The organism is Embleya sp. NPDC059213, assembly GCF_042754445.1.
GTDB lineage: Bacteria > Actinomycetota > Actinomycetes > Streptomycetales > Streptomycetaceae > Embleya.
Map to the genome: position 1 here is coordinate 1 of NZ_JBHZAV010000078.1, position 43,015 is coordinate 43,015.

Here is a 43,015-nt window from a genome sequence, read left to right on the forward strand (position 1 = left end):
GTACAGCCCTCCGTCGAATATTTCCTCCCGCCGCCGGCGACCCGAACGCCGGCGACCGCGTGGGAGGGCGCGGTCGCCGGTCCCCGGCTCGGCGTTCAACCCCGCTCCCGACCGGCCTCGGCGGTGGTCGGCTCCTCGCGGAAGCCGATCTCGCGGTGGGTGCCGTCGCACAGCGGTTTGCCGGCCGAGTGGCCGCACCGGCACAGCGTCATCCGGTTGCGGGTCTCCAGGGGCCGTCCGTCCGCGCGGTGCACCGCGACCCCGCCGGTGACCCACAGCGCGCCGGCCAGGTCGCCTTCCTCCGCCAGGACCGAGACGGCCCGAGGAAGGTCGACCTCGACGGTCTCGCCGTCCCGCTCCAGCGCGTAGCTGTAGGAGCCGGACGGGCAGTGGTCGATGCGCCCCATGATGTTCGAGCGCACGTCGGGGTCCTCGGTGTCGTCGAGCATCTTGGCGATCGGCCTGGTGGCGCCGATACAGAAGGCGGCGTGCACGCACAATTCGCCGACCCGCTGCGCCGAGATGCCGACGCCGTCGTGCACGTGCCGCAACTCGCGGTAGGGCGTCACCACGGCGTTCTCGGTCCCGTCGAAGCCGACCACCGCGTGCGTCCCGTCGCAGAACGGCTTCGCGCCCGAACGGCCGCAGCGGCACAGCGCGTAGGTGTGCTCGGTGGGCAACTCCGGCCCGGTCCTCCAGGTCAGCGCGTCGTTGTTCTCCGGGGAGACGACCTTGACCTTGCGCCGGAGCGGGATGCCGCCGTAGACGAGGTAGGGGCCGGCGGGCAGCACCACGATCCGGGGTCGGTCGCCGGGGCTCCACGCGCGCTGCTCGGGCGGGACGTAGTCGAAGGTGGGACCGGCCGTCGTGCCCTCCCCGTCCGGCATCTCCATCAGCACGCGGGCCTGCTCGCGCAGCCCGTACATCATGCCGGTCGCGACCGCGAGCAGCCTCGGACTGCCGTCGAACGCCCGCTCCAGCAGGTGCAGAACGGCGCAGTACGTACGGTTGAACTCGTCCTGGGCGTCGCGGATCGCACTCCCCGGCGGGTGCTCGTGCGGACGCGGGTCGCGCCGCATCGGCCGCACGCCGCCGAGGTCCACGTGCAGCGGTTCGCCGGTCGGCCCGGACTGTGGGGTGTCGCCGCGCCGGTAGCGACGACCGAACCGGAGCTCCTGGAAACGGTAGTAGTGCGCGACCTCGTCCCGATCCGGGTGGTGGACGTCCCGGTCGCCGTCCCAGACCTCGCCGCGGAGCAGGCCCTCGCCCTGGTCGACGATCTCCGCGAGCGCGGTCAGCGCCGAGGCCAGATCCGTGACCTGGACCAGCCTGCCGGTGGTGTGCCGGAAGTGTCGCTCCCCCACCTGACGCGCGGGGTCGCCGCGGAACACCTCCTGCTCGCCGAGCCGGGCGCACAGGTCGCGCAGCCCCTCCTCGATCGCGGCGTAGAACTGGCCGATGGTCGCGTAGCCGTCGGCCTGGGCGGGCGCGTCCGGCGGTGCGGGCCGTTCGAGCCGCAGGAACATGTCGAGCGCCTCCGGGCCGAACGCAAGCAGCGACAACTCCAACGACGGGTCGCCGTGCGGCAACCGCCGGGGGTGGCTCGGCAACATCCGGGGCGTGTCCAGCCTCGGGGTGCCGCCGACCGCGTTGAGCAGGTTGGCGACCAGGGCCAGGTGCAGCATCTCCTCGACGAAGACGCCGGCCACGACCTGGGCGGCCTCGGGATTGCGCTTCGGGTCCAGCGAGTAGAGCGCGCACAGGTAAGGCGGCAGTGTCGCGTGCTCCAGTTCGAGCGCCCATTGCAGGTGCTCGCGCAGATCGTCCGGCGTGCCGATCCGGGGCGCCGCGGCGGGGGCCGGGGCGGGCCGCTGTGGGGCCGATTGATTCACAGGTCTCTCGTTTCGCCGGTCCGATGCGGTGGAGGTCGCCGCCGGGGTGCCGCGGCGCGTGGTCGGCACCGCCGCGGCGCCCGGGGTGGCACGGGCAGGTCGGACGCAGGGGTGGTTCCGACGCTTCCCGGCCCGGGCCCTGTCCGGGGGATGTCGGCGGAAGGGCGGCGCGGCCCACCAGGATCCGCCGGACAGGGCTCAACCGGCGGACTTCGCCGACCAGTCCGGGTAGGTGATCTCGCCGAGGGTGGCGCCCTCGCCCGGGACCAGCGTCGACTCGTCCGGTACGGCGCCGAAGTAGTGCGCGTTCGGGTCGGTGACCACCTCGCGCGGGTCGCCCCAGGCCGCCAGCGCCTCCCGGAAGAACTCGTCCATCCGGTACCGCGTCGGGCCGGCGATCTCGATCGTCGCGTTCAGTGGCGTGCCCACCGCGGTCCTGCCCACGTTCTTCGCGACCTCGTCGCCCGCGATCGGCTGGAACGCGACCGGCGCGATGTGCACCTCGTTGCCCGTCGTCGCCTCGTCGGCGATCCGCCGGGCGAACTCGTAGAACTGCGTCGCGTGCACGATCGAGTAGGGGATCGACGATTCCTTGATGAGCCGCTCCTGGGCGATCTTCGCCCGGAAGTAGCCGATGTCGGGACGCCGTTCGCTGCCCACCACCGACAGCGCGACGTGGTGGCCGACGCCGGCCTCCTGCTCGGCGGCCAGCAGGTTGCGGGTGGAGGTGCTGAAGAACTCCAATACGGCGGCGTCCTCGAAGGACGGGGAGTTCGATACGTCGATGACCGCGGACGTACCCTTCATGACCTCGGCCAGGCCCTTGCCGGTGAGCGTGTCGACACCGGTGTTCGGCGACGCCGCGACCGCCTCGTGTCCGTGCTCGCCCAGCTTCGTCACCAGCTTCGAGCCGATCAGTCCGGTACCGCCGATGACCACGATCCTCATGCCAGGTCCTCCTGTTCGCCGGGGACTCCGTCGCCGCCCGGTTGCCAGCTAAGACCGGACACCGGGAGCGGTTGTGACAGGTCCGCCGAAGTTTTTTCGTCGTGTGCTTTTTCCGGGCCCACTGTCACAAGCAGGGACCCCGCCTTGTCTTTGTCGGCAGGGGGACCCACCGACCGAAGGAGCGAGGCCGTGCCATCAGCAGTCGCCGGGTACCGGATCCGGATCCGGATGACCGCGCGCGCGATCGACGAACCGCACCGCACCGCGAGCCCGCTCGAACTGCTCTTCGATCTCACCTTCGTGGTCGCGATCGCCGCGGTCACCGCCCAATTGGCACACCATGTCGCCGACGGGGACGCCCTGACCGGGCTCGTCCCGTTCCTTCAGGTCTTCTTCGCCGTGTGGTGGGCGTGGATGAACTTCACCTGGTTCGCCTCGTCGTACGACACCGACGACGTCGCCTACCGGCTGCTGACGATGGTGCAGATGGCGGGAGTGCTGGTGCTCGCCGCCGGTGTGCCGGCCGCGGCCGACGACGCGGACTACCGGCTGATCACGATCGGCTACCTGGTGATGCGCGTCGCGCTGGTCGCGCTGTGGTTGCGGGCCGCCGCCGAGCACCCGGCCGGCCGGCGTACCGCGCTGCGGTACGCGGCGGGTATCACGCTCCTGGAGGCGGGCTGGATCCTGCGCCTGGTCCTGGCGGAGGCAAACGCCCTGCCGTCGCCGGCCCAGCCGCTGTCCTTCCTGGTCCTGGCCGCCCTGGAACTCGCGGTGCCGCGCTGGGCGGAACGCTCCCGGCCGACCGACTGGCACCCGCACCACATCGCCGAACGCTACGGCCTGTTCACCATCATCCTGTTCGGCGAAAGTGTGCTCGCCACGTCCAACGGCGTGCGGGCGGCGCTGGACGCCGCCCGGATCGGCGGCTCGCTCGTGGTCATCGCCGGATCCGGCCTGGTACTCCTGTTCGCCCTGTGGTGGCTCTACTTCCTGGTCCCCGCCGGGGAGGGGCTCAGCGACCGCCGACACGGCTCCTACCTGTGGGGATACGGCCACTACGGCATCTTCGCGGCGCTCTCGGCGCTGGGCGCCGGACTGGAGGTCGCGGTCGAGCAGACCGGCCGGGGCCCGGCCGCCGCACCGCTCGCGATCTGCTACGCCGTGGCCGTGCCGACCGCCGTCTTCGTCGTGCTGTTGTGGCTGATCCACAGGCCCATCCTGGCCGAGCACGTGCTCCGTCCCGGCCCGGTGTGGTGCGGCGTGGCGGCCGTCCTGCTCCTGCCGCTCTCGGTGTCGCGGATCGGGCCGGCCGCCGTCGTCGCCGGGCTCGCGGCCGTATGCGTCCTGATGGTCGTGATCACCTTCCCCGCCGTGCCCCGGGCACGCCGACCGACCTGAGATCTCCCGGGGTTGCCGTCGGGGCGGGCGGACGGGTCAGGGGAGGTCGACGAGTTGGTGACGCGAGGTGACGCCGAGTTTCCCGAAGACCTTGCGCAGGTGGTATTCGACGGTGCGGGGGCTGATGTACAGGCGCGCGGCGATCTCCTTGTTGGTCAGGCCGGTACGGGCGAGCCGGGCGATCTGCGCTTCCTGCGCGGTGAGTTCCTCGGTGGCCGGGGCGGTCCGCTTGCGCGCGGTCTCTCCGGTGGCGAGCAGTTCGCGCTCGGTGCGGTCGGCGAAAGCCTTCATGCCGATCTCGGTGAACAGGTCCAAGGCGGTGCGCAGTTGGTCGCGTGCGTCGATGCGCCGGCGTTCCCGGCGCAGCCATTCGCCGTACAGCAGGTGGGCGCGGGCGAGGTCGACGCGCATCCGGGTACGACCGAGCCGGTCGATCGCCTCGCGGTAGAGGCGGTCCGCCTCCGCACCCTCGCTGACCAGCGCCCGGCAGCGGGCTTCGAGGCCCAGACCCCAGTCCGTGCCGCCCGCCCGGGTGGAGTGCGAGAGCCGCGCCAGCGTCCGGCCGGCCAGTTCGTGCCGGCCGGTACGGACGGCGGCCTCGACGACTTCGAGGGGCGCCCAGTGCACGCCCAGGCCGCTCGGGGCCTCCTCCGTCTCGTGGTCCACCGTGGCCAACAGGGCGGCTTCGAGTGCCTTTTCGTACCGGCCGAGGCCGTTGTAGAGGACGGACCTGACCCAGTGACAGATCTCCAGGGTCCGGCCCTCGCCGCGGATCGCCGCCTCCTCGGCGATGGTCGCCGCGAGGCGTTCGGTGCGCTCCTCGTCTCCCCGCCACCCCGCGAGGCCGAGGTCGCCGCCCGTCTGCACCATGGCTCCGGAGGTGGTCCAGACGTCGGCGGCGACCGCGTGCTCCTTGGCCTCCTCGTTCAGGATCTCGGCCTCGGCCAGGTCGCCCTCGAACAGGAACATCATCGTGGACACGCTGAGTACCAGGGGCAGCAGCGCGAGCGCGCCGGAGTCACGGACCAGGCGCAGGCAACGACGGGCGAGTTCGCGACAGGCTTCGTCGTCCCACAGCACCATCGCGAACAGGTTGACGAACCAGAGCCAGCGCAGTCGCTCGGCCGGGTCGGCTCCCTCGCTCAGGACCGCGGCCATCGCGCGCCGCAGGACCGGCTCGGCCGTCAGCGCGTCCTGGGTGTACAGCAGGGTGAGGGCGTCGAGGATGAGGTCCGTGGCGCGCGGGACGCCGGGCGCGGGCGGCGCCGCGCGGCCGGCCGCCGCGACCTCGGTGATGCCCTCCCAGCGGGGCAGGATGCCGATCGCCACCAACAGGGCCTGCAGGTAGGTGTCGCGGGAGAGTTCGACGTCGAGCGATTCGAGCTGCTTGGCGGCCTTGAGCAGGATCGCCGGCGCCGAGCTGCCGTGGTTGGAGGTCAACGCGATCTCGGCGCGCAGGCATTCGGCCTTGGCCCGGCGCAGTTCGTCCGGCGGACCGGCCTCGGCCGCCGCCAGCAGCGCCAGGGCGGACTTGGGCGCGCCGGCCAGGTGCTTGGCCCGGGCGGCGTCGAGCGCGCGGGCGGCCCGGCGTCGGGCGTCGGGGGTGAGTTCGACCGCCCGTTCGAGGAAGGCCGCGGCGGCGACCAGGCCGCCGCGGGCCTGGGCCCGATCGGCCGAGCGTTCGAGCTCGGTGGCGATGTCCTCGTCCGGGTGCGCGGTGCTCTGGGCGTGGTGCCAGGCCCGCCGGTCCGGATCCGTGCCGGCGTCGGTCGCCTCCGCCAGCGCTTGGTGGACCTCGCGGCGGTCCTTCGGCAGGGCCGCGTTGTATGCCGCCGAGCGCACGAGCGGATGCCGAAAACGCACCCGGTCGGTGAAGTCGATCAGTTCGTCGGCCGCGTCGAGCGCCGTGGCGTCGACGCCGAGCAGGTCGGCGGCGCGCCACAGCAGGGCCGGATCGCCGAGCGGCTCGGCGGCGGCCAGCAGCAGCGTCTTGCGGGTGTCGGCCGACAGGCCGTTCAGCCGCTGCCGGAAGCCGCTTTCGAGCCGGCCGGACAACGACTGTCCGGTCGCCGCGGCGACGAATCCGCCCCCTGCCGCGGCACGGGGCAACTCCAGCAGGGCGAGCGGGTTCCCGCGCGACTCGATCAGGATCCGCTCCCGGACCCGCTCGTCCAGCGGTCCGGGGAGCACCCGGCCGATCAGGGTGCGCGCGTCCGTGTCCGGCAGCCCGCCGACCTCGATCACGGGCAGGCCCGACAACACGTCGGGGTCGCCCGCGTCGGCGTCGGCCTCGGCGTCGGCGTCGCGGACCGCGAAGACACAGGCCACGCTTTCCGCGACGAGGCGGCGGGCGACGAAGGTGAGGACCTGGGCCGAGGCACGATCGAGCCACTGGGCGTCGTCGATCACACACACGAGCGGGCGTTCGTCGGCGGCCTGGGCCAGCAGGTTGAGCACCGCGAGGCTGATCAGGAACCGGTCGGGAGTGGGGCCGGTGCGCATCCCGAACACGGTGCCGAGCGCGTCGTGCTGCGGTTCGGGCAGGGAATCGAGGAGGTCCAGCAACGGCACGCACAACTGGTGGACGGCCGCGAAGGGCAGCTCCATCTCGGACTGGATCCCGGTGGCGGTCACGACCCGGCATCCCGCGGACTCGGCGACCAGGTGGTCCAGCAGGGCCGATTTGCCCACTCCGGCCTCGCCGCGCAAGACCAGCGCCCGGCTCTCGCCCCCGCGAACGTCCGCGAGCAACCGGTCGAGGGCCTCGCACTCGACCTCCCTGCCCAGCAGCGACTCCGCCGGCAGGGCTCCGCCCGCCCAGGTCGCGGACCGCCCGCGGGTGCGGATCGCCCGCTCCCGTGCGCCGCCTTCGGGCCTGCCGTCGACCGCGGAATCGTCAGACACTTCCGCCCAAACCTTCCACGCCGCGCATCGATGATCGTCCCGGCCGACTGTCATCCGATGCAATATCCATGCGGAAGGCTACTTCGCCCGGGAGCCGGCCGAACGGCGGGCCACGGCTCGGGCACGGGAGGACGCGGCTCGGGGCGGGCCGGCGCGGCGGAGGGGCCGGCGCGGGGACGGCGGCTCGGCGGGGGCTACGCCGTGTGGGCAGGCGGGTGCGGGCGCCGACGCGACCGGTGGGAACGGGAGTTCGGGGTCACGTGCCGGGGCGCGGCGCATCGGCGCGGCGTGCGAGGCGCGGCGTGCGACGCGGGAGTCCTACGCCGCGCCCGGCGAGGGGCCCGGGCCGCCCTTCGGTTCCAGGGCCGCCCGCCGCCTCATCTCCCTCGGGGACGCGCCGTCCGGGCCGCCTGCGGTTCGATCAGGTCGTCCATCGTGCAGTCGAGAATGTCCAGCAGCGCCATCAACGTGCGCATCTTCAACCGGTCCGGCTTGTCGACCACGAGTCGGTACACCTGACTCGGGGACAGGTCGACGCCGCGTGCGGCCAGCAGGGGACGCAGGTCCGTCGTGGCGAACATGCCGCGCTGCGCCATCACCGCGCGAAGATGCCACCGGTAGTCCAGATCTGCCATCGCCCCGTCGGTCCCTTTCTCTTCGGCTTCGCCTCGACCCACCCGGAGCGGTGCTGCGCGACCGGGCGCGAGGGCATGTGGGCAAGGGTCCACCGGTGTGTGCCGCGTTCGCATCAGTGACTCCCTGGCCGAATCACCCCGACCGCGGGAAACCGCACCCGGCGCCGGCGCTGCGTCCTCGGTTCGGCGGGTCGCGCGGGGAGCGGCGGCGGTGCCGGGTCGGAGGGGCCGGGTCAGAGGCCGCCCCGGAGGGCGAACTCGGTGATGTCGTGCAGGCGTTCCTGTACGCCGTGATCGCAGGCCTGGGGGTTGATCGGCCCGGGGGCACGCCCGTGGTACCAGGCGCCGTTGTCGTCACACAGCGCGGCGACGTGGCGGATGTCGGCCGCCGCCCGATCGGGCCGGTCCGCGCCGGCGGCGGACCCGGCGCCCGGGTGCGTCGACATCCACGCGGGATCCATGGCGACCACGTCGATGGCGTGCCGGGGTCGGTGCCGGGCCAGCCGGCGGGAGTAGGTGACGAGCGCCAGGCCGGCGTGCGCGTGGGCCAGGGACGCCGAGTACGGATGCCGGGCCAGGCCCGGGTCGTCCGGGTGCAGCGCCGTGGTGAGGTGGGTCCCCGAGGCGACGTTGACGATCCGGCCGCGCGAGCGATCGCCGATCAGGTCGATCAGCCCGTCGGTGAGTTGCACGGGGGCCAGGTAGTTGGTGCGGAAGGTGAGTTCGGTGCCGCCCGCGTTCACGGTCCGGGCGGGCGCACCGGGGCGTTCGGCGTTGTTGACGAGCAGATCGATGCGGTCGGTCACGGCGCGCACCCGCCGGACCAGGCGCGCCACCTCGGCGGGGTTCGCATAGTCGGCGGCGAAGTAGTCGAGCCGGGCGCCGGGGGCCAGCTCCTTCCGCACGGCGCGCAGCAGCTCGGCCACCTCGTCCTCCCGTTCCGGGCCGTGCAGGACCAGATGCCCGGCTCGGCCCGCGAGCGCGGACGCGGTGGCCCGGCCGGTGCCGGCCGTCGCCCCGGTCAGCATGATGGTCAGGGCGCCTTCGGCACCGTGGTCCCCATTGGGCGTCTTGTGCATGCTCCGTCCGTTCTTCCCCGCGGTCCCGGGATCGTCGTTCCCTCGGCGATCCCATCGCGGAACCGCACCCGACCACCCTCCCCGGCGCACCCTCGCCTTCGCATCCGTCATCCCCTGGCCGACCCGCCCCCGAGTGCGGCATCCGTACGGGGGGTCCGACCCGCGATCGAGGCCGAGGGCGCAATGCCGGGCGCTCGGGGCGGGTTTCGGTGCGTACACGTTTTGATGTAGGGAGTGGTCGTTCCTGTGCATGAAGACCGAATTGCGCGGAAACGGGAGGCTGGGGTTTCCCCGTTGATCGTTTCGAGAGGAAGACCATGAAGATCGACAAGAGGTTTGCGGTACTGGCGACGGCCGTCGCGCTGCTGACGGCGCCCGGCCTGGCCGTGGCCCAGGCGTCCGCGACGGCGGCGAGCGCGGCGACGGCCGAGCGCGCGGCCGCTCCGGTCGCCGGTCCGGGTTGGCATCACGTGCAGGACTTCGCGCCCGACGACCTGGGCGGTTGCCACACGAGGGGCCAGTGGTATCTGGACAACGGCGCCAACAGGTACGAGTGCCGGCCCGCCGGCGTCTGGCAACTGTGGGTACTCACCGACTCCTGAGCGTGTCCCTCGACCGGAACACGGGCCGGAACCCGTGGCGCCGGCGCTTCCGCAGCGTCGTCGCCACGGGTCCCGGCCACCAAGCGGCTCGTGCCCGTTACACCGTGACCGGCACGGGGTGGACCTCGGCCACGGGGTGCCCGGCGCGTTCGTGGACCCGCAGGACCGCTTCGGCCGAGGGCGCCTCGGACAGGCAGTACACGGTGCCCGACTCCGGGTCGGCCCAGGCGTGCCGGAAGTGCACGCCCTCCTCCTCCTCGATCGCCAGATCCGCCTGATGCGCCGCTGCCAGTTGTTCGTTGGTGATGCCGGTCATGCCGGTATGGACGTCCATGAAGGTCGCCATCGCCGCACGCCTCCTCGCCTCTCGATGATGGGCCCCGAGCAGTTCTCGGATCCGCTCCTTCCCCGCACTCGTTCGCACTCCTTCCATCGTCCACCCGCGACCGGAACACCGCCCTGCGATATGGGGCGTTCGGTACGTCGATCGACCTGTGCGACGGATGAGACCCGTGGTGGTGCCGAGCCCCGGCGGGGTGCGGCATACCCTCTGTTGCGGGGGTGACGATCGCGAAGTCCGGGTCTCCCGGGTCGAGTACCGCGCGGCGACCGTGACTCGGGCCGGCCGGCGACCTGTCGCCGGGCCCGGTGGTGCGACTCGATGGCGGCCGGTCGCACCACGATCCGGCCGGTGACGTCCGGGGAGGCCACCATCTTGCCCCATGAGGCGGACCGGAGCGGCCCGGGCCGGCGGAGTGAGCGTCGCCACGGCCGCGACCGCGGCAACAACCGTACAGAGCAAGCGTGCGCGCGAGGGATCGGACTCCTCGACGCAGTCGGAGGCGGGCCGGTCACCCGATGGACCCGTCGCCGGCACACCGGCCGCCCGCGTCGGCGGCCGTCACCATCCCGGAGCGCCGATCCGGCTCCGCTCAGCCGGGCGACCCACCATCACCCGAACGGCCCGGCCGGCTGGTCCGGTTGCCCTTCGGGCTCCCGTTCGACCCACTCGCCGCCGCCGAGCGGATAGTCGTAGCCGGGGCGGCGCACGTCGGCGCTCGTGCGGAACGGCAGGCCCTTGTTGTCGATCCGCAGCGTGCCCCGACGATCGCCACTCGACCAGTCCAGGGTCAGATCCCAGCGGACGTCGTGTGCCTTGGTGTGCACCGTGACGTAGAAGACCTCCGGGTCGGACGCGCTTACCTTGTACGGGAATTCGCGTTGGCCGTTCTTCCCGGTGAGGGTGGGGCTGCCCTTGTCGAGGTCGATGTCGAACGACTTGGTGTTCACTTCGCCGCCGCAACCGACGCCCATCGCGTAGTCGTTCCAGGCGAGCGGCGCGCTCTTGCCGGCGATGCGTACGTGCAGTGCCTCCAGGACCACGGTGTCCCGATCTCGGCCCTGGACGGTGAGGGCGACCGTTTGTTCGCCCGAGGAGACGGCGCCGTACGCGGCGGCCCAGCGGGTGGCGTCCCCCTCGTTCGCGGGCGGGCCGACCTGGGCGGGGGCGCTGTCGACCAGGAAGTGCTGGCTGCACGGGTTGTGGTAGACGTACGGGCGAACGCCCACCCCGAGCGGAGCGGCGCCGGCGGACTCCCCCGCGCTCGGCGTCCCGCCCTTCGAAGCGCTCGGGCCGGCCTTCCCGGACTCGGTCGTGGCGGCCGAGGGCGATGCCGTCCCGCCGGGGGGTGGCGAGGCGGGAGCCGGCACGGTGGAGCGGTCCCCGGCATCCGCCGAGCCGGGGATCGCGGCGGCGGAACCTGCTTCCCGGCGGTCCCCGGTGTCACCGGCTCCGTCACCGGAGAGTGGACCCACGACGACCATCACGACTGCCAGCACGGCCGCCACCGCGGCGAAGGCGGTTGCCACGGTGAGACGACGTCGCGCCGGCACCGACTTGGGCGGGGCGTCGACGACGGCCGCGGCGCCGTCCTCGTCCTGCACGGGCGTCGCTGCCGCGGCCGTTCCGGCGATGGGGACCGCATCCGCCTCGGACTCGGACGTCGCGCTCTCGGACTCGGCCTCGGCCCCGACCTCGACCTCGACCTCGACCTCGGGCGATTCGCCCGCCGAGGCCGATGCCGATGTCAATGCCGAGACCTCCTCCGCGCCCGGCGCCGCGTCCGCCCGGCGCCCCCGTGCCGCGTCCGCCAGGATCCAGCGCCGGTGCAGCTCGACCAACTCCTGCGGCGTTGCCCGGCACACCCTCGCGAAGCGCTCCACCGGCGCGTAATCGTTCGGTACGGCGCTGCCGTTGCAGTAGCGGTGCAGGGTCGACGTGCCCATGTGCAGCCGCTTCGCCAACGCCCCGTAGCTCAGCCCCGAGCGATCCTTGAGCTCCCGCAGCAGTCGCGCGAACGCGTCCGCTTCCTCGGCCCCTGTTGTCCCCGGCACGCGTTCCTCGTTCCCCGCGGCCCGTTTCCCGTATCCCAGGTGCGCCGCGTCTTCCCTGGTCGGAGTCTGTTTCACGGTCCGGCAGGCCGACTGCCCACCGCGTACGCCGCCCGAACGGCCCACCCACAGGCTCCCGGCCATTCAAGCAGCCCACACGTCCTGCCCGACGGCCGGTCGTTCCCGGTCCCGGTGGGCGGCGCCGCTCAGCCCTCGATCAGCGAGTCGTAGGGCCCCTTCTCCGGCGTGAAGACGAGAACGAAGTCCTCGCCCAACGCACCATGAAACGGAGAGAGATGGCACCTCCCGGAAGAATCCTCGCGACGGTGTTCGCCACGGCCCTTCACGGGCACGAGTGCGCTGACGACAGCGGCTTCGGCAACGGCCTTACCGGCAAGGGCAATCGCGCCGCCAACCGCGACCGCGGCCGCGCCGGCCGGCTCGTACACCGTCACCGTCGGCGCCAAGGGTGCGTGGACACACCCGGACGACACCCCCGGCCAACTCCTACATCGACGAGGACGGCACCTTCTACTTCCGGCAGGCCCATTCCCTCTACGGCGCAACGCAGAGCCGCGCGTGGAGCTTCTTCACCGGGACCGATTTCGACTCGGCCGCCTTCTCCACCGCGATCGGCGACGCGGGCACCAATCCCGATACGACCGCCTTCCGCAACAACAGCCCCACCGGCGTGGAGTCCACGTACGCACCGAGCGGTTCGGGCTACTCGCAGCGCAACTTCTGCGACCTGACCGGGATGTGGGTGGATCCGGACACCGGCGACTGGTACGGGCCGGTGCACAACGAGTTCAGCCCGCAGCCCTTCGGCGACGGCGTGCACTACGACTCGATCGACTACGCGGTCTCCCGGGACCAGGGCCGGACCTGGACGATCAAGGACCACGCCATCACATCCCCCTACAGCACGAAGCGCGGTGACACCGCCGCCTTCCCGAACCAGACCTACTCCTACGGCGACGGCGATCAACGGCTCTACGTGGACGCCGCGTCCGGCTACTTCTACGCCTTCTACGGCTCGCGCGCCGTGGACAAGAACGGCGGCTGGAAGGCGTTCTACGCCCATGTGGCCCGAGCGCCCATCGCGGGGAAGATGGCGACCGGCACCTCGGACGGCGCAGTTGGCGTCTTTCGGCCCCGGAGGCCCGTCCCGGCCCGGCGCGCGGCCGACGAGGGGGGTGGTCGGGGTCGATGCTCTCGCGTTGCCGGGAATGGGCCCGCGTGCGTCAGGGGCGCCGGATTGCGACGAGGGCCGAGGCGCAGGCCATCAGGGCGCTCAGGCCCCAACTCCCGTTCGCCGCCGCGAGCACCGCGATAGCCAACGCGGTGGCCGAGATCGGAACGCGGATCAGCCACGCCCCGGAGGAGCGGTTCCTCGGTTCCGGTGTCATCCGCCATACCTTTCCGAACACGGATGCGGTTGCGGTTCCGGTGGACGGTGAAGCACCGCATCCGTAAAGGTACTTGCACGATGAACTTTCGTATACAGCGGAACTCGACGGGCATGGCTGGGGTGTTCCGTGACGGCTCGACGCGTCTCGGGCGACGGGAAGTGCTCGTGTCGGGCGCCGCGGCGGTGCTCGCGGCGTGCACGTCGTCGGCGGCGAAAGAGGCGGACGGTGACACGGTACGTCGGGATTCGGCGCCGTTGGAACGGCGGTTTCCCATGCTCGGGCCGCTGTTCGATGCCCGGTGGCTGGGCGATGTCCTGGGTGTCGATTCGCGGATGTCCGTTCCCGGGCCCAGCGATGTGCGGCTGGTGGGCTTCGCTCGGTTGAGGGCCGGTGGGGTCGCTGCGATCGTGGCGACGCCGGGGCGGGACTTCCGGCCGGCGACGCCGAGTACGGTGCCGGACGCGCTCACGCGGTTCGTGCCGAAGGACGCGCGGTGGGTCGGCAGCAAGTCCTTCGACAGCGAGATGACACGCGAGGTGTACCCCGGCGCGTTCCACCTCGACCCGGGCACCGACACGGTGTACTTCGACACGATCGATCCGAGTATCGGGGACGGCACGCAACCGTAGCGGTCGGATTACGCCGGCCGATTCCCCGCCGCCGACACCCGCCCGCCCGGGCCACCTCGGCCTGCCCCTGCCCGGACCCGCCATCGACGCGCCCACGTACCGCTCACTGAACCGGCACATCGCCGTCCGGGCGCAGCGCCGGGTCCCCGAACCGAAGCCGTGGTCGGCGACGACGTCCGCAACGCCCCGCAGAACGGCACCCGAGTGGACGGCGACCACCCGGGCAGCCCGGCTCGCCGGTACCTGTGGCCACCGGCCGTGATCCGAAGGCCGGGGCCGGCGCCTGCGCCCATCGGGCCCGGCGCCACCCGACAACTACGCGTGTCGGCCGATGGCTTGCATTTCGGACCGGCCGTGGGCGGTGAATCCTCAAATTCAGCGCAGATCCAACGGACCTGTAGCGCAGCGTAGTTAGTGTTCACGGGTTCGAGCCGACACTTCGGGGGGAGCGAGGAATCCGGTGCCGTGACATCCTTTCGTGCCGATGACCGGGACAACGGCAACCAGGCACGCTCGACAGATGACAACGAACTCGCGGAACTCGCCGAACTGGTCTATCGGCGCTACGCCATGCCCCTGTTGTCCTTCTGCCTCAAGCTCACCGGCGGCGATCGCCCGTGGGCCGAGGACGTCGTGCAGGAGACCATGCTGCGGGCGTGGCGGCACGCGGGCACGATCGCCGAGGACACGTCCGACCTGATGCCGTGGCTCGCGACGGTGGCCCGCCGGATCGTCATGGACGACCGCCGTGCGCGCCGGTCCCGACCGCAGGAATGCAGCCCAGAACCGTTGGAGTACGTCCCGGCCGACGACCAATGGGAGCCGCTGCTCTGGAAGATGGCCGTGGCCGACGCACTGCCCTCGCTCACCGCCGCGCATCGCGAGATCCTCGCCGAGACGGTACTGCGTGATCGTGACCTCAAGCAGGCGGCCGAGATCCTCGGCATACCCCTCGGAACGGTGAAGTCCCGTACCTACTACGCAATCCGCGCCCTGCGCCACGCCTTACGAGAGCGCAACGCAGGATGAGCGCCCGGGATTGCGTAGTGTGCCGCGCGAACGGCGCACCGCGCACGGGTGATCCCGTGGACGTGCGATGGGAGGAGTTACCCGGCAGATGAGAAACACCGATCCGCTCAAGTTCTTCGCGGACCACCGCGACACGATCCTGCACTGGGCCGGCATCTCGGCCGCCGCCCTCGCGTTCTTCCTGATCCTCCGGTTCTTCGCGATGCGATTGGGCGGGTGGAAGGCGGCAACACGTCGTCTGGGTCGGGAAATCGCCCTGACCGGATACGCGTTCGGTGGCCCGGTGCGGGTCTGGCTGCGCTACCGGCGCTCGGTGCGGTTGCTGGTGGCGCGGTTGGGCGCGGGTACCACCTGGCGGGACGCGGAGCGGGCGCTGGTGGCCGCCAAGTTCGCCGCCGCCCCCGGGCAGCCGTACGCGGTCGTGGTCGGCGACGACACGGTCACCGTGTTGCTCGCCGCCGGCGACGTCCCCACGCCCGAGGGCATTTGGCGGCCCCTGGCGCACGACCCTAGGGCCTGGACCGCCACCCGGGCGGAATTGCCGTCCGTCACGCCGGACGCCGAGGGGGTCAGACCGATCGTCGTCGCCCTGGGCGAGCGCGACGGGGAATGTGTGTTCCTCGACCTCGCGGTCGGTCCGCCGATGGTGTGCGTGCAGGGTGATCCGCATTCGAGCCCCGCCCTGTTCCAGGCGGTCGCGGCGCAGTTGGACGCGCGACTGCCCGGCGGGCAGGTCGTGGTCGCCGACGGGGTCCACCACGACATCTCCGGGCTGCCGGTCCGGGACGCGTATCGAAGCGCCCGGTCCAGGCCGCCCCGGCTGGGCCTGCCCACGTTCCTGGCAACCCCGGAGCTGCCCGACCCGCTGCCGCCGGAACTCGTCGAACCGGCCGGGGATTCCCCCTCGTTGCGGGTGCTGCTCGGCGGATCGGGGCGCGGCCACGTACGCACGTTGCTGACCGATGTGCACGGTCGGGTCGCCGTACCGGGTACACCTCTGGTGCTCTCGTGCAGCGCGCTCGCCGCAGCCCTCGCCCGGGTGTTGCCGGGCATTCCGCCGGTGCTCCCGCCCGCTCCCGCGCCGGTCTCCCGGTCCGGCGCGGGTAGCGTCGAGTGGTTCGCGGAGGAGGAGAGCGGGAACGAGGCCGCCGCCGTGCGGCCGGGAACGGCCCAACCGGCGACCGCGTTGCCGGCCGCGACCGTCGAACCGGCGGACACTCCGGCGGCGGTCTCGGCCCGATCCGCAGTCGCCGAGCCGCCCGCGCGGTCCTCGGGCGGGTCGGCCGCTTCGAGCATGGCCCGACCGTCGGCACGGAGCACGCCCGCCGGATCGGCCGGCCTCGCCGCGGAACCCGAACCGGTGCCTACCGTCGGCGAACCGAGGCCCGGAGTCTCGGCACGGACGTCGACCACGACGCCGTCGTCGGAGCAGGATCCCCAGGCGTCACCCGCCGTATCGGCCCGGCGGCAACCGCCTTCCGATGCACGATCGGCCGCCGATCCGGATCCCACTCCCCACGCCGACCCACCCGCGACCGAGCCCGACCCGGCTCCGGAGCCCGCACCCACCGCCGACACCGGGAGCCCTCCGCGAGGGGGCCCCGAGCCGTCCTCGCCCGGTCCGCGGTGAGGCGTCGGGCCGCAGCCCCGCAGCCCCGATCCCACGCGCGCGGCCGACCGTTCCCCCGGACCGTCCCCGCGCGACACCCCGACCCGGTCGCTCCGAACCGCCCCACTCACGCCTCCCCCACCCCCGCAGCCTCGCCGTCTCGCCCTCCCCGCGAGAGAGTTGGATGCCCGTGAACCTCGCCGTCACCACCACCGATCCGCAAGGTCGCCGCGCCGATCACCTGCTGGACGTCCCCGATTCGGCGACCGTCGCCGAACTCGGCGCCGTACTGGGCACCGCCGATCTGTTCCTGGGCGATCGCCGGCTCAATCCCGACATCCGCGTGGGCGCGAGCGGCATCCGCGCCGGGGCGTTGCTCGGCCTCGGCGGCCCCGCGCCGACCGAGACGGCGACCCGGGCCTGGCAACCACCGGGAGCCGACCCGGTGCTGGTCACCGTGCGGCATGTGTCGGGCCCCGGGGCGGGCCGGGTCTGGCGGCTCGGCCCGGGGCGGCACGAGGTCGGCACCGACCGTGCGTGCGCGTTGCGCCTGGACGGCGGCGAGGCGCCCGCCCAGGGCACCTGGATCACCGTCGGCACGGACGCGGCCGTCACGATCGCGCTGCCGGACGATGCCGACCCGGAGCGGTGCGGGCTGCGCAGCCTCACCCCGCCGCCGCCGGTCGATCCGATCACCGGCACACCACTCTCCGCCGAGGAGCCCGCCGGCATGCAGGAGGGCGGCCCCGGCGGGCACTCGACCGAGTCCCCGCCGCCGGGTCCGGACGGGCTGCCCGCCCGGCCGCCGTTGCCGCCGATCGGCTACCTGCCGCCGCCCGACGACGGCTCGCAGTCCTGGCCGACCTACGCCGACCTGTCGCTCGGCGAGCATCTGCTGCGCCTGGGCCCGCCGGACGAGCCCGAGGCGGCGGTACGCACGTCGGCGAACGGTCTCGGCGTCGAGTACAACCGGCCGCCACGCATCGCGCCGCACCTGGACGGCGAGTCGATCCGGATGATGGGTCCGCCGACGGACAACAGCAAGCGGCCGTTCCCCTTCCTGATGATGATCGCCCCGCTCCTGATGGGCCTGGCGATGATGTTCCTGTTCCGGAGCCTGTTCTTCGTCGTCTTCGTGTTCTTCACACCGCTGATGGCGATCGGCAACTGGGTTTCCGGCAAGCGCAGCGGTCGCCGGGACTACCAGGAGGCCAAGCGGGTCTATCGGATCCGCCGGTCGGCGTTGGAGACCGAGATGCGCCGCGCGACCGTCGACGAACGCGGGCTGCGCAACGCGACGTTCCCGGATCCGGCGGCGGTGTTGCTGATCGCGACCGGTCCGGGCCCGGGCCTGTGGCAACGCCGCCGGCGCGACCCCGACCACCTGACCATCCGACTCGGTACCCTCACCCGCGCGTCCCTCAAGAGCATCGACGACCAGGCGCGCGAGACGCACTACCGAAGCGTCAACTGGCGCCTCGCGGATGTGCCGTTCGGGGTCGAGATGACCGGTTTCGGAGTGGTCGGCATCGGCGCCCCAGGGGAGACGGCCCGCCGGATCGCGAGCTGGGCGGTGATCCAGACGGCCGTCCTGCACAGCCCGCGGGACGTGCGCATCGTCGTGCTGACCGAGGACGAGCACGCCGACGCGTGGCAGTGGGTGCGGTGGTTGCCGCACCTGCGGCCGGGCCGGGCGGGCGCCGCGGTGGTGGCCCTGGGCACCGACCCCGAGAGCACCGCGCATCGGGTCAACGAGCTGATCTCCGACGTCCAGACCCGCCTGGACGCCGCGAAATCGGCCCTCGGTCCCACCCTGCATCGCGAGCCCGACGTCCTGGTGATCCTGGACGGCGCCCGCCGGCTGCGCGATGTGCCGGGCATGATCGACGTGTTGACCAACGGCCCGGCCGTCCGGGTGTTCGGTCTGTGCCTGGAGGAACGCGAACACCTGTTGCCGGAGGAGTGCACGGCGGTGGTGACGGCGAACCGCGGCCGGCTCGACCTGAAGGCGTCGCACGTGCCGGAGGTCAAGGGCATCCGGGCCGACCTGGTCGACCCGGCCTGGTGCGAGGAGGTCGCGCGCGCCGTCGCGCCGGTGCTGGACGTCACCGTGGACGGCGATTCCGGACTGCCGTCCGAGGTCGCGCTGTTGCCGCTGATCGGTCAGGAACCGCCGGACGCCGAACTGCTGTTGCGTGCCTGGGCACGCCGCCCGGCCTCCACCTCGTTCGTCCTGGGCAGCGGGTACGAGGGCGTGCTGCGCCTGGACCTGGTCCGCGACGGCCCGCACGGCCTGATCGGCGGCACCACCGGCTCGGGCAAGTCGGAACTGCTGCAAACCATGATCGCCTCGCTGGCCGCGGTCAACCGGCCGGACGAGCTGACCTTCGTACTGGTCGACTACAAGGGCGGCAGCGCGTTCCGCGAATGTGCGGAACTGCCGCACACCCTCGGCATGATCACCGACCTCGACGGGCACCTGGTCAAGCGCGCGCTGGCCTCTTTGGACGCCGAACTGCGCCGCCGCGAGACGGTCCTGAACGAGGTCGAGGCCAAGGACCACACCGAGTACCGGATCAAGCGCTCGCGGGACCCGCGCCTGCCTCCGCTACCCCGACTCCTGCTGGTGATCGACGAGTTCGCCACCTTGGTCCGCGAACTACCGGACTTCGTCCCCGGTTTGATCAGCCTCGCACAGCGCGGCCGGTCACTGGGCCTGCATCTGCTGCTGGCCACCCAGCGGCCGGGCGGCTCGGTCAGCAACGAGATCAAGGCCAACACCAACCTGCGGATGGCCCTGCGGGTGACCGACCGCTCGGAGAGCCAGGACATCATCGACGGCGTCGAGGCCGCCGGCATCTCGCCGAACAACCCGGGACGGGCCCTGGTCCGGCGCGGCGAGGGCGCGCCCACCCCGTTCCAGACCGCGTTCGTCGGCGCGGAACGCCCGGGTGCGGTTCCGAGTTCGGTCGTCAAGGGCGCCGCGTCCCGGCCGGTCCGCGGGGTCCGACTCGGCTGGCAGCGCCTGGGCCGCCCGATCGACCTCGCCGAAGCCGACGCCGACGCCGAAGCCGGCACCGACATCGACACCGACGTGAGCGCGGGACCGGAGTCGCACTTCGACTCGCACGAGGGCCGGATGATCACTCCCTTCGAGGAGCAGCCGACGGACCTGCGCGCCCTGGTGGACGCGTTGCGCGAGGCGGCCGACCGGCTGCCCGACTTCCGGCCGCAGCCCAGTCCCTGGCTGCCGCCGATGGACGGCCGGATGCGGCTGGACGAGCTGCCGGCCATCCCGGAGCCGGCGCCCGGCGCGCTGCCGATGGTCCCCTACGCCCTGCTCGACATCCCGCACCTGCAGGCCCGGCGGCTGGCCGCGATCGACTTCGCGTCCTTCGGGCACCTGTACGTCATCGGCGCACCGCGTTCCGGCCGCACCCAGGTGCTGCGCACCGTCGCGGGCGCGGCGGCGCTCACCATCCCCTGCTCCGACCTGCACATCTACGCGATCGACGCGGCCGGTGGCGGGCTGAGCGTGCTGGAGGCGCTGCCGCACTGCGGCGCGGTCGTCTCGCGCCACGACGCGGAGCGCATGGAGCGGCTGATCAACCGGCTGTCCGCCGAACTCACGGCGCGGCAGCGGCTGATCGCGCAGCAGGACTGCGCGGACGTCACCGAGTTGCGGAGCAGGGTGGACAAGGACCGCCGACCCGCGCACCTGGTGCTCATGGTGGACGGCTGGGACGCGCTGAGCACCATGCTCGACGACTACGACGGCGGCCGGTTGTACGCCGACTTCGTGCGGCTCCTGCGCGAGGGCCAGGGCGCCGGGATCCATGTGATCGCCACGTCGGAGCGGCTGTTGCTCGGCGGGCGCCTGGCCGCGCACAACGACCATCGGCTGTTGCTGCGTCAGACCGACCCGGGCGATTACACGCTCATCGGCATGCCCCGCAACAGCATTCCGGCGGCGGTGGCCCCCGGTCGGGGTTGGCTGGCTCCGGGGGCGATCGAGGCGCAGATCGCGTTGTTGCCCTCGATCGCCGAGCCGGCCGTCGCCACGGGCGGCGTCGACGGGGAGGACACCTCGGCGAGCGATCAGAGCGACCAGGCCGAGTCGATGCGGGAGTTGGGCCGGCGGGCGAGTGCCCGGGACGCCAACGTGCCTCCGGTACGACGGCCGTTCCGGATCAGCGAGATGCCGACCCTGATCGGTTTCCAGGAGGCGCACGACCGGGTGCCGCAATCGCTGCGCAGGCCGTTCCACGCGCTGCTGGGTGTGGGCGGCGACGCGGTCGAGCCGCTGGTGCACGACTTCGCGGACGGCGGCGGGTCGTTCATGGTCGCCGGACCGCCGCGCAGCGGACGCACCACGACGCTGGCCGCGATGTGTGTGTCGTTGCTGATGAGCGGCACCCGACTGATCGTTCTCACGCCGCGTGACTCGCAGTTGCGCAAGCTGGCCGCGCACGGCCTGGCGCAGGTGCTCACCGACCCCGATCCGGAGCCGGAGGTACTGGTGGAGGCGTTGACCGCGGTACGAGGCGAGCCGGTGGTGGTCGTGGTGGACGACGCCGATCTGATGCTCGCCTGCGCCGCCGACTCGGTGCTGCGTCGGATCGCCACCTCCGGCCGGGACCACGGACAGGGGCTGTTGCTGGCCGGGTTGGCGGAGTCGATGAGTTCGCTGGGCTGGGTCGGCATGGCCCGACGCTCGCGGCGCGGCCTGCTGCTCGGGCCCAAGACGCTCGGCGAGGCGGACCTGATCGGGGTCAGGTTGTCGGCCGAGCAGGTGCGTACGCCGCTCGGCCCGGGCCGGGGCTGGACCGCGGGCGACGCGGGGGCGGCGATCGCGGTGCAGGTGCCGCTCACGGTCCTCGACGGCTGAGGGGAGCGTGCGCGGCACCCACACGAGGAAGGCGCGGCGGCCGGCGGCTACTTGTGGGCCGCCGCGTCGGCCTTCATCTTCGCGATGGCGGTGTTGATGTCGCCCATCAGCTTGGTGTCGGAGGTGTTCAGCGAGTCCGCGATGTCGGTGAAGTTCTTGGCATACGCGTGGATGTTGCTCGCCGAGTTCTTCATCTGCTCGTTGAAGGTGCGGTACGCCTCCTGCAAGGCGGGGCTGGCCTTCTCGAACACCAGGCCGTCGTGGAGCAGATTGGCGACCTGGGTCTGCAGATTGTCGAGCTCGTTGGAGATGTCGGTCAGTTTGGTGCCCATCCGTGTGGCCGCGCTGCGGATTTCGTCGTAATCGATCTTGATGTCGGCCATCGGGTCCTCCGAAGGGGTCGGTTGTCGGGTGGCGACGCGTGGACGGGCGGCTACTGGGAGGAGTGCACCTTGTCGGCGATGTCCTTGTCCATGTCCTGAACCGACTGCATGATCTGCCGGAACTGCTGCGCGTAGCCCTTGATGCTCTCGGTCGCGGCGGTGAGCGCGACGCTGAACTTGTCGTACTGGGCCTGGAGGGCCGGGCTGGCCTTGACGAGCACGAGGTTGGTGGTCAGCAGACTGTCGACCTCGGCCTTGGCCTCCTTCATCCGGGGCACGAGCGTGTGCTCGACGCTGTTGTCCAAGAGGTTGGACACCCGGGTGATCTCGGCGTAGCTGAGTTTGATGTTGGCGCCCATGGCGAATCTCCTCGAACGGAAGCGGAAGCGGGAACGGAAGCGGAGACGGGAACAGGAACGTCGGCGGCCGGCGGAGCGCGGCTCAGTCGACGCGGCCGCCGGGCGGCGGCTTGCCCACGTTGCGGTCCGGCTTTTCGTGTTTGCCGGAGGAGGCGTCCGCGTCGGCGAACTTGGGATCGCGCCGCCACTCGCCCCTGGGTCCGTCACGGATGTAGTGCTCGGTCGTCTTCCCGGAATGGCTGATCATGGTCCCGCTGCCGTCCTTCTCGATGGTGAAATCGGACGTGGCCGTGGTGCCGTCGCTCATCTTGGTGGTGATCGTGTAGTCACGGACGTCGATCTTGTCCGGCTCGTCGCCCTTGTCGTCGCCGTCCGGAATCTCGACCATTTCCGGGGGGCCCTTGTACGTCGTGGTCGTCTCGTAGTTCTGCCCCTGCGGATTGGTGATCGTCGACGTCTCCTTGATGATGTTGTTGTTCTTGTCCAATTCGACGCTGACGTCGATCTTGCCGTTCTTGTCCTCGTAGTGAAACGAAGTCGGCGGTTTGTCATCGGGCTTGGGCGGCTCTTCGCCGGGATTGACGGGCGTGCCGTCCTCGCCCTTGGCGATCCAGGCGGCACACCACGCGGGCGCCTCCGGGTCGTGGCAGACGTGCCGGATGGTCTCGTCCGGGTGGGCGCGGAAGTATTCGGTGGCGCCGATCGAGGCGAGGTAGGCGTCCCACTTGGCCTTGTCGGCGAGCCACTTGTCGTGCGCGGCCTTGGCGTTGCGCCATTTGTCGAGTCCCAGGCCGGCGGTGATCAGACCCGCTCCACCGGAGATCCTCGCGTCCTCGTCGAAGAAGAGGTCGGACACCGCCTTGAAGTTGTCGGCGAGCTTGTTCAAGCCCTCCTTGGCCTTGGCGGTGCGGGATCTCGAATGGTGATAGAAGCTGTTGAACGCGGTCGAGAGGCCGGAGGTGCCCAGCGCGGCCCGGCGTTCGGCGGCACCCGCCTCGCCCAGCTCACGAAATGCCCCGCCGGAGCCGGAATCTGCCTGATTGGCAAGGTTTCTCAGCTTCGTGTTGATCTCGTGCAGGTTGGTGTAGTCGATGGCGAAATCCGCCATTCGGATCTCCTGTCCCTCGCCCGACTCGCGTGGTGCGCCCGCGCTGCGAACCACTCCCATTTCTGTACGCGTCACATCCATCGGGGGTTCAATCGAGATTGTCGCGAGGAAGAATGAACCCGGCGAACCGAAAGCGCGTACAAAAGAGCGCCGTGGTTGCACGAATCGAGCGAGAGAGGCGCTTCGATGGCTCGTCCCGGGGACTGGAGTGCGCTCGGCCTCGACGGTGATCCCACTCCAGGCGACGCCGACCGGATCGACCGGGTGATCGCCGCGGAGCTCGCGTTCGTCGAACTCTCGCGCGACATCGACAACGGTCTGACCGAGGTCAAGAACACGTCGAGCACGATCTTCGTCGGCAAGACGGCGGATGCCCTGCGGGGCGTGATCGACGGCAATCTGCGCGACTACATCGCCACGTTCCGCAAGGCCCACGAGGACGTCCGCAGCGCCCTGACCCTCTACGTCGGGGTCATGCGCCACGAGCAACACCGCGCGGACACCGCCTTGTCCGCCGCCGCCGCGCTGGCCGCGGACGACGAGGAGGGCAGGGCCGCACACAAGGCCACCGCCACGGACGCCAAGTCCGTCCTGGCCGCCGCGGCCGACACCGCCGCGCGCAAGATGATCGCCGCCGGCCAGTCCATCGCCTCCCCCGTGGACGAGTGCGAGGAGTTCTGGAAGGCGCTCGGCTGGATCGCGATGATCCTGGCCATTCCGGCGATCTTCGTCGGCGGCCCGCTGGCGCTGCTCAGCATCGCCCTCAACGTCGCGCTCCTGATCAAGACCGCGATCGACTTCGCGCACGGCAAGGCGTCCGTCACCCAGCTCGTGTTGGGCATCCTGGGCATGATCTCGCCCACCACCAAGGGCCTGAGCCTGGGCGCCCTGTGGACCGGCATCAAGGGCGCCGGCGGCCGGGGGATCATCGGCACCAAGAACTTCTTCACCGGCGGCGCCAATTCGTTCGGTCTGTTCGGTCGGGTCGGATTGGGCATCGACGACGCGGTGGCCGCGGCGGGTGCGTGGATCAGGGGCGGCGCGCAGGGACTCAGAATCGGTCCCAATCTGACCCACATCCCCGGCATCGGGAAGTTGGGCGGCAACCTCGGGAACGGCATCAAGTTCTTCCCGCTCGGCGCCGAGCTGACCGTGATCAACCTGGCCGGCGCCAAGACGTTCTTCGGCCTGCGCGCGGTGGCGAGCACGATCAACGCGTTCAAGAATCTCGGTACCTCGATCGCGAACGGCCTGAGCGGCTTCAAGGGGCTGCGGCTGTTCCTGCCGGTGGCGGCCGACGAGATGGGCAAGGGCCTCGGGCTCGCCTTCCGGATCGGCTTCATCGACCGCGGCATGTTCGGCATGTACCGCTACGGGGCCTTCATCGACGGCAAGTTCATCGGTGCGGGCTCCAAGATCTCCGCCGGCGCGAACGCCGGGTTCAACGCGTTCGGGCACGGCGGCGAGCTGGTCAAGCTGCCCAATGTGCACCTCGGCAGCTTCGACTCGGTGCACATGGGTCCGCTCGGCGGCGCGTTCGACATGCCGTCGTTGTCCACGAAGTTCACCAACGGGTTCGGCCGATTCGACGTGATCGATCTGCCGTCGCCGAACACGTTCGGCACCGGCTTCCACGCCGGCAACTTCCCCGGCCTGGGCACCTTCCTCGACGACATGGGCGGACTGAACGCGCTCACGCACCTGCCCGGAATCGGCGCCAGGATCGCCGACATCCCCTCGTTCTCGTTCACCGGGTCGGGCCTGACGCACCTCGCCGGAAACATCTCCGTCCCGCACGGGATCACCGGCCTCGGCGCGACCGGGGTCAACGCGCTGCCGCCCGCGCTCGGCCACATCAGCATCCCGAACCTGGACACCGTCGGCGCCGGCGTGGCCAACAGGATGCAACTGGGCCTGCCCGGATCGAGCGCACTGGTGCACGACCTGCCCACGCCCGCCACGAGCGCGCACACCGGACTCGACGGCCTCGGCACCGTCGCCCTCCCCCAACCGGGCCACGTCGCGATGCCGGACGTGTCCACGCCGGCCCTGCCGCACGTCAACGTCTCGGGGGTCGGCGCGCTCCCGCTCACCACGCACATCCAAACGCCGAACGTCGGCGCGATCCCGAACACCGGCCAGATCGTCACCCCTTCGGTCACCGCCGTCGGCGCCCTCGGGCACGTCGCGACGCCGAACGTCGGCGGCCTGCCCGCGGTCGCGCACGTGGCCACCGCCCACACCGGCACCCCGATCCACCTGGCCGACGTGAACACGCCCCACCTCGGCGGACTGCGCGTCGACGGCGAGACCTCGCTCGTCGGGCCCGGCGCGAACGCGGTCGACGTCAAGGGCGTCCAGGGCCTCGGCGGCGCCGGCACACACATCGACGTCAACGGCAGCCGGGTGCTCCTCGGCGGCCCGTCGTCGGGCGCGGTGCCGGTCCACGCGACGCCGGGCGGCCTGCCGGGCGTCCCGGCGATGCCCGGCGGCCTCGCCGGCGGCGCGCACCTCGTCCCGGCGAACGGGGCGGCGCACAACCTGAACGTGTTCATGATGCACGGCGTGCAGTACGACTTCGCGCACACGTTCGGCACCATCCCCGGCCTGAACGGCGTCGAGGTACGGGTCCTGCCGAGCACACAGGCCGGCCGTACCGTCGACATCCACATCGATCCCGGCGGTCGCGCCGACCTCTCCGCGACCCACATCACCGTCGGCGACCAGGAGGTGCTGCGGATCGAACGAGCCCTCGGGGACGGCGGCACGCACCGCTGGGACTACGAACTCAGCGCCGCGAACAACCATCGGCTCCTCGACGACCAGATCATCGACGCCCAGGTCACCGGCCCCGTCCCCGGGCAGGCCATCGAGCTGACCACGCTGCCCACCCCGCAACTCGTGCACACCACGACCACCGGGTCGACCGTGCCCGCCGTCGCCGGGCCGGGCCCGCGTGTCGTCGACATCCCGGGGCTGTCCGGCGCACACCTCGAATACCGCGTCGGCGACGGTGGCGGCATCGAGGGCATCCGGATCGCCGGCGGTCCGGACGCGTCGCACCCGAACGTCCCGCGCCTGATCGGTCCGACCGGGAACCACATCGCGCGCGTCGAGCAGTCCGTCGTGCCGAACGTCGAGGTCCGCCGCTGGGACTTCGACCTCTCGGCCGAGGGCGGGCGGCTCGACCGCATCGAACGGCGCATCACCCTCACCGGCGGCGAGCACGACGACACCCTGGTCGCGATCCGGGTCGACCCGAACGACCGAATCCTGGGCGTCACCCACATCGACGGCGAAGGCAACCTCCTGCACACCGACCCGGACGCTCCGCCCGTGCGGGTCGTCGACGCGGGCATCGTCGTCCCCACGCCCGGCGGCTTCCGGCTCTACGACCCGGCGACCGGCACGCCGTCGGGCACCGGCCTGCGCCTGATCGGCAGGGACGGCCCGCTGGCGCTGCACGTGCTGACCCCGGACGGCGGCGGCGCCCGGGCCCTGGTCGGCGCGGACGCCGGCCGCACCCTCGGCGTCGTCTCCGTACCGGAACACGCCGGCGGCATGCTCCATGTCGTCCCGACCGGCACCGGCCCGAGCGTGCGGGTCTTCGGCGCCGACGGCCGCTTCTCGCACAACTCGCTGCCGCTGACCGGGATCGACCGATCGACCGTGGCCGGCGGCCACATCCGCTCGCCGCACGTCGGCACGCCCCAACTGGCGCACGCCGACGGCAGGCCGGTGCCCGACACCGAAGTCATCCGCCAGATCGGCAACGAGTTCCGGATCCGGCACGGCGGCGGCCGGTTCCACGTGGACGCCGGCGGCGCCCGCGCCCACGACGTGGTGACCCTGACCACCCCCAACGGCGCCACGACGGGTCTGCACGTGTTCACCCCGGTCGGCGGACCGAACCGACTGCCGCACCTGCGCGCGGGCGACGGCGCGCCGACCACGACCGCGGCCGTGCGCACCGTCGACAACACGTTCCACGTCACCGGCACCGCCGGGCAGCCGCACGTGGTGCAGGTGCACACGCCCGGGGGTGCCCACTCGCACGACGCCCTGCCACTCACCGGCGGCGGCGCGCCGGGCGGCTTCATCCGGCTGCCCGACCACCCCGGCGGGCTGCCGCAACTCGCGCACGGCGACGGCAGGATCGTGCCGAACACCGACGTCGTCCGGCAGCACGGCGGCGGATACCTCGTGCATCACCCCGAGGGCACGATCGTGGTGAACGACGCGGGCGCGCATACCCACGACGTCCTCGGGCTGACCGGCGGTCACGGGCCCGGGCGGTTCGTGCACACCCCGGTGGGCACCCCGGACGTGCCGGTGCCGCATCCGAGCGACCGGGGCGGGGTACCCGACCCGAACCTCACCGTCACCCGGGTCGGCGGCGAGCTGCGGCTCACCGACCCCGACGGGTCGTTCGCCACGCACGGTCTCGACGGCGTGCACCGCCACGACGCGACCCACCTGCGCGGCGGCCCGTTCGAGGGCCGGTTCGTGCGTTTCGACGGCCGGGACGGCACGCTCGTCGACGGACACCTCGCGGCCGTCCCGAACACGCACGTCGTACCCCAGCCGGGGATCACGACCGAGGGCTTCGTGCGTCGGGCGGGCACGCCCGGTGCCGGCTTCCGGGTCGGCGACGGCACCGACCACATCATCGTCGACATGCACGGCGCGCACCGCTTCGACGTGGTCGGCCTGCGCGGGGCCGACGGCGCCCCGACCCACGAGTTCGTCTTCGCCCCGGTCCCGGTCGCCGGAGCGGCGGCACCCGGTCCGCTGCCGCTGGTCAAGGGCGCCGACGGCGGCAACCTCGGGTTCACGGTGGTCGGTCGTCCCGACGGCACGCTCCGGGTCACCGACGCCGCCACCGGGATGTTGCGGGGCTTCTCCGGCACCGGCGCGTTCGAGTTCCAGGTATTGCGCCTGACCGGGGCCGGCGGTGCCGAACTGCCGGAACTGGTCCGAGTGCACCCGGGCGGGGCACACACCCTGGTCGACGACGGCCTCACCGACATCGCGAACCGCACCGTGCACACCCGCCCCGGCGGCGGGTTCCATGTCGGCGGCGCCGACGGCGAGTTCCGTCTGTTCGGCCGAACCGGCGGGCTCGACTTCCACGTGACGCCGCACCAAGTCCCGCACGGGGACGGCAACATCACCGTGTTCCGGGTGAACGACGGCACCGGAGCCCACCGGTTCGACACGATCCCCCTGTCCGACGCCCGGATCGGCAGCCCCGAGCACACCCGCTTCCTGAACATCGCGACGGGCAACCTGCGGGTCCTCGACGGCCATCTCGACCCGCTCCCGGGCCTGCGGGCGACTCCGGAACCCGGCGGCGGCTACCGGATCGACGGCATCGGCGCGCGCACCGGCGAGTTCCAGCGGTTCGACGCGGGCGGGCGCCTGGAGTTCCAACGCATCGACATCGTCGGCGCCCGAGGCGGAATCGACCCGAACCGACACTTCGAGATCACGTACCCGGCGGGCGGCGACGGCGCGTGGTCGCTGATACGCACCGACGCGCACGGCCTGCACGTGCCCACGCCGGGCCCGCGCAAGTGGTTCGAGGGCGGCCCGGTCGACCCGAAGGGTGCGGGCGCCGGCCGGGTACACCTGATCAGCCACCTCCAGGTCACCGTGTTCGAACGGCGCACACTGCCCGACGGCGGCATCCTCGACGCGCACCACTCGTCCGCGTCGCTGGGCACCTTCAGTCGGTTCAATCAGCGCGGCCGGTGGGCCGAGTTCGACATCAACGGCAACCTGGTGCACGACGGCACCCGGCACTGGGGGGAGAGCACCCGAAGCTGGTTCGACGTCGAGAGCGTGCTCGGCTTCGACGTGCGGGTCCGGCACTTCCAGCTCAGCGCGGACGGCGGGCACGTGCTGGCGGACCTGCGCCATCTGCCGGCGACCCAGGGGTTCGCCGCCGACACCAGGTGGGTGCGGTTCGACGCCGACTTCCGGGCGATCGCGTCCGGCGACCGGCACTGGAGTTCGGGTCCCGGCCGCGGCTGGACCGACAACATGCACCACCCGCTCACCAACGAGATCGTCACCGTCCAGAAGAAGTTCGGCCGCTTCCAACCCGGTCTGCACGACGTACGCCGCTACCACCAGGTCGAGTTGGACCCGGGCGGCGTGCCCAAGCGCGACTGGGTCTCCCGCCACGCCGACGGCAACGTCAACGGGCTCGGCAAGACCCTGCACAACGGCGACTTCCTCATGTTCGAGCGTTTCGCCGAGCAGCGACCCCCGGTGTTCTTCCGCAACCTGTTCAGCGCCGAGTTCCGCGCCACCGACCTCACCCGGCACCCGTGGCTGGCCCACGACAACCGGCTGCGGGTGGGGACCTGGAGCCAGGAGCCGGCGGCCGGCGGCCCCAAGACGTACGGCGTGCAGTTCATCACCAACAACAAGACGGTGATCGACGTCGGGCGGGGCGGCGACATCGTCCGCGAGACCCGCACCCTGCGCAACGGCGCCACCCTCACCGTCGGCGACGTCCGGCTGCCCGACGTAGCCGGGGCGCAGGTGGCCCACCGCCCCGGCTACCTGCCCTGGTCCGAGGGCGTCGGCGGCCTGCAGGGTCACCGCACGTTCGTCGAGGGCGACTTCGTGGTGACCCCGGGCACGGGCACTCGGCAGATCACCTGGCAGGACCGGATCACCGACGACCTGGCCGACGGCAACTGGTACTCCCCCGGCACCAAGGAGTGGCGGGTGGTCCGCACCGGCTTCTCCGACGGCACCTTCATCGACTACCGGCCCAGGCCCGCCGGAGGTGCCGGCGAGCCTGGCCCGAACACCCGCGGCCTGATCGACGCGCACGCCGGCGACTGGACCCGGTACGACCACCACGGCATGGTCGTCTCCCGCTCGGACTCCTTCCCCACGCCCGACGGGAGGGGACACCTCGACATCGTCGGCACCATGGGGCGCAACCCGGGCGAGTTCCGGTGGCACGACGCGGCCGATCCCGGCGTCGGCGGCAAACGCATCACCGCGTTCAAGACGCAGATCACCCGGTTGCACTTCGACCGCGAGTCGTTCCAGGACTTCGACGCGGCGGGCAACCTGATCCGCGATCACCGACAACTCGGCGAGGGCCTGAGCGTGCAGGGATGGCGCGGTCTCGACGCCGGGGGCAACGAGGTCTGGCACTGGAACAAGTTGGACGCGGACAACAACGTGATGAACTTCGGCAACGGCGTGGGCGACCGGATCCGGCACTGGTTCGACGCGAACGGAAACCGGCTCCCCGGCTGGACGAAGGGCGCCCGGTGGTCCGACCGGATCGCCGGCCTCGACCACGAGGTCGTCCAGGAGATCCCGGCGCGCAAACGCACCAACGCCTTCCGGGACTTCTTCACCGACAGCCCGTTCCGGGTGCGCGACTTCCGACCCACCCCCGCCACCCAATTCAACCGGCACCTGTGGCAGGAGTCCGACCAGGGCATCCTCGCGCAGGTGAAGATCCGGCTCTCGGACGACACGTTCGCGGAGATCAACAACTTCAACAAGCACGCGCGGCGCTACGACGTCGACGGCATCACCGTCATCAACGAGCGCACGATCCCCGGATACATCCACGAATACGACGCCAACGGCGGTGTCGTCATCGGTCGCGAGACCCACTTCACCGGCCTGGCCAACGAATACCGCGGCCTGAACCGCACCTACCGCGAGCCGAACCGCTGGGGCTACGGTCCGTCCGTCGACGGCGAGGCGGTCCCGGAGCCGTTCGTCCTGCGGGCGATCGAGTCCATCGGTATCGACATGGGGCACGAGTTCCTGCTCGACTTCACCGTGAACCTCGTCGTGCTGTCCATGGTCCGGGTGCTCTCCGGCAACGGATTGAGCATGATCGACGTCGGACGCGCCGCGTTCGGCGCCGCGTTGAGCTCGATGACCAGGGGCACCGTCTCGGCGGCGCACCTGTCGGCCAACCGGGGCGGCTGGAAGGTGCACTGGTCCAACATCGACTACGGGCAGCCGGGGAGTTGGCGGCCCAACGACGACAGTTGGCCCACCGAGTGGGGGGCGAACGAGCGCCCGGTCCGCTGGCGCGGCGGCACCTACGAGTTCGCAGTCGGCCTCGGCGTCGGCACCCTGGCCGGGTTCGTCAGCGGCGCGTCGCAGGCCGCGCTCTTCGGGGTCCGCGGCGCCGACGGCGCGATCATCAGACTCACCGGCGGTGACGCCGCGTTGGCCGGTCTGGCGTCCAGTGTCGGCGGCGTGCTGGGCACCGTCTCGGTCGGCGCGCTCCGGGCCCTGGTCCAGCACTCGATCGGCAGTCGGTGGGTGCACCGACAGGGTCCGATGGACATCTTCCTGATCGGCGCCCTGGGCAAGATGGTCGACAAGCTCGTCGGCCTGCTGGTACTCGGTCCCGCGACCGTGCGCCTGATCGGGCACGTGCCGGACGGGACGTCGTCCGACAACCTACTGCCAGGATCGGGAACGGGTACCGGATGAGCACCGCGGCAATCCACGTCGACCCCACGAGCCGCCGGAGCCGACGCACCATCGCGGCCGCGCTCGCGGGCGCGCCCGCCGGCGCCGAGATCCTGATCGCGCCCGGCGAGTACACCGAGAACCTGCGGCTGGAGCGGCGCGTGATCCTGCGCCCGGAGCACGGCGAGGGCACCGTCGTGCTGCGCGCGCCCGCCGGCGTCGCGCTGACCGTCGCCGCCCCCGACTGCCTGGTCCGCGGCCTCGTGCTGCGGGGCGCCGACCCGGCCGAGCCGGTGGTCCGGGTGGAGGACGCTGCGGGCCTGACGCTCGACGGGTGCGAACTCGACCGCGGCCGGGTGGACGTGGTCGGCTCGGCGACGGCGGCCGGCGCCGCGCGCAACGCCGCGCTCGGCTTCGCCGACACCCTGGCGGCCGACCTCGGCGATCCGACCGGCGGTGGCGTCCTGCTGCTGCGCCGAAGCCGGCTGCACGGCGCCCGGCACGGGGCCCTGGTCCTGGCCGGCGACGCCCGGGCCCGGGTCGAGGACACGGATGTGGAGACCATCGACGGCATCGGCGTGGCGCTGTCCGACCACGCGGTGCTGATCGCCGATCGGTTGCGGGTGTGCGACACCTCCGGCTCGGCGTTGCGAGTGCGCGGCGACGCGCGGCTGTCCGCCCGGGACAGCACGCTCGATCGCGCCGGGCGCAACGGTGTCCTGGTCGAGGAGCGCGGCGAACTCCGCCTCGACGACTGCCGGATCCGCGAGGCCGGGCGCAGCGGCGTGCAGGCCGACCACGAGGCCCGGGTGCACCTGGTCGACTGCCGGATCACCGACGCCAAGGGCAGCGCGATCGCCGGCGGCGGCGCGGCGCGACTGACCGCGCACGGCTGCCGGATCGACTCGCCGGCCGGCAACGGCGTGGTCGCCCTCGGCGTGTCCGAGGTGACGATGACCGCGACGCTGGTCGCCCGTACCGGATTCACCGCGGTCCACCTCGGCGAGAACGCCCGGGCCCGGATCGGCGGTTGCCGGCTCGACGGCAGCGACGAACACGGCCTCGCGGTGGTGGCCCACGCCGAGGCGGAGGTGCTGGACAGCACCGTCGGCGGGGCCGACATGTGCGGCGTGCACGTGGCCGACGAGGCCCGGCTGACCATGCGCGCCTCCCGGGTCGAGGGCGGCGAGACGGGGGTACGGCTGCGCTCGTCGGCGGAATGCGAACTGCGCGAGTGTGTGGTGAGCGGACAACGCCGGACCGGCGTCGAGATCGGGACCGACGCGGTCGCCGCGCTGTATGCGACGCGGATTGCCGAGACGGGCAGCGCGGGGGTCAGCGTCGACTCCGGCGCCCGGCTGCGGATGGACGGCGGCGGCGTCTTCGCGGTCGGCGGCAGCGGGCTGGTGGTGGGGCAGGGCGCCGAGCCGACGGTGCGCGGCATCCGGGTGGACGGGACCGGGAAGAACGGCATCCTGTTCGGTGCGGGCGCGCGCGGGGTGATCGAACACAGCGACCTGTCGGCCTGCGCGTACCCGGCCCTGCACATCGGCCGCGACGCCGAGCCGAGGTTCGTCGGTTGCCGGGTCTTCGACTGCGCGCGGGACGTCGGCTACGCCGAGGGCGCCCGTGCGGTGTTCGAGGAGTGCGTGTCCGTCCGGGTGGTCGCCTCGTCGCTGCCCGACCAGTCGCCGGGATCCCCCCGGTCGCCGCGCGAGCCGGCCGCCCCGGGAGGCGGCCTCGCCCCGGCCGGCGCGTCGGCCGCCGCGCCGGCGCCGGTGTCGGTCGATCTGGCCGAACTGGGCGAGGCTCCGCCGCCGCCGGAGACCCTGGACGACCTGCTCGCCGAACTCGACGAACTCGTGGGCCTGGGCGGCGTGAAGCGCGATGTCGGCGGCATGGTCAAGCTCATGCAGACGGTCCGCATGCGGCAGGAGGCCGGTCTGCCCGCACCGCCGCTGAGCCGGCATCTGGTCTTCGCGGGCAACCCGGGCACCGGGAAGACGACCATCGCGCGCCTGTACGGCAGGCTGCTCAAGGCGCTCGGGTTGCTGGAGCGCGGCCACCTGGTCGAGGTCGACCGCAGCGCCCTGGTCGGCGAATACGTGGGGCACACCGGGCCGAAGACGACCGAGTCGTTCAACCGGGCGCGCGGCGGCGTGTTGTTCATCGACGAGGCGTACGCCCTCGTGCCCGCCGGTGTCGCGAACGACTTCGGCGGCGAGGCCGTGGCGACGCTCGTCAAATTGATGGAGGACCACCGGGACGAGGTCGTGGTGATCGTCGCCGGATATCCGGGCGAGATGGAGCGGTTCATCGCGTCGAACCCGGGTCTGTCCTCGCGGTTCACCCGCAGCCTGTTGTTCGACGACTATTCGGCCGACGACCTGGTGCGCATCGTCGAGCACCACGCGAGTCGGCACCGCTACGAACTCGGCGTCCCCGCACGCAAGGCGCTGGGCGAATTGTTCGCCGCGATGCCGCGTGGCGCGCAGTTCGGCAACGGCCGCACAGCGCGGCAGGTGTTCCAGCAGATGACCGAACGTCAGGCCATGCGGATGGCCGAGATCGATACACCCGACGCGCGGCAGTTGGTCCTCCTCGACGAGGTCGACCTGCCGCAACCGGTCGGCTCCGACTGACCGCGCACGCCCCCCTCGTCAGCACCGTGCCCATGAAGGAGATCTCGTGTCCGACCCCAACGACACCGGCGCGCACGTCGGTTCGTCGGCGCCCTCGTTGGCGCAGGTGTACGCCCGCCGCCCGGCCCGTCCCCGGCGCGGTCTGCTGCCGGGGCGTCGGGTGTGGGTGTCCCTCGGCTCGGCCGCGGGCATCGCCGCGGTCACCACGCTGGCCGTGGCCGTGGCCCCGAACGGCTCGGGTGGCAACGCGGCGGCCGGCCGGACGGTGGCCGCCGCCGCAGGGGCGCCGGGGGGCGCGTCGACGGGGGGTCCGGGGGTGGTCGGCCTGCCGGGGGTGACCGGTTCGCCCGGATCGTCCGGCTCACCCACCGCCGCGTCACCGACGGGCGGCGGGGCGACGCCGCCCTCGGGTGGCGCTCCCGAGGTGCCCGCCGGCCCCGAGACGCCCGGTGCGGCCGGCCCGGGCGCGCCGGCCGCCGCACGGCCCCCCGCGGCCGAACAGCCCGCGACGAAACCGGATGCGCCCCGGCAGGTGCCCGCGGCCCAACCCACCACGGCCCGGCCCAAGGCCGCCGCGCCCCCGGCGGCACCGCCCGCTCCGCCGCCGAACGTCCCGGGCAACCCGCTGCGCAACCCGTCCACCGGCAAATGCCTGAGTGGGTCGGCGGGTTCCGACGGTACGCCGCTGGTCCTGTGGTCGTGCAACGGTAACGCGAATCAGAAGTGGGACATCCGCTCGGACGGCACGATCCGCACCAAGGGCCTGTGCATGGACGCGGCCTGGGGTTCCACCGCGAAGGGCACCGTCGTCCAACTCGCCTATTGCAGCGGCAATCCCGCCCAACAGTTCGTCCTGGTCGGCACCTACATCTTCACGAAGAACGCCGGCATGTGCGCCGACATCTGGGATTTCAAATCCAACGACGGCGCGGCGATCCGCCTGCACCCCTGCCACTACGGCGCGAACCAGGTCTGGCAACGCGGCTGACCCGGTAGCGGGGCCGCCACCGGGATGAGGCCATCCGGGTGGCGACCCTACGCACATCGATGTACGGCTCGTTCGTTCCCGTGCGTGATGACCCGGTTACCCGATCCGGGGATTCTGGACGTGTGCTCCCACCAGGAGAGCCACATCCCGCCCCGGAGGCAACCATGCGTACTCCCAACCGTTCCCACCGGCGAGCAACCCTGGCGTCGGCCACCGCCCTCGCCCTGGCAACCACCGCCGCCCTCGCACTCTGCACCCCCACCGCCACCGCCACCGCCGCCGCGCCCGACGCGGAGCCCTTGGAGTGCGCCCCCATCGTCGCCCAGGACACCCACGTCGGATTTCCCACCTGGCGCTGGGCGGACGTCCGCAACGACTGCGGACGCCGGGTGAACGTGAGCGTTCAGGTCTCGGGCTGGCCCGACCCGGAATGCCAATACCTCGCCCCCGGCGAAACCAAGCGCTTCCGCTGGGACTCCACCGGCGGCCCGGCCAACTACACCTGGGACTGCGGCGGCTGACCCCGCCTCACCCCCGGACCCGCCCACTCGCCCGGCCGACGCGCCGCATCCACAGCGTGTCGGCCGGGCGCGACGCGTCGTCCCCGCATTCGACATCGACATCGCGGCCCCCGATCGCCGTCGAGTCGCGGCCGGATCCGGTGCCACCGATTCCGTGCGTGCTCAATGCGGGCGCGGCGCCGGCCTGAGCAGGGCCCGGACGAGGGTGTCCACCAGTGTGACGGGGATGCCCGACCCCGTCAGGGCGCAATAGACGATCGGGCCGACGAGGGCGTCGAGCGCGGCGTCCGGGTCGAGTTCGGGGGCGATCTCGCCGGCGTCGACGGCGCGGGCGAGCAGGTCGAGTTCCCGGTCGCGGCGTGGACCGAGGTAGCGCTCGCGCAGGCGCTCGGCGGTGTCGGGATCGTGGTGTGCCTCGGCAAGGAGCGCGAGCAGCACCTTGCCGGCGGGGTCGTCGGTGACGAATCGCGCGAAGTCGCCCAGGTAGTCACGGATGTTCGCCGCCGTGGCCTGCCCCGTCGGGATGGGAAAACGTTTGTCGCTGTCCTCGATGAGCGTGTCGAGCAGGATCTCGACCTTCGAGGGCCACCAGCGGTAGATCGTCTGCTTGGCGACGCCGGCCCGCCGCGCGATCGCCTCGACGGTCAGCGCGCGGAAACCGTGCTCGACGAGCAGATCGTCCGCGGCGTGCAGCACGGCCAACCGGGCGGTCTCGTCGCGCCGGTTGCCGGAGCGCGGCCTGCGGGGCTGAGTGTTCGCGACTGGCATGTGGGACACGATATCCGCCGGCGAGGCCCGTGCGATTGTCTAGACGCGACGTTGCGTCTAGACTGAGACTCCCACCACGAAGGAGTGCATGTGTCCACCACGTCCGATCGCCACGCCCTCGTCATCGGAGCCTCACAAGGACTGGGACTCGTCCTCGCCGACGAACTCGCCCGACGCGGTTGGCAGGTGATCGCCACGACCCGCCGGGACGGCGGCGAGCTGCAAGCACGTGCCGATGCCTGGAACGGGCGGCTCGAAATCGAACCTCTGGAGATGACGGACCCCGCACAGCCGGCCGCTCTGCGCGAGCGGTTGACGGGCCGTTCCCTGGATCTGCTCTTCGTCAACGCCGCGATCGATCGGGGCGACCTGCCGATCGACCGGGTCTCGACCGACATGTTCACCGAGGTGATGGTCACCAACGCGTTGAGCCCGCTGCACACGCTCGAAGCCCTGCGCACACTGGTCGCGCCCGGCGGAACCGTCGCGGTCATGTCCTCCGACCAGGGCAGCGTCTCGCGCAACACCGAGGGCGGTTACGAGCTGTACAAGGCCAGCAAGGCCGCACTCAACCAACTGATGCGCAGCTACGCCACCCGCCACGCCGACGACGGACACACCAAGCTGCTGATCGACCCCGGCCACAACCGCACCCGGCTCGGCGGATTCGACGCGCCACTCGCCCCGCAGGAGAGCATCCCGGCCGTCGTCGACGTCCTGGAGGCACAGGCCGGCGCCCCCGGCCTCCGGTTCCTGGACCGCCACGGCGAGACCGTCCCGTGGTAGACCTCCGGCCGGGGCACCGGCGCCGCGCCGCGAATACTCGGATGCGGCGACGCCGGCTCGCCTCTAGGCTGCCGCCCGGCGGGCGCCTGCTCGGCGCCCGGTCGGCACGGTCGGTCGGTGGAACGGGGATACCAGGGAATGACCTGTCAACTCTTTGCGGTCTGCTTCGATGCGAACCAACCGGCGCGGCTCGCGCGCTTCTGGTCCGGAGTCCTGGATCGGGAGATGATCGACGATCCGCACGAGGGCGTCGCGCTCCTGCCCGGTGACGGGACCGGGTTCCGCATCCGGTTCCGGCCGACCTCGGAGCCGAAGGCGGGCCAGAATCGGCTGCACTTCGACCTGACGAGTACCTCCCCGGAGGACCAGCGGCAAACCGTGGCCGGGGCGCTGGAACTCGGCGCACGGCACACCGATGTCGGCCAACGCCCGGAAGAGGGTCACGTGGTGCTCGCCGACCCCGAGGGCAACGAGTTCTGCGTCATCCGGCCGGGCAACGAGTTCCTCGCCGGTTGCGGCTTCCTGGGCGCGGTGTCCTGCGACGGCTCGCAGGAGGTCGGCTACTTCTGGAGCAAGGCGTTGGATTGGCCGCTGGTCTGGGATCAGGACCAGGAGACCGCGATCCGCTCGCCGCTCGGCGGTTCCAAGATCACCTGGGGTGGCCCGCCGCTGATGCCCAGGCTCGGCCGGGACCGCCTGCACTTCGACCTCGTCACACCCGCCGACGGGGATCACCGGGCGGAGGTCGACCGGCTGCTCGCCCTCGGCGCGACCCTGGTCGACCCCGCGCCGGACGAGACCGGCCGGGTGACGATGCTCGACCCCGACGGCAACGAGTTCACCGTGGCGACGCCCCGCTGACCGACCGGCCCGGCCCGCTCACCCGACCAGGCGCAGCCAGGCCGCCGCGAGCGCGGCATGCCCGGCCGGCGTCGGATGCACACCGTCGGCGGCCCAGTACTTTGCCCCGGTCGTCGCGGCGAGTTCGGCGAACATGCCGTCGGCGGCGAGCAGATGCGCGCCGTACCTGCGGGCGAGTTCGCGCACGACCTGGATCTTCGGGTCCAGGTCGGCGCGCCACTCCCGCCGCACGTCCGCGCCGAGTCGCATGTCGCCGACCTCGACGGGACCGCTGATCGGCAGGAGGAACGGCTCAATCAGGATCAGGTCCACGCCGGCCTCGGCCAGGGGCGCGAGCAGACGGTCGTAGCCGGCGGCGAAGTCCTGCGCGGAGATCACGTGGCCGTCCGGGGCGTAGGTGTGCCAACCGACGTCGTTCATGCCGACGAGGATCGACAGCACGTCCGGGCGCGCGTCGAGCACGTCCGCCTGCCAACGGGATTCGAGGTCCGACACCTTGTCGCCCGCCTGCGCGGAGTTCAGCCAGGTCACGGCCCGGTCCGGGCGCCGGAATCCCCACTCGCCCGCGACCCGCAGCGGGTAGCCGAACCCGAGACCCTGCTCGCCGGCCGACCGTTGGCAGTCGGTGATCGAATCGCCGGTGAACATCACGGTGCTGCCCGGCCGGAGGGTGATCGTCATGTGCGCTCCTTGAAATGCGTGGGGAATGGAAATCTCGCGTCGGTGGTGGGTTCGCGCGCCTTCAGGCTTCCGGGCCACCGAACCACCGGTCGGCGGCCTGCTCGAACGCACCGCGATCCGGGTCGCGATCACCCACCCAGGCGACCACGCCGTCGGGACGGACCAGCACCGCGCCCAGGCCGAGGTCGTTGCACGCCGGACCGGCCGCGTACCGGATCCGGCTCTCCCGGCCCATCTCCGCGCCGTGCAGGGGCCGGTCGGTGCCGAAGTCGAGTGCGACGCCTCGTCCGTCCCGCATCAGGTCGCCGAGGCGAGTGCCGTCCCGGAGCCGAAAGTCCGGGGCGTTGCGGCCGACCAGCGGGTGTTCGCCGCCGAGGTCGTGGCGGTTCGAGGATCCCGACAACCTCTCGAACACGTAGGTCGTGCCGTCGCGTGTCCCGAGCAGGTCGCGCAACACACCCTGGATCGCCCGGGCGTGCGGGTCCGGCTTCATCACCGCGGCCTGGGCGCGCGTCCAGTCGAGCACTCCCGCACCGATCGCATGGCGCTCGCGGGTGTAGGTGTCGAGCAGGCCGTCCGGCGCGTGTCCGTGCACGGTCGCCGCGAGTTTCCAACCCAGGTTCACCGCGTCGCCGAGGCCGAGGTTGAGTCCCTGTGCACCGAGGGGCGAGTGGATGTGGGCGGCGTCGCCCGCGAGCAGGACGCGCCCCTGCCGATAGGTCGTCGTCTGCTTGGCCCGATCGGTGAAGCTCGACACGAGATGCACGTCGTTCAGCGTCACGTCGGTGCCCGATACCCGGCGCAGCACCGCCTGCAGATGCTCGCGAGTCGGCCGCCGCGAACGATCGAACGCGCCGCCGTCGAACTCCAGCATGCCGATGTACCCGGCCGCGGGCGTCCGCAGGTACATGCCGGTCGGCGTCGGATGGAACCCGGGGCGCAACTTTTCCGGATCGGCGATGTCGGCGAGTACGACGTAGCCGGTGAACTGCGGCTCGCTGCCCACGAAGTCGAAGCCCGCGAGCCCGCGCACCGCGCTGCGTCCGCCGTCACAGCCGATGACCCAGCGCGCGGCGTACTCGTGCTCGCCGGCTCGCGCGACCGCGCTCTCGTCGTCCTGCGCGATCGCGGAGACCGCGACGCCGCGCCGGACCTCCACGCCGAGCTCGGCCGCCCGCTCGGACAGCACCGCCTCGACCGCTTCGAGAGTCGTCATCACGCCGTCCGCGGCCGGGCCGGGAAGCCGGAACGGCAGGGCGGCGACGTCGACGTCGGCCGGATCGAGCATCATCCCGGCGAAGTGGCCCACGCCACGAGGGGGTGACGGCTCGTCCGCGTCGGGTTTCGCGTCGGGATCCTCGTCGATGCCCGACGCCGCCAGGAGCGCACGCAACATCCCTCGGCGGTGGAAGATTTCGACCGACGCGGCCGACAGGCCCCGCATGCCGAGCGGGTCCGCCTTCCACGGGGAGCGGGGTTCCGGATCCCGCTCGACCACCAGCACCGAGCAGCCCGCAAGGCTCGACTCGCAGGCCAGGAGCAGACCCACCGGGCCGGCCCCCACGATCACTACGTCATGCACGAGAACTCCCTTCCTGCCTCCCCGTCCTGTTCTCGGAGGCATGCACACACTGACCCGGGCCGCTCACACGAGGCACACACGGCGCTGACATGGGCGGCACACCCGGGGTACCGCCCGGACAACCGCCATGCGCAAGGCACCCGCGCACGAAGCGCCCGCGCGGAACCGCCCGCATACGAAGGCAGCCGCGCACGAAGCGCCGCCTGTACATGGGCGAAAGGCTCGCTCGCCGCCCTGATTTGGTGACTCGACGGTGCGCGCGCAAGGATCGGCGGATGGACGGGGGTGCGCGGCTTCGCGTCACGCTGCTCGGTGCCGTTCGGGCATCGCGTGGTGGTGCCGCGCTGCCCGTTCCGGGTGCGCGGTTGCGGGCGCTGCTCGTCCGGCTGGCACTCGCCGGCGGGCGCGCGGTCGACGAGGGTGTCCTGGTCGACGCGATCTGGGCCGAGGACCTGCCGGCCGGCCCCGCCCACGCCCTCCAGGCACTCGTTTCGCGGCTGCGTCGGATCCTCGGCTCGGCCGGCGACGTCGCTCGGGTCGCGGGCGGCTACCGGCTGGACCTGGCCGCGGCCGACGTGGACGCGCTGCGATTCGAGCAGCTCGCCGCGGCCGGCCGGGACCGCCTGCGCACCGGTGACGCGAATGCCGCGGCGGCCGTGCTCGGCGAGGCCGTGGAGTTGTGGGGCGACCGTCCCGGAGCCGAGCCCGCCGCCGTCGCCGCGGTGGCACCCGCGGCCGCGACCCGGCTGGCCCACACCTCGGTGGAGGCCGTCGCCGACCTCGCCGCCGCCGAGCTGTCCCTGGGCCTTGCCGACGCGGCCGCCGCCCGGCTGACCGCCCTGCTCGCCGAGCACCCCGGGCACGAGCGGGCCGCCGCGCTGCTCATGGACGCGCTCGCCGCCCAGGGTCGCCAAGCCGATGCCCTGGCCGTCTACGAGCAGGTCCGCGCGACCCTGGCCGACATCCTGGGCACCGACCCGGGCGCCGCCCTGCGCGAACGCCATCTGCGCCTGCTGCGCGCCGAGCGACCCGCGCCCGACCTCACGAGGAAGCCGCGGTCGAGCAACCTGCCCACGCCGCTGACCAGCTTCGTCGGGCGGGCCGACGACCTCGCCCGGATCGACGCACTGTTGGCCGGCGGGCGTCTGGTCACCGTGCTCGGTCCGGGCGGCGCCGGCAAGACCCGGCTCGCCGTCGAGGCCGCCCGCCGCCACCACCACGAGTACCGCGGGGGTGCCTGGCTGATCGACCTCGCCGCGGTCACCGAGCCGGCCGAGGTCGGCGCGGCGCTGCTCGCCGCGCTCGGGCTGCGCGGCCCGGCGCTGTTCGAGGCTTCGACCGAGCTGCGCGACGACCCGGCCGGCGAGCCGGCCGTGCTCGCCGAGCTGCTCGGCGGCCGGGAAACCCTGCTCGTCGTGGACAACTGCGAACACCTGATCGACGCCGTCGCGCACCTGCTCTCTGCGCTGTTGAGCCGCTGCGCCGACCTGCGGGTGTTGGCCACCAGCCGGGAGCCGCTGGCGATCGACGGCGAGGCGCTGGTCCCACTGGGCCCGCTCGCCCTGCCCGCGGCGGACGCGGACGTCGAGCAGGCCCGCCGTACCGCGTCGGTGCGCCTGTTCACCGAGCGGGCGGCGGCGGTGCGGCCCGGTTTCGACGTCGACGAGCACAACCGCGGCGAGGTGCTGCGCATCGTCCGCAGCCTGGACGGCCTGCCGCTCGCGCTCGAACTGGCCGCGGCCCGCCTGCGTACGCTCTCGCCGGCCGACCTGGCCGCCGGGCTGTCCGACCGGTTCCGCCTGCTCGGCACCGGCAACCGGTCCGCGTTCCCCCGGCACCGCACGCTGCGGGCGGTCATCGCGTGGAGCTGGGACCTGCTCGGCGCCGACGCGCGTACGGTCGCGGAGCGCATCTCGGTCCTGCCCGGCGGCGTCACGCCGGTGTCGGCCACCGCGCTGTGTGCCGGCACCGCGGTGCCGGCCGGCGAGGTCCCGGAGTTGCTCGCCGGCCTGGTCGACCGGTCGTTGGTGCAGCTCGCGCCGGACACCGGCCGATACCGAATGTTGGAGACGATCCGCGAGTACGGCCTGGCGCGCCTGGCCGAGCAGGGTGTGCTGACCGGGGTGCGGGGCCTGGCCGCTCGTGGCTTCGCCGACCTGGTCGCCCGGCAGGACCCGCTGCTGCGCGGCCCCGGGCAGCTCGACGCACTGCACGTGTTGCGCGCCGAGTACGACAACGTGCTCGCCGCCCTGCGCCACCTCTGCGACCTCGGCGATGCCGGCGGTGCGATCGGGCTCGCGCTGAACCTGACCTGGTATTGGCAGATGTCCGGTGGGCAGCGCGACGCGGCCTACTGGCTCGGCGAGGCGGTCGCGCTGCCGGCCGAACGGCCGAGCGTGCAGCGCGACATCGCCGAGGGGATGTTGCTGCTCAACACCATCT

General features: G+C 72.2%; 28 protein-coding genes. 14 read left to right on the forward strand and 14 right to left on the reverse strand.

What is annotated here, in order from left to right; all coding sequences use genetic code 11:
- Window positions 1–95: 95 nt before the first annotated feature.
- Both ACFXMF_RS26395 and ACFXMF_RS26400 read right to left on the reverse strand, forming a co-directional pair.
- Window positions 96–1,892 carry a ferritin-like domain-containing protein gene (locus tag ACFXMF_RS26395; RefSeq protein ID WP_380018102.1) on the reverse strand — a complete coding sequence of 599 codons (1,797 nt, stop codon included), beginning with the start codon at window positions 1,890–1,892 and terminating at the stop codon, window positions 96–98.
- Window positions 1,893–2,090: 198 nt separating this feature from the next.
- Complete coding sequence (locus ACFXMF_RS26400) at window positions 2,091–2,840, reverse strand: SDR family oxidoreductase (protein WP_379992540.1); 750 nt, start codon at window positions 2,838–2,840, stop codon at window positions 2,091–2,093.
- A gap of 189 nt (window positions 2,841–3,029) precedes the next feature.
- On the opposite strand from ACFXMF_RS26400, the gene ACFXMF_RS26405 reads away from it, so the two are divergent.
- Window positions 3,030–4,241: a low temperature requirement protein A gene (locus ACFXMF_RS26405; protein WP_379992541.1), complete on the forward strand. Its 1,212-nt coding sequence runs from the start codon at window positions 3,030–3,032 to the stop codon at window positions 4,239–4,241.
- Window positions 4,242–4,277: 36 nt separating this feature from the next.
- Here ACFXMF_RS26405 and ACFXMF_RS26410 read toward each other — a convergent pair whose 3' ends face one another.
- From ACFXMF_RS26410 to ACFXMF_RS26420, 3 genes are all read right to left on the reverse strand, one after another.
- Window positions 4,278–7,145, reverse strand: coding sequence for a helix-turn-helix transcriptional regulator (locus tag ACFXMF_RS26410; RefSeq protein WP_380020810.1), 2,868 nt, complete (start codon window positions 7,143–7,145; stop codon window positions 4,278–4,280).
- 377 nt (window positions 7,146–7,522) lie between these two features.
- Window positions 7,523–7,780, reverse strand: a complete 258-nt coding sequence (locus ACFXMF_RS26415) for a helix-turn-helix transcriptional regulator (protein WP_360306850.1) — start codon at window positions 7,778–7,780, stop codon at window positions 7,523–7,525.
- 233 nt (window positions 7,781–8,013) lie between these two features.
- Window positions 8,014–8,859, reverse strand: a complete 846-nt coding sequence (locus ACFXMF_RS26420) for an SDR family NAD(P)-dependent oxidoreductase (protein WP_379992727.1) — start codon at window positions 8,857–8,859, stop codon at window positions 8,014–8,016.
- Window positions 8,860–9,176: 317 nt separating this feature from the next.
- Here ACFXMF_RS26420 and ACFXMF_RS26425 point away from each other — a divergent pair, with 317 nt between their 5' ends.
- Window positions 9,177–9,461, forward strand: coding sequence for a hypothetical protein (locus tag ACFXMF_RS26425; RefSeq protein ID WP_360306844.1), 285 nt, complete (start codon window positions 9,177–9,179; stop codon window positions 9,459–9,461).
- 97 nt (window positions 9,462–9,558) lie between these two features.
- Here the strand turns inward: ACFXMF_RS26425 and ACFXMF_RS26430 are convergent, their stop codons facing one another.
- The 3 genes from ACFXMF_RS26430 to ACFXMF_RS26440 form a co-directional block, all read right to left on the reverse strand.
- Complete coding sequence (locus ACFXMF_RS26430; RefSeq protein ID WP_360306841.1) at window positions 9,559–9,807, reverse strand: SCO4226 family nickel-binding protein; 249 nt, start codon at window positions 9,805–9,807, stop codon at window positions 9,559–9,561.
- A 605-nt stretch (window positions 9,808–10,412) separates the two neighbouring features.
- Entirely contained in the window at window positions 10,413–11,855 is a 1,443-nt protein-coding gene (locus tag ACFXMF_RS26435) for a helix-turn-helix domain-containing protein (RefSeq protein ID WP_379989834.1), read from the reverse strand.
- A 203-nt stretch (window positions 11,856–12,058) separates the two neighbouring features.
- A complete protein-coding gene (locus ACFXMF_RS26440) occupies window positions 12,059–12,307 on the reverse strand; it encodes a hypothetical protein (RefSeq protein WP_379989833.1) in 249 nt (82 codons plus the stop codon).
- Between the two features lie 14 nt (window positions 12,308–12,321).
- Between ACFXMF_RS26440 and ACFXMF_RS26445 the strand changes: the two genes are divergently transcribed.
- The 5 genes from ACFXMF_RS26445 to ACFXMF_RS26465 all read left to right on the forward strand — a co-directional run bounded on the left by ACFXMF_RS26445 (window position 12,322) and on the right by ACFXMF_RS26465 (window position 21,419).
- On the forward strand, window positions 12,322–13,188 hold the full coding sequence (locus tag ACFXMF_RS26445; protein WP_379989832.1) for a hypothetical protein: 867 nt from the start codon (window positions 12,322–12,324) through the stop codon (window positions 13,186–13,188).
- Between the two features lie 120 nt (window positions 13,189–13,308).
- Window positions 13,309–13,893: a hypothetical protein gene (locus ACFXMF_RS26450; protein ID WP_379989831.1), complete on the forward strand. Its 585-nt coding sequence runs from the start codon at window positions 13,309–13,311 to the stop codon at window positions 13,891–13,893.
- A 465-nt stretch (window positions 13,894–14,358) separates the two neighbouring features.
- On the forward strand, window positions 14,359–14,922 hold the full coding sequence (locus ACFXMF_RS26455; protein ID WP_360306823.1) for a sigma-70 family RNA polymerase sigma factor: 564 nt from the start codon (window positions 14,359–14,361) through the stop codon (window positions 14,920–14,922).
- 88 nt (window positions 14,923–15,010) lie between these two features.
- Window positions 15,011–16,552, forward strand: coding sequence for a hypothetical protein (locus ACFXMF_RS26460; RefSeq protein WP_379989830.1), 1,542 nt, complete (start codon window positions 15,011–15,013; stop codon window positions 16,550–16,552).
- 163 nt (window positions 16,553–16,715) lie between these two features.
- Window positions 16,716–21,419, forward strand: a complete 4,704-nt coding sequence (locus ACFXMF_RS26465) for an FtsK/SpoIIIE domain-containing protein (RefSeq protein ID WP_379989829.1) — start codon at window positions 16,716–16,718, stop codon at window positions 21,417–21,419.
- 47 nt (window positions 21,420–21,466) lie between these two features.
- Here ACFXMF_RS26465 and ACFXMF_RS26470 read toward each other — a convergent pair whose 3' ends face one another.
- The 3 genes from ACFXMF_RS26470 to ACFXMF_RS26480 form a co-directional block, all read right to left on the reverse strand.
- Complete coding sequence (locus ACFXMF_RS26470) at window positions 21,467–21,802, reverse strand: WXG100 family type VII secretion target (protein WP_360306814.1); 336 nt, start codon at window positions 21,800–21,802, stop codon at window positions 21,467–21,469.
- 50 nt (window positions 21,803–21,852) lie between these two features.
- Window positions 21,853–22,161 carry a hypothetical protein gene (locus tag ACFXMF_RS26475; protein ID WP_360306811.1) on the reverse strand — a complete coding sequence of 103 codons (309 nt, stop codon included), beginning with the start codon at window positions 22,159–22,161 and terminating at the stop codon, window positions 21,853–21,855.
- Between the two features lie 82 nt (window positions 22,162–22,243).
- The gene (locus ACFXMF_RS26480; RefSeq protein ID WP_379989828.1) at window positions 22,244–23,431 is read right to left on the reverse strand and encodes a serine/arginine repetitive matrix protein 2; all 1,188 of its coding nucleotides are present in this window, start codon (window positions 23,429–23,431) and stop codon (window positions 22,244–22,246) included.
- A gap of 24 nt (window positions 23,432–23,455) precedes the next feature.
- On the opposite strand from ACFXMF_RS26480, the gene ACFXMF_RS26485 reads away from it, so the two are divergent.
- The 4 genes from ACFXMF_RS26485 to ACFXMF_RS26500 all read left to right on the forward strand — a co-directional run bounded on the left by ACFXMF_RS26485 (window position 23,456) and on the right by ACFXMF_RS26500 (window position 35,895).
- Window positions 23,456–31,765 carry a hypothetical protein gene (locus ACFXMF_RS26485; RefSeq protein ID WP_379989827.1) on the forward strand — a complete coding sequence of 2,770 codons (8,310 nt, stop codon included), beginning with the start codon at window positions 23,456–23,458 and terminating at the stop codon, window positions 31,763–31,765.
- Window positions 31,762–34,386, forward strand: a complete 2,625-nt coding sequence (locus ACFXMF_RS26490; protein ID WP_360306803.1) for a right-handed parallel beta-helix repeat-containing protein — start codon at window positions 31,762–31,764, stop codon at window positions 34,384–34,386. Before ACFXMF_RS26485 ends, ACFXMF_RS26490 begins: the two co-directional genes overlap by 4 nt.
- 46 nt (window positions 34,387–34,432) lie before the next feature.
- The gene (locus ACFXMF_RS26495) at window positions 34,433–35,374 is read left to right on the forward strand and encodes an RICIN domain-containing protein (RefSeq protein ID WP_380017866.1); all 942 of its coding nucleotides are present in this window, start codon (window positions 34,433–34,435) and stop codon (window positions 35,372–35,374) included.
- A 164-nt stretch (window positions 35,375–35,538) separates the two neighbouring features.
- Complete coding sequence (locus tag ACFXMF_RS26500) at window positions 35,539–35,895, forward strand: hypothetical protein (protein WP_379992804.1); 357 nt, start codon at window positions 35,539–35,541, stop codon at window positions 35,893–35,895.
- A gap of 162 nt (window positions 35,896–36,057) precedes the next feature.
- Here the strand turns inward: ACFXMF_RS26500 and ACFXMF_RS26505 are convergent, their stop codons facing one another.
- Window positions 36,058–36,663, reverse strand: a complete 606-nt coding sequence (locus tag ACFXMF_RS26505) for a TetR/AcrR family transcriptional regulator (protein ID WP_360306795.1) — start codon at window positions 36,661–36,663, stop codon at window positions 36,058–36,060.
- A 90-nt stretch (window positions 36,664–36,753) separates the two neighbouring features.
- Here ACFXMF_RS26505 and ACFXMF_RS26510 point away from each other — a divergent pair, with 90 nt between their 5' ends.
- Window positions 36,754–37,449: an SDR family NAD(P)-dependent oxidoreductase gene (locus ACFXMF_RS26510; RefSeq protein WP_360306792.1), complete on the forward strand. Its 696-nt coding sequence runs from the start codon at window positions 36,754–36,756 to the stop codon at window positions 37,447–37,449.
- Between the two features lie 138 nt (window positions 37,450–37,587).
- Complete coding sequence (locus ACFXMF_RS26515; RefSeq protein ID WP_360307181.1) at window positions 37,588–38,310, forward strand: VOC family protein; 723 nt, start codon at window positions 37,588–37,590, stop codon at window positions 38,308–38,310.
- A gap of 18 nt (window positions 38,311–38,328) precedes the next feature.
- On the opposite strand, the gene ACFXMF_RS26520 is transcribed toward ACFXMF_RS26515, so the two are convergent.
- Together ACFXMF_RS26520 and ACFXMF_RS26525 are read right to left on the reverse strand one after the other, a co-directional pair.
- Window positions 38,329–38,991, reverse strand: coding sequence for a GDSL-type esterase/lipase family protein (locus ACFXMF_RS26520; RefSeq protein WP_360306789.1), 663 nt, complete (start codon window positions 38,989–38,991; stop codon window positions 38,329–38,331).
- Between the two features lie 61 nt (window positions 38,992–39,052).
- A complete protein-coding gene (locus ACFXMF_RS26525; protein WP_360306786.1) occupies window positions 39,053–40,573 on the reverse strand; it encodes an FAD-dependent monooxygenase in 1,521 nt (506 codons plus the stop codon).
- Between the two features lie 275 nt (window positions 40,574–40,848).
- Between ACFXMF_RS26525 and ACFXMF_RS26530 the strand changes: the two genes are divergently transcribed.
- Window positions 40,849–43,015: BTAD domain-containing putative transcriptional regulator (locus ACFXMF_RS26530; RefSeq protein ID WP_380020812.1), on the forward strand; the 2,167-nt coding region annotated here is incomplete at its 3' end.

Coding starts and splice junctions, on each gene's coding strand:
- ACFXMF_RS26400 (WP_379992540.1), bottom strand. CDS start 2,840: ATGAGGATCGTGGTCATCGGCGGTACCGGACTGATCGGCTCGAAGCTG.
- ACFXMF_RS26415 (WP_360306850.1), bottom strand. CDS start 7,780: ATGGCAGATCTGGACTACCGGTGGCATCTTCGCGCGGTGATGGCGCAG.
- ACFXMF_RS26420 (WP_379992727.1), bottom strand. CDS start 8,859: ATGCACAAGACGCCCAATGGGGACCACGGTGCCGAAGGCGCCCTGACC.
- ACFXMF_RS26425 (WP_360306844.1), top strand. CDS start 9,177: ATGAAGATCGACAAGAGGTTTGCGGTACTGGCGACGGCCGTCGCGCTG.
- ACFXMF_RS26430 (WP_360306841.1), bottom strand. CDS start 9,807: ATGGCGACCTTCATGGACGTCCATACCGGCATGACCGGCATCACCAAC.
- ACFXMF_RS26460 (WP_379989830.1), top strand. CDS start 15,011: ATGAGAAACACCGATCCGCTCAAGTTCTTCGCGGACCACCGCGACACG.
- ACFXMF_RS26465 (WP_379989829.1), top strand. CDS start 16,716: ATGCCCGTGAACCTCGCCGTCACCACCACCGATCCGCAAGGTCGCCGC.
- ACFXMF_RS26470 (WP_360306814.1), bottom strand. CDS start 21,802: ATGGCCGACATCAAGATCGATTACGACGAAATCCGCAGCGCGGCCACA.
- ACFXMF_RS26475 (WP_360306811.1), bottom strand. CDS start 22,161: ATGGGCGCCAACATCAAACTCAGCTACGCCGAGATCACCCGGGTGTCC.
- ACFXMF_RS26485 (WP_379989827.1), top strand. CDS start 23,456: ATGGCTCGTCCCGGGGACTGGAGTGCGCTCGGCCTCGACGGTGATCCC.
- ACFXMF_RS26490 (WP_360306803.1), top strand. CDS start 31,762: ATGAGCACCGCGGCAATCCACGTCGACCCCACGAGCCGCCGGAGCCGA.
- ACFXMF_RS26500 (WP_379992804.1), top strand. CDS start 35,539: ATGCGTACTCCCAACCGTTCCCACCGGCGAGCAACCCTGGCGTCGGCC.
- ACFXMF_RS26505 (WP_360306795.1), bottom strand. CDS start 36,663: ATGCCAGTCGCGAACACTCAGCCCCGCAGGCCGCGCTCCGGCAACCGG.
- ACFXMF_RS26515 (WP_360307181.1), top strand. CDS start 37,588: ATGACCTGTCAACTCTTTGCGGTCTGCTTCGATGCGAACCAACCGGCG.
- ACFXMF_RS26520 (WP_360306789.1), bottom strand. CDS start 38,991: ATGACGATCACCCTCCGGCCGGGCAGCACCGTGATGTTCACCGGCGAT.